At 62.8% G+C, this 57,671-nt stretch carries 45 protein-coding genes, 1 tRNA gene and 2 pseudogenes (1 of these 48 running past the window's edge); 10 read left to right on the top strand and 38 right to left on the bottom strand.

The window, feature by feature from the left end:
* Together UCMB321_RS28910 and mgrA are read left to right on the top strand one after the other, a co-directional pair.
* Positions 1-830 carry the 3' portion of a LysR family transcriptional regulator gene (locus UCMB321_RS28910; protein ID WP_040071985.1) on the top strand. The gene continues 61 nt to the left of window position 1, outside the view, so 830 of the gene's 891 nt are visible here — the last part of the coding sequence; the start codon falls outside the window, past its left edge; its stop codon occupies positions 828-830.
* A gap of 103 nt (positions 831-933) precedes the next feature.
* Entirely contained in the window at positions 934-1,971 is a 1,038-nt protein-coding gene (gene mgrA / locus UCMB321_RS28905) for an L-glyceraldehyde 3-phosphate reductase (protein ID WP_040071984.1), read from the top strand.
* A gap of 292 nt (positions 1,972-2,263) precedes the next feature.
* Here the strand turns inward: mgrA and UCMB321_RS28900 are convergent, their stop codons facing one another.
* The 5 genes from UCMB321_RS28900 to UCMB321_RS28880 form a co-directional block, all read right to left on the bottom strand.
* Complete coding sequence (locus UCMB321_RS28900) at positions 2,264-3,046, bottom strand: MetQ/NlpA family ABC transporter substrate-binding protein (RefSeq protein WP_040071983.1); 783 nt, start codon at positions 3,044-3,046, stop codon at positions 2,264-2,266.
* A 285-nt stretch (positions 3,047-3,331) separates the two neighbouring features.
* Entirely contained in the window at positions 3,332-4,240 is a 909-nt protein-coding gene (locus UCMB321_RS28895) for a sigma 54-interacting transcriptional regulator (protein ID WP_040071982.1), read from the bottom strand.
* A 58-nt stretch (positions 4,241-4,298) separates the two neighbouring features.
* Entirely contained in the window at positions 4,299-4,880 is a 582-nt protein-coding gene (locus UCMB321_RS28890; RefSeq protein ID WP_040071981.1) for an alpha/beta hydrolase, read from the bottom strand.
* Positions 4,881-5,290: 410 nt separating this feature from the next.
* Entirely contained in the window at positions 5,291-5,614 is a 324-nt protein-coding gene (locus UCMB321_RS28885; RefSeq protein ID WP_040071980.1) for a hypothetical protein, read from the bottom strand.
* Between the two features lie 301 nt (positions 5,615-5,915).
* A complete protein-coding gene (locus UCMB321_RS28880) occupies positions 5,916-6,989 on the bottom strand; it encodes a fatty acid desaturase (RefSeq protein ID WP_040071979.1) in 1,074 nt (357 codons plus the stop codon).
* Between the two features lie 96 nt (positions 6,990-7,085).
* On the opposite strand from UCMB321_RS28880, the gene UCMB321_RS28875 reads away from it, so the two are divergent.
* On the top strand, positions 7,086-8,090 hold the full coding sequence (locus tag UCMB321_RS28875; RefSeq protein WP_040071978.1) for an AraC family transcriptional regulator: 1,005 nt from the start codon (positions 7,086-7,088) through the stop codon (positions 8,088-8,090).
* A gap of 47 nt (positions 8,091-8,137) precedes the next feature.
* On the opposite strand, the gene UCMB321_RS28870 is transcribed toward UCMB321_RS28875, so the two are convergent.
* Entirely contained in the window at positions 8,138-8,824 is a 687-nt protein-coding gene (locus UCMB321_RS28870) for a Crp/Fnr family transcriptional regulator (protein WP_040071977.1), read from the bottom strand.
* Positions 8,825-8,905: 81 nt separating this feature from the next.
* Here UCMB321_RS28870 and UCMB321_RS28865 point away from each other — a divergent pair, with 81 nt between their 5' ends.
* Entirely contained in the window at positions 8,906-9,430 is a 525-nt protein-coding gene (locus tag UCMB321_RS28865) for an Mpo1 family 2-hydroxy fatty acid dioxygenase (protein ID WP_040071976.1), read from the top strand.
* A gap of 80 nt (positions 9,431-9,510) precedes the next feature.
* Here UCMB321_RS28865 and UCMB321_RS28860 read toward each other — a convergent pair.
* From UCMB321_RS28860 to dibA, 9 genes and pseudogenes are all read right to left on the bottom strand, one after another.
* A pseudogene (locus UCMB321_RS28860) lies at positions 9,511-11,382 on the bottom strand (GMC family oxidoreductase); the annotation flags it as partial.
* Entirely contained in the window at positions 11,379-11,891 is a 513-nt protein-coding gene (locus tag UCMB321_RS28855) for a sorbitol dehydrogenase (protein WP_040071974.1), read from the bottom strand. The pseudogene UCMB321_RS28860 and the gene UCMB321_RS28855, both read right to left, overlap by 4 nt.
* Positions 11,888-13,255, bottom strand: a complete 1,368-nt coding sequence (locus UCMB321_RS28850; RefSeq protein WP_040071973.1) for a hypothetical protein — start codon at positions 13,253-13,255, stop codon at positions 11,888-11,890. The genes UCMB321_RS28855 and UCMB321_RS28850 overlap by 4 nt, the downstream gene beginning before the upstream one ends.
* A 259-nt stretch (positions 13,256-13,514) precedes the next feature.
* Positions 13,515-14,504 (bottom strand): sulfate/molybdate ABC transporter ATP-binding protein, encoded by a 990-nt coding sequence (locus UCMB321_RS28845; protein WP_040071972.1) that lies wholly within the window; start codon positions 14,502-14,504, stop codon positions 13,515-13,517.
* 3 nt (positions 14,505-14,507) lie between these two features.
* A complete protein-coding gene (gene cysW / locus UCMB321_RS28840) occupies positions 14,508-15,380 on the bottom strand; it encodes a sulfate ABC transporter permease subunit CysW (protein WP_040071971.1) in 873 nt (290 codons plus the stop codon).
* 12 nt (positions 15,381-15,392) lie between these two features.
* Positions 15,393-16,211, bottom strand: a complete 819-nt coding sequence (cysT, locus tag UCMB321_RS28835; protein WP_040071970.1) for a sulfate ABC transporter permease subunit CysT — start codon at positions 16,209-16,211, stop codon at positions 15,393-15,395.
* 160 nt (positions 16,212-16,371) lie between these two features.
* The gene (locus tag UCMB321_RS28830) at positions 16,372-17,382 is read right to left on the bottom strand and encodes a sulfate ABC transporter substrate-binding protein (protein WP_040071969.1); all 1,011 of its coding nucleotides are present in this window, start codon (positions 17,380-17,382) and stop codon (positions 16,372-16,374) included.
* Between the two features lie 155 nt (positions 17,383-17,537).
* On the bottom strand, positions 17,538-17,720 hold the full coding sequence (oscA, locus tag UCMB321_RS28825) for a sulfur starvation response protein OscA (protein ID WP_040071968.1): 183 nt from the start codon (positions 17,718-17,720) through the stop codon (positions 17,538-17,540).
* Between the two features lie 304 nt (positions 17,721-18,024).
* Entirely contained in the window at positions 18,025-19,944 is a 1,920-nt protein-coding gene (gene dibA, locus UCMB321_RS28820; protein ID WP_040071967.1) for a phosphodiesterase DibA, read from the bottom strand.
* Positions 19,945-20,111: 167 nt separating this feature from the next.
* Here dibA and desA point away from each other — a divergent pair, with 167 nt between their 5' ends.
* Positions 20,112-21,296 (top strand): delta-9 fatty acid desaturase DesA, encoded by a 1,185-nt coding sequence (gene desA, locus UCMB321_RS28815; protein WP_040071966.1) that lies wholly within the window; start codon positions 20,112-20,114, stop codon positions 21,294-21,296.
* A gap of 148 nt (positions 21,297-21,444) precedes the next feature.
* Positions 21,445-22,434, top strand: coding sequence for a GGDEF domain-containing protein (locus tag UCMB321_RS28810; RefSeq protein WP_040071965.1), 990 nt, complete (start codon positions 21,445-21,447; stop codon positions 22,432-22,434).
* 16 nt (positions 22,435-22,450) lie between these two features.
* On the opposite strand, the gene UCMB321_RS28805 is transcribed toward UCMB321_RS28810, so the two are convergent.
* From UCMB321_RS28805 to UCMB321_RS28790, 4 genes and pseudogenes are all read right to left on the bottom strand, one after another.
* Positions 22,451-23,662 (bottom strand): HDOD domain-containing protein, encoded by a 1,212-nt coding sequence (locus tag UCMB321_RS28805; protein WP_040071964.1) that lies wholly within the window; start codon positions 23,660-23,662, stop codon positions 22,451-22,453.
* A gap of 132 nt (positions 23,663-23,794) precedes the next feature.
* On the bottom strand, positions 23,795-25,078 hold the full coding sequence (gabT, locus tag UCMB321_RS28800) for a 4-aminobutyrate--2-oxoglutarate transaminase (RefSeq protein WP_040071963.1): 1,284 nt from the start codon (positions 25,076-25,078) through the stop codon (positions 23,795-23,797).
* Between the two features lie 174 nt (positions 25,079-25,252).
* Complete coding sequence (gene gabD / locus UCMB321_RS28795; RefSeq protein WP_040071962.1) at positions 25,253-26,695, bottom strand: NADP-dependent succinate-semialdehyde dehydrogenase; 1,443 nt, start codon at positions 26,693-26,695, stop codon at positions 25,253-25,255.
* A gap of 320 nt (positions 26,696-27,015) precedes the next feature.
* A pseudogene (locus UCMB321_RS28790) lies at positions 27,016-27,311 on the bottom strand (RebB family R body protein).
* A 252-nt stretch (positions 27,312-27,563) separates the two neighbouring features.
* On the opposite strand from UCMB321_RS28790, the gene UCMB321_RS28785 reads away from it, so the two are divergent.
* A tRNA-Arg gene (locus UCMB321_RS28785) sits at positions 27,564-27,640 on the top strand.
* A gap of 225 nt (positions 27,641-27,865) precedes the next feature.
* On the opposite strand, the gene UCMB321_RS28780 is transcribed toward UCMB321_RS28785, so the two are convergent.
* Positions 27,866-28,126 carry a hypothetical protein gene (locus UCMB321_RS28780; protein ID WP_040071961.1) on the bottom strand — a complete coding sequence of 87 codons (261 nt, stop codon included), beginning with the start codon at positions 28,124-28,126 and terminating at the stop codon, positions 27,866-27,868.
* A gap of 448 nt (positions 28,127-28,574) precedes the next feature.
* Between UCMB321_RS28780 and UCMB321_RS28775 the strand changes: the two genes are divergently transcribed.
* A complete protein-coding gene (locus UCMB321_RS28775) occupies positions 28,575-29,582 on the top strand; it encodes an Abi family protein (RefSeq protein ID WP_040071960.1) in 1,008 nt (335 codons plus the stop codon).
* A gap of 179 nt (positions 29,583-29,761) precedes the next feature.
* Here the strand turns inward: UCMB321_RS28775 and UCMB321_RS28770 are convergent, their stop codons facing one another.
* The 14 genes from UCMB321_RS28770 to UCMB321_RS28705 form a co-directional block, all read right to left on the bottom strand.
* A complete protein-coding gene (locus UCMB321_RS28770) occupies positions 29,762-35,047 on the bottom strand; it encodes a dermonecrotic toxin domain-containing protein (RefSeq protein WP_040071959.1) in 5,286 nt (1,761 codons plus the stop codon).
* Positions 35,048-35,182: 135 nt separating this feature from the next.
* On the bottom strand, positions 35,183-35,695 hold the full coding sequence (gene pgaD, locus UCMB321_RS28765; protein ID WP_040071958.1) for a poly-beta-1,6-N-acetyl-D-glucosamine biosynthesis protein PgaD: 513 nt from the start codon (positions 35,693-35,695) through the stop codon (positions 35,183-35,185).
* Entirely contained in the window at positions 35,692-37,047 is a 1,356-nt protein-coding gene (gene pgaC / locus UCMB321_RS28760) for a poly-beta-1,6-N-acetyl-D-glucosamine synthase (RefSeq protein ID WP_040071957.1), read from the bottom strand. Before pgaC ends, pgaD begins: the two co-directional genes overlap by 4 nt.
* A gap of 3 nt (positions 37,048-37,050) precedes the next feature.
* On the bottom strand, positions 37,051-39,048 hold the full coding sequence (pgaB, locus tag UCMB321_RS28755) for a poly-beta-1,6-N-acetyl-D-glucosamine N-deacetylase PgaB (protein WP_040071994.1): 1,998 nt from the start codon (positions 39,046-39,048) through the stop codon (positions 37,051-37,053).
* 12 nt (positions 39,049-39,060) lie between these two features.
* Positions 39,061-41,544 (bottom strand): poly-beta-1,6 N-acetyl-D-glucosamine export porin PgaA, encoded by a 2,484-nt coding sequence (gene pgaA / locus UCMB321_RS28750; protein WP_040071993.1) that lies wholly within the window; start codon positions 41,542-41,544, stop codon positions 39,061-39,063.
* Between the two features lie 370 nt (positions 41,545-41,914).
* The gene (locus UCMB321_RS28745) at positions 41,915-43,426 is read right to left on the bottom strand and encodes a YdgA family protein (RefSeq protein ID WP_040071956.1); all 1,512 of its coding nucleotides are present in this window, start codon (positions 43,424-43,426) and stop codon (positions 41,915-41,917) included.
* Between the two features lie 118 nt (positions 43,427-43,544).
* On the bottom strand, positions 43,545-44,180 hold the full coding sequence (locus tag UCMB321_RS28740) for a hypothetical protein (protein WP_040071955.1): 636 nt from the start codon (positions 44,178-44,180) through the stop codon (positions 43,545-43,547).
* 102 nt (positions 44,181-44,282) lie between these two features.
* Positions 44,283-45,731 (bottom strand): efflux transporter outer membrane subunit, encoded by a 1,449-nt coding sequence (locus UCMB321_RS28735; RefSeq protein WP_040071954.1) that lies wholly within the window; start codon positions 45,729-45,731, stop codon positions 44,283-44,285.
* A complete protein-coding gene (locus tag UCMB321_RS28730; protein ID WP_040071953.1) occupies positions 45,728-46,627 on the bottom strand; it encodes an efflux RND transporter periplasmic adaptor subunit in 900 nt (299 codons plus the stop codon). The genes UCMB321_RS28735 and UCMB321_RS28730 overlap by 4 nt, the downstream gene beginning before the upstream one ends.
* Positions 46,624-46,833 (bottom strand): DUF1656 domain-containing protein, encoded by a 210-nt coding sequence (locus tag UCMB321_RS28725; RefSeq protein WP_040071952.1) that lies wholly within the window; start codon positions 46,831-46,833, stop codon positions 46,624-46,626. The genes UCMB321_RS28730 and UCMB321_RS28725 overlap by 4 nt, the downstream gene beginning before the upstream one ends.
* Positions 46,830-48,914, bottom strand: a complete 2,085-nt coding sequence (locus tag UCMB321_RS28720) for an FUSC family protein (protein WP_040071951.1) — start codon at positions 48,912-48,914, stop codon at positions 46,830-46,832. The genes UCMB321_RS28725 and UCMB321_RS28720 overlap by 4 nt, the downstream gene beginning before the upstream one ends.
* Positions 48,911-49,369 (bottom strand): MarR family winged helix-turn-helix transcriptional regulator, encoded by a 459-nt coding sequence (locus tag UCMB321_RS28715; RefSeq protein WP_040071950.1) that lies wholly within the window; start codon positions 49,367-49,369, stop codon positions 48,911-48,913. Before UCMB321_RS28715 ends, UCMB321_RS28720 begins: the two co-directional genes overlap by 4 nt.
* Before the next feature lie 91 nt (positions 49,370-49,460).
* On the bottom strand, positions 49,461-49,706 hold the full coding sequence (locus UCMB321_RS28710; protein ID WP_040071949.1) for a DUF2789 domain-containing protein: 246 nt from the start codon (positions 49,704-49,706) through the stop codon (positions 49,461-49,463).
* 111 nt (positions 49,707-49,817) lie between these two features.
* Entirely contained in the window at positions 49,818-50,279 is a 462-nt protein-coding gene (locus tag UCMB321_RS28705) for an aminoacyl-tRNA deacylase (RefSeq protein WP_040071948.1), read from the bottom strand.
* A gap of 250 nt (positions 50,280-50,529) precedes the next feature.
* On the opposite strand from UCMB321_RS28705, the gene UCMB321_RS28700 reads away from it, so the two are divergent.
* Together UCMB321_RS28700 and UCMB321_RS28695 are read left to right on the top strand one after the other, a co-directional pair.
* The gene (locus UCMB321_RS28700; protein WP_052451376.1) at positions 50,530-51,105 is read left to right on the top strand and encodes an NfeD family protein; all 576 of its coding nucleotides are present in this window, start codon (positions 50,530-50,532) and stop codon (positions 51,103-51,105) included.
* A gap of 11 nt (positions 51,106-51,116) precedes the next feature.
* Positions 51,117-51,884, top strand: coding sequence for a slipin family protein (locus tag UCMB321_RS28695; RefSeq protein ID WP_040071947.1), 768 nt, complete (start codon positions 51,117-51,119; stop codon positions 51,882-51,884).
* A 155-nt stretch (positions 51,885-52,039) separates the two neighbouring features.
* On the opposite strand, the gene UCMB321_RS28690 is transcribed toward UCMB321_RS28695, so the two are convergent.
* The 4 genes from UCMB321_RS28690 to UCMB321_RS31140 form a co-directional block, all read right to left on the bottom strand.
* Positions 52,040-53,029 (bottom strand): sulfotransferase family protein, encoded by a 990-nt coding sequence (locus tag UCMB321_RS28690; protein WP_052451375.1) that lies wholly within the window; start codon positions 53,027-53,029, stop codon positions 52,040-52,042.
* Positions 53,017-53,808: an aspartyl/asparaginyl beta-hydroxylase domain-containing protein gene (locus UCMB321_RS28685; RefSeq protein WP_040071946.1), complete on the bottom strand. Its 792-nt coding sequence runs from the start codon at positions 53,806-53,808 to the stop codon at positions 53,017-53,019. The genes UCMB321_RS28690 and UCMB321_RS28685 overlap by 13 nt, the downstream gene beginning before the upstream one ends.
* Before the next feature lie 93 nt (positions 53,809-53,901).
* Positions 53,902-55,416 carry a TolC family protein gene (locus UCMB321_RS28680; protein WP_040071945.1) on the bottom strand — a complete coding sequence of 505 codons (1,515 nt, stop codon included), beginning with the start codon at positions 55,414-55,416 and terminating at the stop codon, positions 53,902-53,904.
* Positions 55,417-55,492: 76 nt separating this feature from the next.
* Positions 55,493-57,671 (bottom strand): Ig-like domain-containing protein (locus tag UCMB321_RS31140; RefSeq protein WP_040072072.1); only part of this gene is annotated, 2,179 nt, incomplete at its 5' end.

Genomic DNA, 57,671 nt, shown 5'->3' with positions numbered 1-57,671 from the left:
TGGCCGCCGAAGACCTGAACCTGCCCCGCGCGACCCTGACCCACACCCTGAATCAGTTCGAGGCCTGGCTCGGCACCCGGCTGCTGGAGCGCAGCACCCGCCGCGTCCGGCCGACCCTCGACGGCGAGGCCTATTACCCGCGCTGCGTGCAGTTGCTGGCGGAGCTGGAAGAGGCCGAGCTGGCGTTTCGCTCGGTGGCGCCCAAGGGCCGGTTGCGGGTGGACTTGCAGGGGGCGCTGGCCAGGTATTTCGTGATCCCGGCGCTGCCGCAGTTTCTCGAACGCTACCCGGATATCGAGGTGTCGATGAGCGAGGCCAGCCAGTTTATCGACCTGATCGCCGAAGGCGTGGATTGCGTGTTGCGTTCAGGCAATCTCGGTGACTCCTCGCTGGTCGGTCGCCGGGTCGCCAATTTGCGCCAGACGACCTGCGCCAGCCCGGCGTACCTGCGCAGACATGGCGAGCCGCAGTGCCTCGCGGACCTGAGCCGGCATCAGGGCGTCAACTACGTTTCAAGGGCCACCGGCAAAGTATTCCCGTTCGAGTTCAGCGAGGCGGGCGAGCTGCTCGAAGTGCCCCTGGCGGGCCGGGTGTCGGTATTCGGCGCCGAGATCTATGTCGCCTCGGCCGTCTCCGGACTGGGGCTGATCCAGGTGCCGCATTACCGGGTGGCGGAGCAGATCGCGCAGGGCTTGCTCAAGGAAGTCCTGCCGAACCACCCACCACCGCCGATGCCGGTGTCGGTACTCTATCCGCAGAACCGCCATATGTCGCCGAGGGTGCGGGTATTCGTGGACTGGATCAGCGAGATTTTTGCCAAGGCGATGTAGAACATGAAAGGTTTCAGCCACGGATAGAAGCGCTGTCGGCGCGGGTCCGAGTTCGGCGTATGCTGGACCACTTCGCTGAAACTGCCCACCGAGAGAGGATTCGATGACTTACCAAGCTGCCGAAAACCGCTACGACTCCATTCCCTACCGCCGCGTGGGACGCAGCGGGCTGGTGCTGCCGGCGCTGTCCCTGGGCCTGTGGCACAACTTCGGCGACAGCACGCCGATCGACACCCAGCGCGCCCTGCTGCGCACCGCCTTCGACCTGGGCATCAACCACTTCGACCTGGCGAACAACTATGGCCCGCCCTACGGCAGCGCCGAGATCAACTTCGGGCGCCTGCTGCGCGAAGACTTCAAGCCGTATCGCGATGAGCTGATCATCTCCAGCAAGGCCGGCTGGGACATGTGGCCCGGCCCTTACGGCCAGGGCGGCGGCTCGCGCAAATACGTGCTCGCCAGCCTCGACCAGAGCCTGCAACGCCTGGGCCTGGACTATGTGGATATCTTCTATTCGCACCGCTTCGACCCGGACACCCCGCTGGAAGAAACCGCCGGCGCCCTGGCCACCGCCGTGCAACAGGGCAAGGCGCTGTATATCGGCATCTCGTCGTATTCCGGGGTGAAAACCCGCGAGATGGCGGCGTTGCTGCAAGAATGGAAAGTCCCGCTGCTGATTCACCAACCAGCCTACAACCTGCTCAATCGCTGGGTGGAAAAGGACCTGCTGGACACCGTCGACGAGCTGGGTACCGGGGTGATCGCCTTTACTCCGTTGGCCCAGGGCCTGCTGACCGACAAATACCTCAATGGCATCCCCAAGGATGCGCGGGTCAATCGTCCGGGCGGCGATTCGTTGCAGGCGTCGCACTTGTCCGAAACCAACATCGCCCATGTGCGGGCGTTGAATGAGATCGCCCAGCGTCGTGGCCAGAGTCTGGCGCAACTGGCGCTGGCCTGGACCTTGCGCGACCCACGGGTGACCTCGGCGCTGATCGGTGCGAGCCGGCCGGAGCAGATCATCGAGAACGTCGGGGCGCTGAAGAACCTGAGTTTCACCCAGGAAGAACTGGCCCAAATCGACCACTTCGCCCAGGAAGGCGGGATCAACCTGTGGGAGAAGCCCTCGACGGCGGAATAATCCCCGCCAGGAACCTGACCACCGGGAATTGCCGGATGGGGGATGGGCGGCTACTTTGATCGGGTTGCAGCATGGATCTTTTTGACCCGAGGGGGGCTCCAGGTACGGACGCCCATGGCCGGATTCGATGGCCACCCCATTACAAGGAAAGCACCTATGGCCCAGGAAAATCCGCCGGAAAAGCTCGATCCCCAGGACATTGTGAAACTGCTGGTGGCGTTGCATCGGGCAATGAAAAACGCCGACGCGGGTCGCGCGTCGGCGTTCAAACCTTGAAGGGCTTACTCGCGCATCAGAACGCCGGCAATACCGCGCCTTTGTACTTCTCGGCGATGAAGGCTTTCACTTCCGGGCTGGTCAGGGCCTTGGCCAGTTTCTGCACCGCGGCGTTGTCCTTGTTGTCCGGACGGGCCACCAGGAAGTTCACGTAAGGCGAATCGGCACCCTCGATCAACAGCGCGTCCTTGGCCGGGTTCAGGCCAGCTTCCAGCGCGTAGTTGGTGTTGATCAGGTCCAGGTCGACCTGGTCCAGAACCCGTGGCAGCAGGGCCGATTCCAGCTCCTTGAACTTCAGGTGCTTGTCGTTCTTGACGATGTCTTTCGGCGTCGACAACGCGTTGGTCGGGTCTTTCAGGGTGATCAGACCGGCTTTCTGCAGGAGCAGCAGCGCACGGCCGCTGTTGCTGCCTTCGTTCGGAATCGCCACGGTGGCGCCGTCTTTCAGCTCAGCCAGGCTTTTGACTTTCTTCGAGTAACCACCGAAAGGTTCGACGTGCACGCCGATCACGGTGACCAGGTTGGTGCCCTTGCCTTTATTGAAGCCATCCAGGTACGGCTTGGTCTGGAAATAGTTGGCGTCCAGGTGTTTCTCGGCCACCTGGGTGTTCGGCTGCACGTAGTCGGTGAAGACCTTGATCTCCAGGTCCACGCCTTCCTTGGCCAGGGTCGGCTTGATCAGCTCGAGGATCTCGGCGTGCGGGATCGGCGTCGCGGCCACCACCAGTTTCTCGCCGGCCTGGGCCAGGCTTGCGGTCAGCGCGGCCGCCAATGCGGTAAACAACAGAACCTTTTTCATGCAGTGTCCTTATCGAAAATCACGGTCGTCATCGACGACAGCCTTGAGAGGGAGGTGCCAGTAAAGTGATATCGCCGGCATGGAGCAGAAGATACCGATATTTTTTATTCCAGAACAATATCTTTTATTCATCTTCATATTCCATTTTGTTCATGTTCCCTGCCCTGCACGATCTCCTGTAGGAGCCAGCTTGCTGGCGATGGTCGTCAGCGATAACGCGGGGCATCAGACTGATTGCGGTGTGGCGACGTTCATCGCCAGCAAGCTGGCTCCTACAAAATTTGCTCAGTTGCCGGTTTGCTCCAGCAGGCGCTTGAGAGCCGCCAGTTCTTCGGCGGAGCTGCCGCCGATAAATTGCTCGATCAGGGCCAGCGGCGTCGGCAGGTTCAGATGCTCCGGCAGAATCTCGTCGCCGCTGCTGACCAGCAGCGCGAAGTGAATGACGTTCTCCAGCTCCCGGGTGTTGCCCGGCCAGGTATGCCGCTCCAGGGCACGCTGCGCGCTGTCGCTGATCAGCGGCACCGGCAGGCTCAGGCGCTGGCTGTAGATGCCGAGGAAATACTCGGCCAGGGACAGGATGTCGCCGACCCGCTCGCGCAACGCCGGCAACTCCAGCCGGCCTTCGCTGAGGTAGTGATACAGGCGCTCATGGAATTTCCCCACCGCCACCGCCTGGGCCAGATCGATGCTGGTGGCTGCCACCAGGCGCACATCCACCGGGCTGGGTTGCAAGGCGCCAACCCGGGTGACTTCGTGATTCTCCAGCGCGGCGAGCAATTTCACCTGGATCGGCAGCGGCAGGTCGCCAATCTCGTCCAGGTACAAGGTGCCGCCGTTGGCCGAGCCGAACCAGCCGGCGCGGCTGCTGGCCGAGCCGCTGTAGGCCCCCGCTGCATAACCGAACAGCTCGGCGTCGGCGTAGGTCGGGCTGATCGCGCCGCAGTTGACCGAAACGAACAGCCCGGTACGGTCACTGGCGCGGTGGATATGCCGGGCGAGCAATTCCTTGCCGGTCCCGGTTTCGCCACGGATCAATACCGGCAGCGCCTTGGGTGCCAGCGCTTCGAGTTCTTCACGCAGTTGCCGCGAACGCGGATCGACGAACACCAGCGCCTTGGCGCGAATGCTCAGCGGGCTCTTTTCCGAATCGGGAAAGGTCAGCAATGGCTGACCGAAGGTTTCATGCAGGCTCATGGCAGACTCCCGCCCCAGACCGCCAACCGGCGGGGGGCGTTCAAGCAAAGGAAAAAATTCAGGCGCGCCGCAGGGAATGCTGTTCCATCCGGGTTTGCAGGCGGTACAGGTAGGCAAAGCCCTGTTCCCAGCGCTGGTGGCCGGACTTCACATTGATATGCCCGGCGCCGCTGAGAATGCTGGCTTGCGCGCCCCAGTCGCGGGCCAGTTCCAGGGTTCGCGGGGCGCTGATGGCGGCGTCGTTGTCGGAGGCGACGATCTGGCTGGGGAACGGCAACAGGTCAGTCGGAATCGGTGCAAAATTACGCAAGGCGGGGGCGCAGGCGGGGCGCTCGACATCGGCCGGGGCCACCAGCAACGCACCCTGGACCTGGCGCAGCAGGTGCAGCGGCGCGGTTTGCGCCCAGTGGGCCACGGTGATGCAACCCAGGCTGTGGGCGATCAGGATCACCGGCGTGTCGTCCGCGGCAATGGCTTCGGCCAGGGCCGCCACCCAGTCTTCGCGGCGCGGCGTCAGCCAGTCGGCCTGTTCCACCCGCGCGCTGTTGGGCAGGCTGTTCTGCCAGTGGGTTTGCCAATGATCTTCTGGCGATCCTTGCCAGCCCGGCACGATCAGATAGCGAATCGACTCGTTGCGCATGGGGTACACCTCCTCCAGCGTTTGCGTTCCCGAGCGAGTATAGGGAGGAGATTTATATCCGTTAAGGAATAAGAAGCTATTTATTAAGACTAAAAATGAATATAAGGCCGATCACCGCCTTGTGCCGCGGGTCTTGATCTCGTCCTTGTTGAGATTGGAATGGAGATGCCAATCACCTGATGATGTGTTCCCTCTGTAAAGCAGAGGCTGTCGCCACATCGATAACAGTGCGGATAATCAAGAAACAAGGAAGGCGATCCGGATGACAGGAAGATGAAAAAATTAAACAGGAATAATGCACTTTCATGACTAGCAAGAACAACAAAACATACCACCAGAACTTCAAGCGAATGAGCGGAAGCGTCCACTCATTCGATTGTTGGCCTGGCAGTATGGTTGTGTTGCCTTTATTACTGTTTGACGAACTCGCCACCCAGACCGACGACTTGGCCGTCGAAGGTGGTGCGTGAGCCGCTGGCCCTCAGTTTCCCGTAGTTGTGGTCGGGGGAGAAGGCGGCGAAGGTGACATAGCCGTGACCATCATTGTAGCCGGTGAAGGCGATGATCGTAGGCTGGCCGGTGCTGTTCTGGAAGTGGTAGTGCCCGGTCACGTTGTAGTTCACACCGGCCTGGGTGAGCTGCCCACCGAAGGAGCCGTTCGAGTCGTTGCCGTCGGTCACGACCAGCTTGGCGTCCGAGTTGTAGCTTACATAAGTTCCATTGATGCTCGACATGATGCGTTCTCCTTATGCCGTTAATACACTCTTCCAATGAATGTGAGGTTCTCCTGAAACTCACGACTTCCAGAATGGTAGGACTTCAAAGTTCTGTCCAACTGCATCAACGGTTATTTCTCAATCGATTGGCTATATGAACCCCATCATTGTGAATAACTTGCCCGACGAAAAACTTACTTATAGGTAAACCTCGATTCGTGGGAGCCGGCTTGCTGGCGATGAGGCCCGTGAGCCTTGTATCGTCTGGTCGGCCACTATCGCCAGCAAGCCGGCTCCCACAAGTTTTGTATTGCCACCCTCAGCCTTGTGCAGTACTCACCTCTCGTGAGCTCTGCCGCTCCCGCCGGGCAAACCGGTTCGCCCGCCCGAACGTCCCGAAATCATTGAAGCGCACACCCATCTCGGCCATCACCCGATGCGCCACCGGCGCGCTCAGCTGGCGTATGTAGAACGGCTCCTTGACCACGAAATGATGGATCCCGTGGGTGCTGCCGAAGTTGCAGCAGAACGCCTGCAGCGGCCACAGCCACCAGGGATTGAGCACCTGGGTCTGCTGGATCACGTTGCCCGGCTCGATATCCCCGTAGTAGTGCATGTTCGAACTGATGAAATGCAGGCAGAACGTGCGCAGCACATTCGGCCCGATGATCACCACCACCGCGATGTCGATCACCTGCATCGCCGCCAGGGTATGGGCCGACCAGTCGATGGACGTGCCCAGCAGGCCGGCCACTCCGTTGGCCGCATGAAACCCGAGGAACAGGTACCACGTGCCCCAGTGCAGCAACGCCAGCGGTGCATAGACCTTGAGCGTGCGCTTGAGAATGTTGAACCTGTGCGCCCAGGTCCTGGCTCGCAGCATGCGGATCAGCGAGGACATCAGGTTGTCGCCGACCATCAGCAGGCGGGCCATCCCCCAGGGCTCGCCATTGGTAATGGCGCGCTCTTCCATATCCGCCTCGGTGCCGGAGACCTTGTGATGATTGAGGTGCAGATGGCGACGAATCCACGGGTTGATGGTGCTCGGCCGCGCCAGCCAGACCAGCGCCAACATCAGGTTGTGCGGCACCCTTTGTTTACGGAAATACATACTGTGGATCAGGTCGTGCTCCAGCTCGTGGGTCAGCGAGGCAAAAAAAGCATTCAGTAACAAACACGCCCACCCGGCCAGATAGCCACCCATATAAAGCGCCGCCGATCCGATCATGCCGGCCAGGGCAACGGCCAGGATGCCCGCCCCCAGGGCGTCCTGATGGTTCAGCAGCGGATAACGCCGCCGCAACTCGACGCCCCGGGCCATGACCCTTTCACGAATGAGCGCCGAACGTTGCTGCGCATTCAAGCGCTCGGGACTTGCGCAAACACCTTCCATGATCCCATCCTCTTGTTATTGATGTTCGTATCCTGCGCCGTTGCAGCATCAAAGGTCGTAGCCGCGAACGCCAACCCGTTGACCGGATACGCCAACATGCCCGAACCGACCTCTCTCTCCAGCTGGACCCGCGCCCTGCGCAAGCAGCTCGACGCCCTGGGTCTCGACAGCGCCGCCCTGTGCAGGGAAGCCGGGCTCGATCCGCAACTGATGGACGATCCCAACGCCCGCTACCCGCTGTCGGCCACCACGCGCCTGTGGCAACTGGCCGTCACCCACAGCGGCGATCCGGCCATCGGTTTGCGGGTCTCACGGTTTGTCAGTCCGACCACCTTTCACGCCCTCGGCTATGCGCTGGTGGCCAGCGGCAGCCTGCGGGAAGTGTTCGAACGGATCGTGCGCTATCACCAGGTGGTCAGCGATGCGCTGGAGCTGGAGCTCAGCCGCGAGGGCGAACGCTACCGTTTTCGCCTGCGGGTGCCCAAGGACAGCCCATCACCGGCCCCCGAAGCCATCGACGCCTTCGCCTCGATCTATGTGCGGACCTGCCGCAACCGCCTGGGCCGCGACTACGCGCCGCTGGCGGTGCATCTGCGACGCCCGGCGCCGGCCGATCCGACCCCCTGGCACACAGTGTTCCGCGCGCCGGTGTTCTTCGCAGCCGAGGAGGATCGGCTGGAGTTCGCCTGTGCGGATTTCGACAGCCACCTGGACGACGCCAACCCGGAACTGGCCGAGCACAACGAGGCGGTGCTCAACCGCACGCTCGCGCAATTGAAACCCCTGACCTGGGAGCGCCGGGTCCGCGAAGCCATCGAAGCGCAGCTGCCGGAAGGCGAGCCGTCGGCGGAGCGCATCGCCCAGGCGCTGCACCTGAGTCTGCGCAGCCTGCAGCGGCACCTCGCCGACGAGGGCGCGCGCTACGACACCCTGCTTAATGAATGCCGGGAAAACCTGGCGCTGCTGCACCTGCGCGACCCGCAATGTTCGCTGAGCGAAGTCAGCTATCTGCTGGGCTTTGCCGACACCAGCAGCTTCAGCCGGGCCTTCAAGCGCTGGACTGGAATCACCCCGGGGCAGTTCCGCGACGGGCTGCGTTGAGCCCGCTCGCCACAGAAATCTCGCTCAGCCTGGGCTAACGGGGCGACTCAGGCGCTGGCCGTAGCCCGCAGACGTTCCGGATCGAGGATCTCGATCCCGCCATAGTGGGTGCTCAGGATGCCCTGCTGCTGGAAGTCCTGGAGGATCTGGTTGATGCTCTGGCGCGACAGCGACAACATTGCCGCCAACTGCTCCTGGGACACCTCGAGCAACTGCCGCGAACGGTGCAGCTCGCCGTAGCCTTCGGCAATCAGTAACAGCCGGTGAGCCAGGCGCGCCGGGGCCGGCATCAGGCTCAACTGTTCCAGGCCGATAAAGGTCAGGCGCAGTTTCTGGCTCATCAGCAAGGCGAAATGCCGCCAGTATTCGGGGTGCTCGTCGAGCAGCTTGAGCAACACGTCCTGCGGCACCTGCAACAGGATGGTGTGCCCCACGGCATAGGCATCGTGGGTACGCGGCAGGCCATCGAACAGGGAAATCTCGCCGAACCAGTAAGGCAACTCCATCACCCCCAGCAACGCCTCCTTGCCCTTCTCGCTGACGGCTCCGACCCTGACCGAACCTTCCAGCACCGCATACAGCCCGCAAGGCGGATCACCGCGCTGGAACAGGCGCTGGCCAGGTGTCAGGCGACGGCCCTTGGCGGCGGCGAGCAGGCTATCCTGCAAATGAGCGGGCAGATGGTTGAACCAGTGTCCGGTCAGCAGGCGCGAGCGCCAGGCAGATACGTCCATGAAAACTCCGATTGTCGTGTAGCTGACAGAGTAAATATTTCACGCAGGGCATGATCCCATCACCCTACAGGAGGAATAACAATGAAAAACCTCGTCGAGCACCTCAGTCAATACGCGGCCTATCACCGTGACCCGCGCAATATCGCCAGCCACTTCATCGGGATTCCACTGATCGTGGTCGCCGTGGCGGTGTTGCTGTCACGCCCGCAATGGCCGGTGGCCGGGCTCGGGATCAGTCCCGCGGTGCTTTTGGCGGTGGCCTCGGCGGTGTTTTATCTGCGTCTGGAACGGGCCCTCGGGCTACTGATGACGGTGCTGCTCGGCCTATCCGTTTGGGCAGGCCAAATGCTCGCGGCGCAGAACACGCCAGTGTGGTTGGCGAGCGGAATCGGCCTGTTCGTGATCGGCTGGGCGATCCAGTTCGTCGGGCATTACTACGAAGGGCGCAAACCGGCATTTGTCGATGACCTCAGCGGGCTGATCATCGGGCCGTTGTTCGTGGTGGTGGAATTGTTGTTCCTGCTGGGGCTGCGTCAGGGCTTGAAACAGGCCATCGAGCAACGCTCAGGCCCGGTCACTTTGCGTGGCAAGAATATCTCGGTATGAAACAGCGGGAACCGGAGCGCTGAACACTCGCTCCGGTTCGGTCCATCAGTAGCGACCAGGCGCCACCCACTCCATCACTTGAGATCGCCGATCAGTACATCGGCAGCCTGGAACGACAGCGCGGCGATAGTCAGGCTCGGGTTGGAGGTACCGCTGCTAGGGAATACCCCATCTCCGACCAGGAACAGGTTGCTGTGATCCCAACTGCGCTGATCCTTGTTGACCACTGAGGTCCGCGGATCGCTTCCCATGCGATAGGTGCCCATCAAGTGCCCAGCCCCCTGAAAAACGTAGGGCTGGTCATCGTGGGTGAAATAACCGGTATCTGAGGGCTTCGGCTTGAGGTCGGTCAACTCGGTGGCCCCCAACAACTCGGTGATGATGTAGCTGGCGGCCTTACGCGCCTGTTTGAAGCCTTCCTTGGTGTACTTGGACAGGTCGTAGTGGATCTCGGGTCGCGGGATACCCAACCGGTCCTTGTAAACGGCCGAAGGAACGATATAACTGCTGGCCTGGTCAGGATCATCTTCCACTTGCTCCACCAGGAAGGCGATGCGGAACTGACGGATAAACCGGTCGTTGAGGGCCTTGATCAAGGTACTGCCATAGAGCGCCTGTGGCTCGCCAACCGTGCCCAGCAGTGGATTATTTGTGCCCAGCAGTGGATTGGTCTTGCTGTTATTCTGGCCATCGATCAGGTCGGCAACCGTGGTATAGGGATCACCGATCGGCCAGTTCAAGCCTTCATTGCCGATCTCTATCCGCCAGGCCGCGCGCTGGCTGCGGAACGGCCCATCGCGCAGGCTCTCGATGCCGGCGGTGGACACCGGTCCACGATAGGGAAACACCGATTTCCCCTCCGGCATCAGTCCCCAGGCGAGATAGATCGGATGGTCCGCCAGGCTGCGCCCCACCTGCCCACTGCTGTTGGCAACACCCTGGGGCCACTGGGCACAGGCGGAGTTGAGCAACAACTTGGGGGTTTCGATGGCATGCGCGGCGATGACATAACGTTTCGCGGTCGCCACGCCGGTCCCGGTGGGCGGGCCATCGCCGAGTTGATACTGGATGAACTCGATACCGCTGATGCTCTTGTCCGCCGCCACCGTCACCCGACTGGCCACGGTCTGGTAAAGAACCCGCACATTGCCGGTTTCAAGGGCCTTGTTCAGGGTCACCGTGGCATCGTACTTGGCCTGGATCGGACAGATCGGCGTGCAATTGGTATTGCCCGCGCACACCCGTCGGCCGGCATAAGGTTCGGAGTTGCGTCCGGCAGGGGTAGGACTTACCACCAGCGGCAAGCCGGCGAACGACTTGCCCTGTACCGCGTTCACAAAGCTGCCATCGACCAACGACAGGGGGATGCTGTGCATCGGGAACTCATAACCTTTGGGGAAGGTCATGCCCAGGTAGGCCTGATCGGCCACATTGGCCGATACGCCAATCTCCTCCTCGGCCCGGCAATAGGCACTCTGCAAATCGTCATAGCCAATCGGCCAGTCAACACCCACCCCGTAAAGGCTCTTCAGGCGAAAATCATTGGGCAGCATCCGCAGGCAGGTGCCCACCCAATGCCAGGTGGTGCCGCCACCGACACGTTCGTAGGTACTGGTGAAGGGTAACGGCCCCTTCTGCACCAGATAGCTGATATCCGGGTCTTTCCAGCCATTGATCAGGTCGGCGATGGTGGGTCGCGGCGCATTTTGCTCGCTGGGCTTAAGCTTCGGATGCTTGGCAGGCTCCAGGGTACTGGCCGGTGGATAAGGCGACTCAGGTGTTTTCAGGGTGGAGGTATAGAAACGCTCCATGTATCCGCTGCGATTGGCCGGCACCGACGGCCCCGCCTCCAACACCAGAACCTTCTTCCCGGCCAGCCCCAGTTGGTAGGCGATGATGCTGCCCGCAAGGCCCGCACCGACGATAACGACATCTGCCTGTTCAGTGCTCATGACCAGCCTCCTTGATTGCCACTGCCCGAAACGCCGGTGAACGCCGCCAGGCTTGGCGGTGTCTCGCTCCAATAACCGAAATGGAACTGGCTGTACCCCATCGGATGGGCTTGCGCGACCTTCCACGCCCAACTCTCCTGATAGGCCAGGTCAGAGACCACCCATTGCTGGCCCTGCTTGAAAACGCCAACATCATAGGGTTGGTACCAGACGCCCAACAGCCAGAGCTTCATGATCGCACGGGCCGCCTGGGCCGTTTGCGTCGGGGCCGGCTGCCCGAGCCTCATCAGGATCGCCACGGCGATCTGGTCGGGCGTCAGTTGATCGGCCACCATCGTCGCATACTGGCTGAGCAGCGCATTGAACACCTGCACGGTGACCTTGGGCCGGGTGTAGGCGAGAAACTTCGACGCCAGTTGGGTGGAGTCGATCGGCGGCGCCAGCCTGTCGGCGGCAATCCCCAGCAGCGCCGAGGACAAACCGACGAAATTTTCCAGATCAGTGCTCATGGCTTACTCCCTGTGCCCTTGGAGGATTGGGCACGCTCAAGCAAATAGGTGAAATCGGCAAAGGCCGTCCGTGGGTTCTGCGTGACGCGGGTGGTGGCGTTGTTATGGCATTCCATGCAACTGGACGATGTCTGCGGCACCGATCCCTGGATAAAGGTTTCCAGGGTGGTGTTGGCCAGGAAGGTCGGGGCCGGACTGCCCAACGGATTGGTCGGGGACGGCAACTCGCAATCGGTGGCGGGCTGGGTGGGCCACTGGGTGCTGATCAACTGGTAATTGGCCCAGACACTGTTGGCGTTCACCGTCCTCAGCAGCTTCTGATAGGAGGCGTTCAAGGTCTTGGTCGCGGCGGTCAATGGGATCACGCGCACTATTTGCGAAGGCGTGGCCTTGACCGCCGGGTTCCAGGGGCGCGCTGGCGGTTGATTGGCCGGCGTGCTGCTGGTCACGTTGTAGAACAGGTAAGGTCCTTTGCGCTGCTTCAGCGGTGTGGTCTTTTCCGGTGCGTTGTCGACATGCTCGAAGGTCGACCAGACCCACTGCGGCGCGCCGGCGGTCTTGTGCACGATATGCAGCCCCACCAGCCCCACGGGTTCGGCCTTGCAGGACTCCGCGACGATAGGCCCACGGGTCGGGTCGCTGTTGCCAGGCGTATAGACCAAGGCATCGACGGTATGAAAGCGTGAACGCTGGTCATTGCCACCCAGCACCTTCCAGGAAGCCTTGACCATGACCGCCCCGACTTGCTGGGTCTTGTTCGAACCGCAACTGAACGCCACATGGTTGTTCTGGTTTTTCGTGAGGTACGCCTGCTGCCCCTCGACGCTGTAGAGCCCCTTGCTGGTGATGTCGTTGAACATCGACTGGTTCACCACGATCTCGTTGCGGGTATAGACCCCATTCTGGTCCACCAACGGGCCACTCTGGAACGGCTGGATAAATTCATCCAGCACATCCGGAACCTTGCCCATCTGTTGCAACAGGCGTCCGGGCTTGAGGCCTTCGCAGGCCTTGGGGATGGCTGGCGCGGTGTTCCAGCCGGCGGGGGGCTGGCCCTTGGGCAGAAAGATCTGATAACTCTCGCGCCAGCTTTCCCAGACGGTGGCGCCGTCCTGCTTGCCAATCTGGGTGCCGGCCGCCGGATTACCGTTCGCCTGCGCCGGCCAGTTCAAGGCAATGAAGGTCTGCCAGGAGAGTTGATCGAAGTTCTGTTGCAGGCTATCCAGGCTGACGGGAGTAGTCACCGTGACATCGAAGGGAATTTGCGGCGACAACGTGGGGGCGGCGAAGGTCATCGAACTCGACAGCGCGCAAAACAATGCGCCACCAAGGACTCGACAGGGTCGATGGGCTTCCATTTTCATACGTGCATCTCCTTGGCATCAGGCTAACCAGGAGGCAAAACGCTGGCCCTTCATGGACTCTTTAGACTGCGCCCTCCTGGCACATCCAGCGTAGATAAGGATTAGAAATTACATAAGTTGTCCGTTAGATCGAAAGAGACTAAAAACAATAGCCAATCGCCATATCTACAGCAGTAGCCCTGCACAGCAACATGCCATATAGCGCCCTATGGAGGGAGGACGACAAGCCATCGAAATGTCGATGGCTCGCACGATCGTTTCAGAGAGACGCCAGCTTCTGCCAGACCTTGGGCTTGAAGAACAGGGTCTCGCCCCGCGCCAGACCGATCAGGCTGTCGTGATCCTTCACCACTTCGGCCTCGATCAGTTCGCTCTGGCCTTCGACTTTCAAGGTCACCCGCGTGGTGGCGCCCAACGGGCGGATATCGCGAACCTCGGCGGCATGGTGATCTGCCAGCTCATGACGCGACAGCGACACTTCATGGGGCCGGAACAGCACGTGATGATCGTCCCCCAGGTACAGGCGGTTGGAGTCACCGAGGAAGTGGTAGACGAAATCGCTGGCCGGGTTTTCATACACCTCGCCCGGTGAGCCGATCTGCTCGATCACGCCCTTGTTCATCACCACGATGCGGTCGGCGACTTCCATGGCCTCCTCCTGGTCGTGGGTGACGAACACCGAGGTCAGGTTGATGTCTTCGTGCAACCGCGCCAGCCAGCGCCGCAGCTCCTTGCGGACCTTGGCGTCCAGCGCGCCGAAGGGTTCGTCCAGCAGCAGCACCTTGGGTTCCACCGCCAGGGCCCGGGCCAGGGCGATCCGCTGGCGCTGGCCACCGGACAACTGCTCCGGGTAACGATCGGACAACCAGTCGAGCTGCACCATGTTCAGCAACTCATGGACCTTGGTCGCGATCTGGCTTTCGCTCGGACGCTGGTTCTTCGGCTTCATGCGCAGGCCGAAGGCGACGTTGTCGAACACCGTCATGTGGCGGAACAGCGCGTAGTGCTGGAACACGAAACCGACGTTGCGATCGCGCACGTCGTGGCCGGAAACGTCTTCGCCGTGGAACACGATGCGGCCGTCATCCGGGGTTTCCAACCCGGCGATGATCCGCAGCAAAGTGGTCTTGCCGCAACCGGACGGGCCGAGCAAGGCCACCAGCTCGCCGCTCTGGATATCCAGGTTGATGCTGTCCAGGGCCTTGAAGGCGTTGAAGTTCTTGCTGACATTACGGACTTCGATCGACATGACTTATTCCTCCGCGACGCTGGCGCGCAGGCGGTTGATACGGTTTTCGCTCCACTGCTTGAGCAGCAGGATGAAGAGCGCCAGGATCAGCAACAGGCTCGCCACGGCGAACGCGGCCACGTGGTTGTATTCGTTGTAGAGGATCTCGACGTGCAACGGCAGGGTGTTGGTCACCCCGCGAATGTGCCCGGAAACCACCGACACCGCGCCGAACTCGCCCATGGCCCGCGCGGTGCAGAGCACCACGCCGTAGATCAGGCCCCACTTGATGTTCGGCACGGTGACATACCAGAACATCTGCCAGCCGTTGGCGCCCAGCAGGCGCGCCGCCTCTTCTTCCTGGGTGCCCTGCTCCTGCATCAGCGGGATCAGTTCACGGGCGACGAAAGGCACGGTAACGAAGATGGTCGCCAGGACGATGCCCGGCAAGGCGAAGACGATCTGGATATCGTGGTCCGCCAGCCAGGGCCCGAAGATCCCCTGGGCGCCGAACATCAGCACGTAGACGAGACCGGCGATCACCGGCGACACCGAGAACGGCAGGTCGATCAGGGTCACCAGCATGCTCTTGCCGCGAAAGCTGTACTTGCTCACGCACCAGGCGGCGCTGACGCCGAACACCAGGTTCAGCGGCACCGAAATCAGCACGGCGATCACCGTCAGTTTCAGCGCCGACAGGGCATCCGGTTCGAAGATCGCCGTGAAGAACGCGCCGAGACCGAGCTTCAGGCCCTGGGACACCACGATCAACAGCGGCAGGAGTAAAAACAGCGCAAAGATCAGCCAGCCGAGGCCGATCAGGACCCGCCGCGAGGTGGCACTGCCACGCCGGGCAGCGTTGGCCGAGGAAGCGGCGCTAATGGACGATTGGGACATGTTCGCGCCTCCTTATGGGGTTTCGATACGCCGCTGCAACAAGTTGATCAGCAGCAACAGGACAAAGGAAACCACCAGCATCAGCACGCCGATGGAGGTCGCGCCGGTGTAGTCATACTGGTCGAGCTTGACCATGATCAGCAGCGGCAGGATCTCGGTCTTCATCGGCATGTTGCCGGCGATGAAGATCACCGAACCGTACTCGCCGACGCCACGGGCAAAGGCCAGGGCGAAACCGGTCAACCAGGCGGGCAACAAGGCCGGCACCAGGATATGGCGGAACACCTGCAGCGGCTTGGCGCCCAGGCAGGCGGCGGCTTCCTCGACTTCCCGGGGGATGTCGGCCAGCACCGGCTGCACGGTCCGCACCACGAACGGCAAGGTCACGAAGGTCAGCGCCAGGGTGATCCCCAGCGGGGTGTAGGCGATCTTGAAGCCCAGGTCGGCGGCGAACTGCCCGACCAGCCCGGTGGGCGTGTACAGCGCGGTCAGGGCGATACCGGCCACGGCGGTGGGCAGGGCGAACGGCAGGTCGATCATCGCATCGATGATCTTGCGCCCCGGGAAGCTGTAGCGCACCAGCACCCAGGCCAGCAGCGTGCCGATGATGCCGTTGATGATCGCCGCATACAGCGCGGTACCGAAGCTCAGTTGCAGTGCCGAGACCACGCGCGGGGCCGAGATGATCGCCCAGAACTGCTCCCAGGTGAGTTGGGCGGCGTGCACGAACATCGCCGCCAGGGGAATGAGCACAATCAGGCTGAGGTACACCAAGGTGTAGCCCAGCGTCAGCCCGAAGCCGGGTATGACGGGGGAGATACGACGCGACATAGAAGTCCTTGGTTAGCGGAACGGACATGCAAAACCCGCAAATGAATGCGGGCTCTCGTGGCCACTGTAGGAGCGAGCTTGCTCGCGAAGATCTCAAGGGCACCGCGTTCATCCAGAATATACGCGTTATCGTTGACGTTCTTCGCGAGCAAGCTCGCTCCTACTGGGCCTGGTAGATCTGGTCGAACACGCCACCGTCCTTGAAGAATTTCGGTTGCGCCGATTTCCAGCCGCCGAAGTTCTTGTCGATGGTCACCAGGTCCAGTTTCGGGAACTGCTTGGCGTACTGGGCGGCAACCTTCTCGTCACGCGGACGGTAGAAGTTCTTCGCCGCGATTTCCTGGCCGGCCGGACTGTACAGGTGCTTGAGGTAAGCCTCGGCGATTTCGCTGTTGCCCTTTTTCTCGGCATTCTTGTCGACCACGGCCACTGGCGGCTCGGCGAGGATCGACAGGGACGGCACAACGATATCGAACTTGTTGGCGCCGCCGTCTTCCTTCAAGGCCAGGAAAGCCTCGTTTTCCCAGGCCAGCAGCACGTCGCCCTGGCCGTTGTTGACGAAGGTGATGGTCGAGCCGCGAGCACCGGTGTCGAGGACCGGCACGTGCTTGAACAGCTCTTTCACGTATTCCTGGGCCTTGGCTTCGCTGCCGCCGGCCTTCAGGCCGTAGGCCCAGGCGGCGAGGAAGTTCCAGCGCGCGCCGCCGCTGGTTTTCGGGTTCGGAGTGATCACCGAGACGTCTTTCTTGATCAGGTCGCCCCAGTCCTTGATGCCCTTGGGGTTGCCCTTGCGCACCAGGAACACGATGGTCGAGGTGTAGGGCGTGCTGGCGTCCGGCAGGCGTTTTTGCCAGTCCTCGGGCAGGGTCTTGCCCAGCTTGGCGATTTCGTCGATGTCGCCGGCCAGGGCCAGGGTCACCACGTCGGCGCGCAGGCCGTCGATCACGGCGCGGCCTTGCTTGCCCGAACCGCCATGGGATTGCTGGATCTTCACGTTGTCGCCGGGGTGGGCCTGCTTCCAGAAGCTGGTGAATTCGGCGTTGTAGTCCTGGTACAGCTCACGGGTCGGGTCGTAGGACACGTTGAGCAGTTCGTAATCCTTGGCAACCGCGGAACCGGCAAACACGGCACTGGCGAGCGCGGCCAGGGCGTAACGGCGAATCGACGACATGGTGAAGCTCCCGAAAATTCTGGTGTATCGGCTTTTTTCTTATGGCGTTTCAGGCCCGCATTCGGGCGCGAACGCTCTGGTTCTGGCTGGGGGTCATGGATGACGCCCGCAGGTGACCCGTCGGGCCTCTGCTTGAACAGAGGAAGACGCAGGGGTCAGCTGGGTTTGCTGCCCGGGTTTTGCAGGCGGAATTTTTCCTTGCGTTCGATCTGGACCACTTGAGCGTTGTGCACCGTGATCTCGACGGCGCCGAAACGCAGATCGCGCAAGGCGCTCTGGATCTCACGCAGAATGGTTGCTTCGTCCTGGCCGTCAACGCTACGCAGAGATGCGCTCATGGTCGTGCTCCTGAAATGAGAGTGGCCCCGGCAGTGGGGCACTGCTTGTGGCGTGAGGCAATCTTAGACAGGCCATGTTATTCTTAAAAATACTATTTAAGAATTTTAATATAACCAAATTTTCGTTATGGGGAATGTGAAGGATGGCCGCCGCTGCGCGTCGGATCGCCGGCAAGCCGGCTCCTACAGGAGATCGTGTCGAACACGGGACTTGCGTATGGCACAAATCCCGTGTGGGAGCCGGCTTGTCGGGACGCCGCACCGTGGCGATAGCGTCCGGATAGGCGCCGCAAGGCTCAGATAGTCACGCAATCACCGGCGCACACTGCCAATCGAGCTTCTGCGCCGGCATCGGCCGCCCGAACCAGTAGCCCTGCCCCAGATCACAGGACTGATCGAGCAGGAACCGCGCCTGCTCGGCCTGTTCGATGCCCTCGGCCTGCACCTGCATGCCCATGCTTTGCGCCAGGGCGATGACCACCCGGACAATCGCCGCATCGTCTTCGTCCCACGGCAAGCCGGCGACGAAACCCTGGTCGATCTTGAGTTTCTGCACCGGCAACCGCTTGAGCCGCAACAGTGAGGAATAACCGGTGCCAAAATCGTCGATCGCCAGGCTCACGCCCAACTCGCGCAGGCGATGCAACTGCTCCAACGCCACCTCCGGATCGTCCATCACCGCGCTTTCGGTCACCTCCAGCTCAAGCAGCGCCGGGTCCAGGCCAGTGTCGTCCAGCACCTTCGCCACCTGCTGGTACAGCTCGCGACGGGCAAACAGGCGGCTGGAGACGTTCACCGCGATAAAGGACAACACCACCCCCTCCCGCAACCACTGGCACATCTGCCGGCAGGACTGCTCCATGACCCAGGCATCGATCTCGGCGATCAGCCCGGTGCGCTCGGCAATCGGAATGAACTCGCCAGGCGACACCAGCCCGCGCTGCGGATGCTCCCAACGGACCAGGGCCTCGACCCCGATCAGCCGGCTGCTGCCCAATTCATGCACCGGCTGGTAATACACCCGCAGCTCGTCCTGCTCCAGCGCCCGGCGCAACTCGCCGGCCATTTCCACCCGGTGCTGGGCGTGGGCGGTCAGTTCCTCGGTGTACAAGGCATAGCCTTCGCGACCCGCGCTCTTGGCCTTGAACAAGGCGGAGTCGGCATTGCGCAGCAGTTGCTCGGCATTCAGCGAGTCGCTGGGGAACAGGCTGATGCCGATACTGGCGCTGATGAACAATTGATGCCCGTCGAGCAGGAACGGTTCCTTCAAGCCCTCGATCACCCGCTGCGCCAGGGCTGCCGCCTGCACCACCTGTGGGCAGTTCTCCGCCAGCACGGCGAACTCGTCACCGCCCAGGCGGGCCAGGCTGATACCGCTGCCGAAGAGGTGTTGCAGGCGCTCGCCTACCGCCTTGAGCAATTGGTCGCCAATGTTGTGACCGAGGCTGTCGTTGATGATCTTGAAGTGATCCAGGTCGATCAGCAGCAAGGCGCAACCGCGCTTGTGCACCTGCGCCGAGGCCAACGCCTGGGTGGCGCGGTCGGTGAACAGCAGGCGATTGGGCAGGCCGGTCAGGGGGTCGTAGTTCGCCAGCTGCGCCAACTCGTGCTGCGAGTCCTTGATCGCGCTGATATCGGAAAACACCGCGACATACTGGCTGAGTTGCCCATGGTCGTCGCGGATCGCCCGGATCGTCTGCCATTGCGGGTAGATTTCGCCGCTCTTGCGCCGGTTCCAGATCTCGCCGCTCCACTCGCCCGTGGCCTCCAGCGCCTGATAGACCTTCTGGTAGAACTCCGCCGAATGCCGACCGGACTTGAACAGGTTCGGCCGCTCCCCCAGCACCTCGGCTTCCTGATAACCGGTAATGGCGACAAAGGCGCGGTTGACGTGGACGATCAAGCCCTCCTTGTCCGTGACCAGCACCCCCTCGCGGGTGCAATCGAACACCGCGGCGGCCTGGCGCAAACGCTCGCGATCCTCGGACCTGGGCTTCAACGCCTGGGCGGCATGGATGAAACCCTGGTAACGCGCATGGATCAGGAAGATCAGCACGGCACTGACGCTCACCCACAGGTAGCCGCGAACGATCTGCCAGTGCTCCAACTGCTCGGGGTCATCGAAAAAGCTGCTCAACAGCTGCTGGCTGACCTGGATCCAGAGGATCGACAACAGCAGGTACAACAGGCCCACCTTCAGAGCATTACGATTTGAAATCGACATAAACGGTACTAATTCCCTCTAGAAACGCCAAATTGCCCTACAAACTGGCCGGAATTATAGAGTAAGAAACATCCCGCCACTCTTATCTGAAACAGCGACTGGTTTTCTCTGTGGGCTCGGTGATAATGCACTCGCTGTTCTTTACTTTATCGAGGGCCATACAGCCTATGTGGTACAACGGTTTTCTTGACCTGTCAGCCTGGCAAGTGGTGGCGGTCACCCTGTTGATGACCCACGTGACCATTGTCGGCGTCACGGTCTATCTGCACCGCTATTCGGCCCATCGCTCCCTGGAGCTCAACGGCGGCCTGAAACATTTTTTCCGCTTCTGGCTGTGGCTGACCACGGCACAGAATACGCGCGAGTGGACGGCTATCCACCGTAAACATCACGCAAAATGTGAAACCGTCGACGACCCCCACAGCCCGGTGATCCTCGGCCTGTCCACCGTCCTGCGCACCGGCGCCGAGTTGTACCGGGCCGAGGCCGGCAACCCCGAGACCCTGCGCATCTACGGCAAGAACTGCCCGGACGACTGGCTCGAACGCAACCTCTACTCGCGTTACAAACTGCTCGGCGTCGCCCTCATGGCGGTGATCGATCTGCTGCTGTTCGGCGCCATCGGCATCACCGTCTGGGCCGTCCAGATGATGTGGATTCCGTTCTGGGCCGCCGGCGTGATCAACGGCCTGGGCCACGCGGTCGGCTATCGCAACTTCGAATGCCGTGACGCCGCCACCAACCTGCTGCCCTGGGGCATCCTGATCGGCGGCGAAGAGCTGCACAACAACCACCATACCTACCCCAATTCGGCCAAGCTGTCGGTCAAGAAGTGGGAGTTCGACCTGGGTTGGGCCTGGATCCAGGTCTTCAGCTTCCTGCGCCTGGCCAAGGTGCAACGCGTGGCGCCCATCGCCCACCGGGTCGAAGGCAAGGGCCACCTGGACATGGACACGGCCATGGCGATCCTCAACAACCGTTTCCAGATCATGGCCCAGTACCGCAAGCTGGTGATCGCGCCGCTGGTGAAACAGGAGCTGGCCAAGGTCGATCATTCGGTCCGCCATCAGTTCCATCGCGCCAAGCGCCTGCTGTCGCGGGAAACCAGCCTGCTCAGCGAGAAACACCAGGACCGCATCGAAACCATGTTGGCCCACAGCCAGGCACTCAAGGTAATTTACGAGAAACGCCTGGCCCTGCAACAGATCTGGGTCAAGACCAGCTCAAATGGCCACGACATGCTCGCCGCGATCAAGGATTGGGTCCACGAGGCCGAAGCCAGCGGCATCCAGTCGTTGCGCGACTTCGCCAACCAGCTGAAAACCTACTCGCTGCGTCCTACCGTCGCTTGATGCCGTTGATCGGCGCGCCCCTTCCAGGGCGTGCCGATCGGGAACTTAGCGGCCCCGCCCCTATCTCAAACTGCACGTCGCCGTCCCGGCGGGCTGTAGCGTGGCCGTTGCTCCATAACGTACGGCACGCCCTGTGAGATCAGTGCCGATGGTCAACAAGAACCCGAAACCGCCTTCCCTTCACCAGTGGCCTGAAGCCGCTGAAACCCTGTTGGCCTTGATGCACGCACAAGGTGAAGTCGCGCGCCTGAGCGAACGCGAACAGCTCTTCAGTTCCCTGCTGGTCAGCGTCAATGCGGTGCTCTGGGCCCTCGACTGGAACACCCGGCAGATGCTCTACGTCAGCCCCGCCTACGAGCGGATCTTCGGCCGCTCGGCCGGCCTGCTGCTGGCCGACTACAACGAATGGCGCAACAGCATCTACCCCGACGACCTCGACTATGCCGAACGCAGCCTGGCCCAGGTGCTGGAAACGGGGGCGGTGGAAGACCGCGAGTACCGCATCATCAGTGCCGACGGGCAGCTGCGCTGGCTCAGCGACAAGTGCTTCATCAGTCGCCACGCCGAACCGGGACAGCGGCTGATCGTGGTCGGCATGGCCGAGGACATCACCGAGAAGAAAGCGCTGGAGGATGAGTTGCAGCGCCTGGCCAGCACCGATGTGCTGACCGGCAGCAGCAACCGCCGGCACTTCTTCGACAGCGCCCAGCGGGCCTTCGAAGAGGCACGGCTGGAAGACTCGCCCCTGGCGTTCCTGCTGCTGGACATCGATGACTTCAAGCTGATCAATGACACCTACGGTCACCCCGAAGGCGACCTGGTGTTGCAACGGATCGCTGAAACCGGGCGCGGAGCGTTGCGGGTCGGGGATTTGTTCGGGCGCATCGGCGGTGAAGAATTCGCCGCCCTGCTGCCCGGTTGCACACCGGAAATGGCCCGGCAGATCGCCGAACGTTTGCAACGGGAAATCCAGCGCCTGAGCTTCAGCCATGATGGCAAGGGCTTTGGCGTCACCGTCAGCCAGGGCCTGGCCGGGGTGACGCCGGAGGATGAAACCCTCGACCCGCTGTTCGCCCGGGCGGACAGCGCCATGTACCAGGCCAAGCGCCAGGGCAAGAACCAGATCGTGCTGGCGTAGCACGGCGGCGCGAGCGTCAGTTCTTGCGCAAACGCACCAGCTCCGGCAACCCGACCTTCAGCAAGCGGGCCGTGCGCCCCTTGGCGATGTCCTCAACGCCCTCATGGGGTGTCAGCCGCGCCAATTGCGCCGCCAGGTTCATCACCAGGGCCTCGCGTGAGTAAACCCCGCCACCAAGCTGGTAGACCGCCGCAATCAGCTCCCGCAGCTCCAGCGGCAGGCGCCAGCGCGTGCGCAGCGCCGAACCGAAGCTCGCGCCCAGGGCATGGAGCGATTCGCCGATCAGTTCGTCATCCAGCTCACCTCCCGCGCTCAGCCACTCTTGCAGACAACGCAGCAAGGCCAGGTCGCCCAGACGATGCAACAGCCCGGCGCAGTAACAACGCTCCGGGTCCAGATCCAGCAAGCGTGCCAGGGAGTAGCCGTATTCGGCCGTGTGCAGCGACAGGTCCCAGTAGCGCTCGGCGTAGTCGCCCAGGGCCGCGTCGCTGAGCCGGGCGCTGCGCTTGAGGGTCAGGCCGAGGATCAGGTTCATGCTCTGCGCCACACCGAGCCGTTGCAACGCCTGGGCCAGGGTCTGAACCCCACTGCCGTGATGCTGCGCCGCACTGTTGGCGGCGGCGATCAACACCGCAGTGATTTGCGGGTCGGTGCGAACATCCTGCTCCAGCGCCTTCAGGTCGAGGTCGCCGGGATTGAGGCTGCGATTGACCGCCATCTGCACGTCCGCCATCAACGGCGCACCGTCCGACTCCCCGCGGCGGTGTTCGAGAAACTTCTCCAGGCTCATGCCCGGCCCCAGCGCCGGAACTTCGCACGAGACCGCCTGCCCGGCATCCAGCAGCAGATCCTGGAGGCGCTGGGTCAGGCTTTCCATGCTCAGGGGCTTGGTCAGGTAGGCAGTCGGGTGCAGCGGCAGGATTTCCCGCACGCTGGCCACGTCGTTGCGCGCACCCACCAGAATGAACGGCAGCGGCGGATTGCGTTTCTTCTGGCGCAAGCCGCGCAGCAGGCTCAGGCCGTCGACACCCGGCAGCTCCCAGTCCGCGATCACCAGGTCGAACGCTTGCTCGTTAAGCAGCTCCAGCGCCTCGTGGCCATCGGCACAGATTTCCAGTTGTGCATCGCAACGCACGCTCAACAGCACCTGCTTCAGCAAATCCCGTGGCCAAGGGTCCGCCTCGGCAATCAATACACGGGGTGCAGCAGGTAAATCCACAGCAGTCATCAAGCACTCTCCGAGGGCAGTCCTGATACCTTAGTCAATGCGCGCGGGCAGATACAGCCAAAAGCCACTATTGCGACGCCAGAAAACAAAAAAACCCGCCGAAGCGGGTCCTTTTGTTGATCACGTCACAACTCAGGCGAGCTCGGCGAAGCACTCTTCGATGATTGCCAGGCCCTTGTCCAGTTGCTCGTCCGGCGAGGTCAGCGGGACCAGTACGCGCAACACGTTGCCGTAGGTGCCGCAGGACAGCAGGATCAGCCCCTTGTCACGGGCCTTGGCCACGACCTGGGCCACGGCGGCCGCGTTCGGCTTGTGGCTGTCGCCGCCTTCGAACAGTTCCACGGCGATCATCGCGCCCAGGGCACGCACTTCACCGATCACTGCCGGGTGCTTGGCCTGAATCCGCTTCAGGCCGGTCACCAGGCGCTCGCCGACCGCTTTGCAGCGATCCAGCAGGTGCTCTTCCTCGAACACTTCCATCACGGCCAGGGCCGCGGCGCAAGCAATCGGGCTACCGGCGTAGGTGCCGCCCAGGCCGCCTGGGGCGATGGCGTCCATGTATTCGGCCTTGCCGCAGACACCGGCCAGCGGGAAGCCGCCGGCGATGGATTTGGCGAAGGTGGTCAGGTCGGCGGCAACGCCCATCTGTTCCATGGCGAAGAAGGTACCGGTACGACCGGCGCCGGTCTGCACTTCGTCGGCGATCAGCAGGATGCCGTGCTGGTCGCACAGGGCACGCAGGCGCTTCATGAATTCTTTTGGCGCGACGTAGAAACCGCCTTCGCCCTGGACCGGCTCGATGATGATCGCGGCGATATCACGTGGCTCGGCATCGTTCTTGAAGATGCGCTCGATGCTGGCGATGGAGTCGTCGATGCTCACGCCGTGCAGTTCGTTCGGGTACAGCGCGCGGAAGATGCCGCCAGGCATCAGGCCCATGCCGGCCGAGTAAGGCACGACTTTACCGGTCAGGCCCAGGGTCATCATGGTGCGACCGTGGTAGGCGCCGGTGAAGGCGATCACGCCGGCACGGCCAGTAGCGGCACGGGCGATTTTCACGGCGTTTTCCACAGCTTCCGAACCGGTGGTGACCAGCAGGGTTTTCTTGGCGAAATCACCCGGCACCTTGGCGTTCACTTTCTCGCACAGCTCTACGTAGGGTTCGTAGGCCAGGACCTGGAAGCAGGTGTGGGTCAGCTTGTTCAGCTGTTCGGTCACGGCGGCGATGATTTTCGGGTGCACGTGGCCGGTGTTCAGCACGGCGATACCGCCGGCGAAGTCGATGAACTCGCGGCCTTCGACGTCGGTCACAGTGGCGTTCTTCGCCGACTCGGCGAAAATCGGGTGGATCTGGCCGACACCGCGGGGTACAGCGGCTTCGCGGCGTTTCATCAGGGATGCGTTGGTCTTGCTCATGGTGTCCTCATTCACCGCTCATCGGGCGGCGTGATTCAAGGATGACGCGGCAGGGAGGCACTGCACCAGCATACGATGATCGACTGGCACAGCGTTCCGGCCACACTGAAGTATCGTTTGAAACGCGACAGGGGCAGCGCTCTCGTGCCCCTCTCGCTGAACCACCTGACTGGATTACACGCCCAGGCAGAGATATTTGATTTCCAGGTAGTCTTCGATGCCGTACTTGGAGCCTTCACGGCCCAGGCCCGAAGCCTTGATGCCGCCGAACGGCGCGACTTCGTTGGAGATCAGCCCGGTGTTGACACCGACCATGCCGTATTCCAGGGCCTCGGCCACACGGAACACACGGCCCAGGTCACGGGCGTAGAAGTACGAGGCCAGGCCGAACTCGGTGTCGTTGGACATCGCGATCACTTCGGCTTCGTCTTTGAAGCGGAACAGCGGGGCCAATGGACCGAAGGTTTCTTCCTTGGCCACGGCGGCGTCCTTGGAGACGTTGACCAGGATGGTCGGCTCGAAGAAGTTGCCTTCGATGGACTTGCCGCCGGCCAGCAGGGTCGCGCCCTTGCCCAGGGCATCGGCGATGTGTTCCTGGACCTTGGCCACGGCTTTCTCGTCGATCAGCGGACCGGTGGTGGTGCCCTCTTCCAGACCGTTGCCGATCTTGAGCTTGGCCACAGCCGCCTTCAGTTTCTCGGCGAAGGCGTCGTAGACCCCATCCTGGATGTACAGGCGGTTGGCGCAGACGCAGGTCTGGCCGTTGTTGCGGTACTTGGAGACGATCGCGCCTTCGACGGCCTTGTCCAGGTCCGCGTCGTCGAACACGATGAAGGGCGCGTTGCCGCCCAGTTCCAGGGAAACCTTCTTGATGTCCTTGGCGCATTCGGCCATCAGCTGGCGACCGATCTCGGTCGAGCCGGTGAAGGACAGCTTGCGCACGGTCGGGTTGCTGGTCAGTTCGCTGCCGATGTCGCCGGCGCTGCCGGTGACCACGCTGAACACGCCTTTCGGGATACCGGCACGCTGGGCCAGTTCGGCCAGGGCGAAGGCCGAGAACGGGGTTTGCGAAGCGGGCTTGAGCACCATGGTGCAACCGGCGGCCAGGGCCGGGCCGGCTTTACGGGTGATCATCGCGGCCGGGAAGTTCCACGGGGTGATGGCGGCGGTGACGCCGATCGGCTGCTTGATCACGATCAGGCGCTTGTCCGGCTGGTGGCCCGGAATCACATCGCCGTAGATACGCTTGGCTTCTTCGGCGAACCATTCGATGAAGGAGGCGGCGTAGACGATTTCGCCCTTGGCTTCGGCCAATGGCTTGCCTTGTTCGAGGGTCATCAGGCGGGCCAGGTCGTCCTGGTTCTCGATGATCAGTTCGAACCAGCGACGCAGTTTGTTCGCACGCTCTTTGGCGGTCAGTGCACGCCAGGCCGGCAGGGCCTTGTCGGCGGCTTCGATGGCACGGCGGGTTTCGGCAGTGCCCATTTTCGGCACGGTCCCGAGGATTTCGCCGGTGGCCGGGTTGTTGACCTTGATCGTCTGACCATTGTCCGCATCGACCCAAGCCCCATCGATGAAGGCTTGCTGGCGGAACAACTGGGTGTCTTTGAGCTGCATGTAGGCTTTCCTTAACAGCACCGCGCTTGCGCGCAGCGAATTATTGATTGTAGAAAGGCGCCTTGGGGGCTGCCGTCAGGAAATTCATTCACCGGGCCGAAGCACATAAATAGCGCACATGAGATGGATGTGCGGTTCAGCACCCAGACAAGAGCGTTTGAAATCTCAAACGAATCCTAGGGCCGCCTAGGGTAAAGGACAATAGTCTGTTCGAAAAAAAGAACGAAAAAGACGCTTTTGCGGAGTTTTTCTGATCAACGTACCCCGGGGCCTTCGCGATGCCTTTCGAAATCGCGAAGGCGGGGTGGCCGGCCATGGGTTCAAGATTTGAATGGCTTCAGTACTGTCAGCGGGCTGGTGGATTATCCGCGACACCGGCCTGGGCGATCTTCTCGGTGGTATCCAGGCTGTAGATTTGCATCACGCCCTGATTGGTGGCGGCCTGGCTGTCGGTGCTCAGCTGTTGCTGTTCCTCAGCGGCGTTTTCGAGCCGGATGCCGGTGGAGTGGGCCGCGGTTTGATAGAGGTTGCCCAGCACCTCGGCAGGGGCTTCGCCCAGCACCTTGACGTTGCTCTGGGTCACGGTATCGGTGATTTGATCGTTAACGGTAGCCATACTTTAACTTCCTTTGTCAGTACGAGTACGTGCCGGGTTCAGGGGTGAAACCGGAGCGGGCGCCGGATCGGCACGCAAAACCGGCGTTGCCTGAGGGTGATCCCGGATCTGGAGGGCGTCAATGGTTGCCAGACGGGCTGCTCGAACCGAGGCGGGCCGGGGCCATGAGCGCTGAAAACCGAAGAAGAGAATTTCCCGACAAAACCTGAATGGACGCCCCGAGCCGACATGGGTATGATGTCGCCCGCATAAGCACCAGTAGCTCAGCTGGATAGAGTACTGCCCTCCGAAGGCAGGGGTCGTGGGTTCGAATCCCGCCTGGTGCACCATACGCAACAACGAAAAGCCTCAGGTCGATGACCTGGGGCTTTTTTGGTTTTCAGAATCGGGATTTTGCATTTATCTGTCCTCAGTGTTAGCGACTGTCCTTTGTCCTAGGACAAAGGACAGTCGCTAACAGAGGCTACGATGAAGGGTCAAGACGTTCTGGTGCTTATCAAACTGAAAAAACGCCAGAGCTTGCTTTCAAATCTGTGACGAGCGGTGAACGCCGGCTATTCGTCAATCCGCCGCCTCACCACCTCCAGCAAATCCGCCCCCTCCCGGAGCAGCAGATACGCGGCACTGGTGAATCGGTACAGGTCGTTATCTTCAAGGCCGGTGATGCTCACGGACGTGATGCTTTCCAGCAGATCGGTACCCGCCTTGATGCGCTGCTGCGCGCACTCCAACAACTGTGCCATAGGAGCGCGGCTGTCGATCAGCAGGACGGGGCGGTCGGGGAAGTTGGTTTGCAGCGAAATGTATTGCGTCATATTGCGTAACTCCTGAATTGACGATCCGGCAAGTGAGTAAACCCGGCAGACTCGAAGGTCTCCCCGAACAGCCGCGATAAACCTCTCATGCCAATAGCACTTACGAAAGGAGAAAACAGGACTGCACCTAACTTGTTTCGGATCGCCAAATCCGGTCACTGACTTGTGTAGTGACAGACTGAACTATAGGGGCCAGTACCCAAAGTACGCAAGTCAACTTGGGCGACGTCGATGACCGCTGCCCGCTGAACGACCTATAGCGCCCTGACGAAAAACACCACTACCCGATCCGTAACCAGCACACGCTACAAGCCCGCGACCATTCTCACCAGGCGTCCCTGGCGGTTACATCTCCGACATCCTGCGAAACACAATTGACGCTCCCAAGTGTTGAGCCATCGATTAAAAAACGTAAGGCTGCCAAAAGGACTACCAGGATGATTTACAGATGACGCAGGGCTATCCCAAACCTTGGCAGAGCTATCAAGAGCAGCTTGAATTGCTGATGACTCGGGGAGTGGTCGTGACTGATCAACCCAAAGCTTTGGAGTACTTGGAACGCATCGGTTATTACCGCCTCAGCGGTTACTGGTTCGCCTTTCGCGAGCGCACGGAGATCTGCTGCCCACTGGTCCAGCATAAAAATCAGAAGCCATCCAAGACCAAACCTACCCGGTTTCCCCTGGAGAATTTCAAACCCGGTACCACTTTCCAAAATGCAGTCGACCTTTATGTCTTCGATAAGAAACTTCGCCTACTGACCCTGGACGCGCTGGAACGCATCGAAATCGCCTTACGAGTCGACATATCCCATGGGCTGGGCAAGCACGAAAAGTTTGCCTATCTAAAGCCGGAGCTGTTCCATGAGAGCTTCTCCACCCGGCTGGATGGTAAAACCGGGTTAACCAAGCATCATGTCTGGGTAGGTAAACACGCCGCTTTGATCAACCGCTCGAACGAAGATTTTATCCGTCACAACAAGGAAAAATACGGCCTTCCGCTGGCTGTCTGGGTAGCCTGCGAGGTTTGGGACTTTGGTACGTTATCGACCCTTTATGCAGGCATGACCGAGGCTGATCAAGACGCTATATCTCAGGCATACGGCATCAGCAACGGCAGGATCTTCGCCAGTTGGCTGCGCAGCCTAAACTATCTGCGAAACGTATGCGCCCATCACAGTCGCCTGTGGAACCGGAACATCGTTGATCAACCGAAGCTGCCACCTGCAGAGCAGGTTCCTTCGTTATCCGCGTTCCATGACGACCCACACCGACGTGCTCGTCCGTTCATGCTCTTGTGCATCACCCAACATCTGATGAAAGTCATTAACCCTTCATCAAGCTGGGGGAGACGACTAAAAGCGCTGCTGGAGAATGATTTCCCGAATTTGTCCCACCTCGATCTCAATCTGGAGGGCATAGGGGTCAACCACGATTGGCAGAGGCATGGCTGGTAAACGGAAAAATCCAGGCAATAAAAAACCCCTAAGCAGTCTCAGCACCGAAGCGCATCAACCGAGAGGGGCCGTGTTACGGACGATTATAAAGGCGAGAGCCCTCCCGTCAACACCAGTAAACACAATCGCTCCAGCAAACCCACCTCGGGTAACCGCTATGGCTGCCGCACACTGCCCCCCTATTGCGCCCTGGCAAAAAACACCGTCACCAGCCCGGTATCCCCCGACCGCTGCAACCCCGCGATGATCTTCACCAAACGCCCCTGGTTCAGGGCCTCCTTGACCGGTTTGAGCAGCGCGCGCTGACCCAGGGGCCTCAGGTCGAAATGCCGGTTGAACCAGCCATCCGTCAACTGCCGTGGGCCCCCTTGGTAGCGGGTCATGGGCACCGAGAGCTTGTCGGTCCATTTGAGCATGATGTAGTAGAGATGGTCCGAGCCAGGGTGGGTACAGAACAGGTTGACCGTGTTGAAGGATTGGGATTTCGGGATCTCGGTCACGACAAAGCCATGACGACGCAAGACGCCGATAACGGCGTTCTCGCTGTTCGAGGCCAACTCGGCAATGCGCGCCGCCCCCCTGGTGTCGAAAAGCCGAGGGTCCACGGCCTGGGGCGGATCAAAGTCCAACCGGTAAAAGCTCGTTGTACCGGTCGCACGACCGATGGGAAAGTGAGTCCGCCCAAGGGACTGGGCATCGAGTTCGCGCAACAGCACATCAAGGTGCACGCCCCGTGAACTCCAGGCTTCCTGCGTGCGCTTGAGCGCTACCATCCGGGTTGCCGTAACCGACGTATGTTCCACATCGGTTCGCTCGATCAGCCGGCTGATCGTCCTCTGCAGGCTGGCCGGCGTCATGCCCTCCAGGGGTTGCGCCAGGGTCCGCTCCAGAGGCTCGTTGAACAAGGGGGCACGCACTGTCCAGGCCTGGCGGCGTTGATCAAAAGTGGCCGGTATCGGCTGCTCGTCCAGGTGCCTCCACCAAAGCTTGAAGTCCGCCTCGGCATAGGTGGACAACGGAACGGAACGCTTCAGAAAAACGATATCGGGATGGATCCGGGAACCCTCGGGAAGCAGTTCGAAATAACGATCATCGAGCTTCAGCAGCCGAACGTGTTCAGCCCCCCGCCTCACATACATCCCTCGGCTCGCCGACAACTCCAGGACCTGTTCGTTCTCCAGTGCCAATCCCCACGCCTTCCAGTCCGTGGACAACAGGGCCGGCCGGCGCGTCATCCACTCCAGTTGCAACACGGGCGCCCCCACCGCCTCGGGCAACGCAGGCCGCGTCCAGGGTTGCCACATCGCGCGACTGGGACCCGGCTGGGGCTCAGGCGCATCGGCACGCAACAGGTATTCGCCCGGCTCGTGGATATACAGAACCAGCTCATTGTCCTGGGCAGCGGTTTTCTTCAAGCGCAAGGCATTCTCGCCCTTCGGCCGGTAGACCTCGTAGCGGTTGCTGCCATCGGTGATGAACTGCACACCGTTTTTCACATAGCTGCCGGCATTGGTCGGACCCTGCAGGGCCACCGCATCGTCCGGGGTAATCGTCGCTTCGTACCCGGGTAGCAGGGGTCTGGGCTTTGCGGCAACCTTCGTTTTCAGGGCCATCGCGCCTTTGTGAGACAGGCTCTGCCGCCGATCGAGGGTCCGCAAGGCCGCGCGCGACCAGCCCCCATGACCGACCCGTAGCGGCCGGGAGACCGCACCGCCCACCTTGCCCATCGGGTAGAACGTCAGCACGGCATCGACCAGCGTCATATGCGCCGCCTTGAAGAGTTCGAAGGCATCGTGCGGATCACCGCTGCGGTGAAGCCGGCGCAAAGCCACGGCCGTCTCATGCACATTGACCGCAATACTGACGACCGGCACCACCGACAACACCCTGAGCCAGTAGGCCGAGCGCTGTTCGCGTTCACGTATCTCGCGTAGCTGCGCCAATTGCCGAGCCGAGTTCGATAGCGTCCGGGCCCGTTGCTGCGCCCGCAGGACAAAGGCATGCGCCAGCACCAGCGACAGGTCGCAGCGTTGGGTTTTCCTGAGCCGCAACCAGTGTTCGGGATTTTCCGCGATCTCGCGCCTGACCTCCTTTTCCAGCGCCGCAGGATCCGGCACCGGTTGCTCCGGCTCGCTCGTCCACCAGCTCTTGGCCACCTTGAACGTGGAATTGACCGTGGCAATCGGATCGGCCCCCAAAGGCATCAGGTCGTTTGGAAGCCCATCATCGCGCGCAGGACTCAGGAGCCTTGAGCGCACCGCCTCCGGGTCTCGCTCGGCAGGATAACCCTCGATGACTTCCGCCTCCCAGCCGACCGCCAGCCTTTGCACAACGTCCACCACCCGCTGCGGCGCTCGCCCGATATCGACCAGTGCCCGTTGCGCCGCCGCCAGGTCAGTGTGCTCGGTCAGCACCTGCTCATGCGCAGCGCCCGGCAAATAGATGAGCGTTCTTGCGCAAACCTTGTCGTGGATGGCCACGGCATTGCCCACATGCCGGGCCCGGGCAAACGCCCGGCCGGCGAAGGTGACAAAGTGCAATTCGAGTTCAAGGCGCTCGTTGCGCAGGTCCGTGGCGCACTCCGCACTCAGGGCCCTCTCGAACACCTCGGCGGCCCAGTCGCTCAATCCCTGTTGCCGGGCACTGAACAACTCCATTCGGGCGCGTTGCCTGACCAGCCGGTACAGCAGCGCCTGATCGAACGCCCGTAGCGGTTCGAGCCTGGGATCATCGACACCGTAAAAAGCCCGCTGGATCAGGGTGTCGTAGTGGCCGCCAAGATCGAGTGCCGAAATCGTGCTCATCAGATAACCCGGCGTCAGTCGCTGCTGCCAGGCACGATCCAGTACCCGTCCGTGCTGCAACCGACGTTTGCTCCAGGGCGCTTGCGGGTCGAGGTTTTCCAGGGCCAGGCGCAAGAGGCTGTAGGTAGTGCGCGCCTCACTGACCACCGTCTTCGGACCCGCCTCAGCCACCGTGCGTTCAGGATGCCCGACCCACACCCGCTCGACGCTGTCGGGCAGATCGAACAGCGGCTTGTCGATATCCAGCCCCGGATAAAAGCCGTCCTGCTTGAGCCGCTCGATGATTTTCCCACGGGCAAAGTCATCCAGATCCGGCAACTGACGCTCCAGCTTGAGCTCCAGGGCCTGCACATGTTTCTGGTAACGGGCCAGCAGTCGTGCGTACTGCTGGCGGTCCGCGCGTGATGCCGCGGACAACCAGCCGGGAAGCCCCTGCGCCTGCACGGCACCGAGTTGCAGGACGGCCACCTTGTCCAGCGCGCGCTCCCGGGCATCGTGACCCGGGACGCCGAGGTTCTCCTCCAACTCATGGGCCAGCATTTGCAGGGAGCTGCGGGCGTCGCCGATTTCCGAGAAGGGCCGCAAGCCACCCTCGATCAGCCGACAAACCCGAAGGTGGTCCTGGACCTGTTGCTGGAGTCCCTGCCGCAGGGCGTCCGTTTCAATGGACTGATAGTGGATGGGTATCGGTTCGCCGACAGGCCGACTCCGCACCCAACTGCGCGCCTCGCCACGCTGGTCCCGGGGGATCAGTGGCCAGAGGGTGTCGCACTCCGGACTGCGCAAGGTGATCTCCAGCCGTTGCGAGAGACTGTCGAGGCTCATGAAGCGTTGCAGCCCGCCCAGCCGGCCCGGCACAAACAGCAGCGCCGACGTGCCCGCGCGCGGATCGGCCAACGCTTGCCGGGTACTGATGACGCAGGCCCCCGTCAGCGACCAGGGCGAGTTCGCTGGCCCCAGGCTGATGGCGGCGATCCGTGTGTCATTGGCAACCCGCACCTCCACCAGGGGTGGCGGCAGCACATCGAGCACACGCTCCAACTCCTTCTGATCGATCAACCCGAGCTGATGCTGCATCTGCGCCTCGTGCAAAAGCCCCTGGCTGCGCCTTTTGAACAACTGGCCGGGAAGATCGTGGCCCTCCTGGTCCCGGGTGCTCCAGAATGCCGACTGGAAATGCCCTTCCCGGTTCTGGAGCAGACCCTGGACATCAGCCGCCTGCTGTCGCCAAAGCTTATGGCGCGCCAGCAGCTCGCTATAGGCCGGGGTGTCGCGTCCCGGGTCTTGCTCATCGAGCAGCTTGAGAAGGCCGCGTTCCTGCTGCCGGACCTTGCCCTGGCGCAGGCGCACGGGAAGATCCGCCACCAGGCTGCCGAAAGTGATCTCGAACATTCTGCGCAGTTCGTCGCGCCGAAGCAGATGCGCAAGCGTCGTCCCGAGGGGCGGCAAGCGTGTCAATGCCGTGCGCGACTCCTGCATGGCCTCGACCGCCTGCAGCGGCGTCAGACGCCCGGCATCGGTCAATCCCCCGGGCAGCATGCACACCGTGTTGAGCAACAGCGCGGCGGCCCATTCATTAGCCAATTGCGTATCCAGCCGACTCAGGGCGCTATGGGCCAGGGCATCGCCGGCGAGCGCCGCGCAGGCCTGGAAGTGGTAGGCCAGGGCCGGGCCATCCGGTTGGGGAAACAGCTGATGACGCTCTGACAACGCCAGCAACTGCCAGAGCCGATAGTTGCCCGGTGCGTTGAACAGTTGCGCAAGCCCGCGTTGCAGCTCGGCGGGGCTGGCAAACTCGAAGAACTCCGCCGACATACCGGGTACGAAAACCACCTGCCTGCCACGCTCGGCCCTGCTGGCATCCTGCAAGTGCAAGGCTCCGCTCAACGCCACCGTCGCCTGCGCCTTTCCCGGCCAGACCAGCTCCGACACCGCAAGACGGGCCCACCGACCACCGGCCAGCGTCCGCGCTTCGGGGGTCGGTGCATCCAGCAAGCCCATCAGCATGTTGAACCCGGCAATGGACAACTCGTCGACGCCATAGGCCAGCAAGGCCTTGTCGTGAAACAGCAGCTTGTGCAGTTCGATCAGCCGGTCCCGCCGCGAGACATTGCTATCGTCGGCCGGCTGATGCCAATAGCTGCGCAGGGCGTTGTCGATCCTGGAAGACAGCCCCAGGGCCTTCAGACTCCCCAGGACCTGCTCCGGGTCCAGCCGCAGGACGCTGTCCGGTTCGTCGGCAAGGCTCAATCGAACCCCATGGCCCGGCTCCAGGGACAGAAACGGATTACGCAACAGCGACATGGCCACCTGCGCCAGGGTCCGCGCCGTTTGCCCGTCGCCGCTGCGCAATGGCGGGGTGAACAGGAGCCGGTGCGGATCGTGGCCGAAGGTCTCGGTCAATAAGTGTTTGAGCACGGCGCCGATCTGCGGCGCCCGCTCGAAGAGCCTCTTGAGCCGGTGCTGGCTATCGAGCCCACGCACCAGCGCCGCCTGGAGCCGGTTGAGCAGCAGACTGGGGCGTTCCGAGGTTGCGAGACGCTCCGAGAGTTTCTCGGCCAAGCGCTTCAGCGCGGCGTCAGGGGCGGGTAAAACCGCCGTTGCATCCTCATTGGCCGACTCGGCGGCCTCCCTGCGAGGATCCTCTACGCGGGTGTTCATACGGTTTCCCTTGTTCCATGGAAAAAGGGAAAAGCGTAGAGCGCAGCCTATCGTGCCCGTGCATTAGATAGTTAAGGACCGCGTTCGAGTTCACTGCGCGGTGCCCATGGCATTCGGGTCAAGCCTGGAACAATCTCAGGCGCGGTCGCCTTCATCCTCCGACGACAGCCGGATGACGTGAGGATGAGCCGGCGGCGCCAGCGGCCGCGGTTGCTCCTGCGGCTCAACACGATACAGGTGTGTAAACACTTCACGCACCCCGCCCTGCTCATCGTTGTGCACGACCATCCTTGCGGACTGGCGCATCCGGGCGAACTTGTCCTCACTGAGCTTGAAGCTGCGACTCAACCCCTCATCCCCGACCACCGGCGCCGGCAAACGGCGTTGGGAGAAACTACGGCTCTTGCGCTGTTGATACCGCGCCCAGCTGACCAACACCACCGCATTCAACAGGCCGATCCACAGATAAACCTCCAGGGTATTGAGGGCATCGAAGAACGAGACATCGATTCGCGGCCCCGTATGCCCGTCGAACAACGGCCACAACCCCTGGATCAGCAGATACAACAGGCCGGTCCAGGCCAGCAGGGTCAGGATCGTGTCGACTACCACCAGGAAAGGCCGCTGGCGGGTTCTGATGATTTTCATGAGCGCACCTTCTGCTTGTCATCATCGACAGGCTTGATCCCCCGATCCGGGCTGACCCAGCGGGCTCGCTTGTTGGTCTGACCGAACAACACCCGGGGAAAGCTGACCAGGGTGGTGAAAAAGCTGATGAACCAGAACACCAGCGGATACCAGACCACCCAGAACATGATTTTCCAGAGATCTCTTTCGTAGCGGCGGTCGATCAACACGCTGACCGCAAACTGTCCCAGGCAGACCGTCGCCAGCAGCAGCCCGGTAAAGGCCGGTGGCACAATGCGATGCACGGCAATCGCGGCCGGTATCTCGATAAAATGCCCCAGGCAATAGAAAACGATCGACAACAGCAGGATGAACGACCAGCCCGTCGACAGGCAGTATTCGAACAACAGCGGCCACAGGTAACGATGGCGCCACTGCCAGATACCCCGGATGTTCTTGAACAACACTTCTGCCCCACCCTGGGCCCAGCGCAACCGCTGTTTCCACAGCCCGCGCACGGTTTCCGGCATGAGGATCCAGCACAGGGCCCGCGGCTCGTAGAAAATGCTCCAGTGGTCCAGTTGCAGCTTCCAACTGACATCGATGTCTTCGGTGATCATGTTCGGGCTCCAGTAGCCCACCCGGTCCAGCGCGGTGCGGCGGAAGGCGCAGATCACCCCGGAGATGGTGAAGATCCGCCCCAAGACCCGCTGTGTGCGCTTGATCAAGCCGATGATCGAGGAAAATTCGCCGACCTGGACCCGCCCGACCAGGGTCGAGCGGGTACGGATCCGCGGGTTGCCGGTGACGGCCCCCAGGCGCGAGTTCTGCAGCAACGGCGCCACCATGTAGGCCGCCGTGTTCGGCGCCAGCAAGGCGTCGCCGTCGATGCACAGCAAATACTCGCTGCGCGCCGCCACGGTGCCCATCCGCAAGGCCACCGCCTTGCCCTGGTTCTGCGCCAAGTGGATGACCCGCAAGCGCGGGTCCAGCAACGCCAGTTCATCCAGCAGTTGGCCGGTGTTGTCCTTGGAACCGTCATTGATGGCGATCACTTCGATGTTCGGGTAACGCTGGGCCAATGCGGCCTCGATGGTCTCGGCGACGTTATCCTCTTCGTTGAAGCAAGGGATCAGGATCGAGATCAGCGGTTCACCCGGCAGCGGCGGTGGCAAGGTATCGGCCTCCCAGGGCCAATGGCGCTCCCAGTGCAGCCAGAAGTACAAGCCGCCGGCAATCCACAACCCCGACATGAACAACGGGTAGAAGAACACGAAGTCCATCAGGAATTGTCCGGTGACCAGGAAAACCACGCCCAGGGGAACCCCCAGGACGAGCGCCAGGACGATCAGTGCCAGGATTCGATCCATCATGATCTAAGGATTCCAGTAGTTGGAAAGCGCGGGGCGCACGACATCGACAGCCGGGCGGCCGTCCAGAAAGTTGTCCGGGTAGTAGCCGAAACTGGTGGCGCCCTGGCGCTTGAGCTGGCCCATCCACTCCGCCAGCTGTTCGCCGTCAAGGTCCGTCGCGGGCTTGTGGCGCCAGTCCCGGGCCTGCAGTTCGAACACGGTGCGGTCGAGGGCACCCGGGCGTTGCTTGACCTTACCGACCAATGCCTCCAGCCAGTCACCCGAGTGTTTCTCGCTCTGCCCCTCCATCAACGGCATGGCCATGGTCGCGGTCCAGTCGTAGCTGGCCAGGAAGTCATCGAGGTTCTGGGCAAACCAGGCTTCGCTTTGCGGATCGATCACCGGTTCGGCGAACAGATTACGCGCGGTCTGGATCTGGGGCCCGCGAATCGCGCGGACCTTGGCCGTCAGCTCGTCGGTGAAGTCGACCAGGTAGCGGCTCTTGAAACGGCTCCAGCGCTGAAGGGTCGCCGGGTCGGCGCGCAAGGCGCTCATCGAGCCTGGCAGGCCGTTGGCCGCATAGGTGCGCAGCGCTTGAGGGCCGGCATCCTCGAAATCCGACAGCAGCGCATCGTCATGGTAGAGAATGCCGTCGACCGAGGACAGGCGGGCGACGTCTTCGTAGATTTCGCCAATGATCCGCCGTACGTTCGGGTCGAACGGCGACAGGCGCTTGTACTGTTTCGGGTCAATCGAGGTCTGCCCGCTAGCCGGGTCCCAGCGCGTCACGCGGGGGAGTTTTTCATCCAGGGCAAAAGCGAGCACCGGCATCCAGGCGAAGACCTTGACGTGGGCGCGGGTGCGCAGTTGCCAGGCGGCACGGTCGAACAGGTCGGCGCGCACCGGCAGATGACGGTTGGGGAAGTACAGCGAGCGCGCCAGGCCGTCGCCTTCGGGATCGGCGAACGCTTGCAGGAAAACGCTATTGGCGCCCATGTCCACGACGCGCTGGATCATCTTGCCCAGATTGATCTCCTGCCGGGCCGGGTCCGGGTCGTAGACATCATCCAGGTCGATATGCATCACGCGCAGCGGCGTCACGGTCTGCACCGCCACGATATTGCTGGCGAAGCTGGCGCCATCGGGGTCCGCGGCCACGAGAAAACGCGGGCTGTTCATCAGTTGATCGGGACGGACGAGGCCGTCTTCCAGGGTCAGCGCCATCGTGTAGCCCTGGTCGGCGATCACGCTCAACGCGGTGCCGTCGGCGGCACCATAGGGCCAGATCCAGACACGCGGCGAGTAACCGGTGGCCGCACGGATCTTCGTCGAGATGGCCGTAACGTCCTCCTGCAGACGGTTCCGGAAGTCGGCCTCGCTTTCATAACGACCGGTTGCCATGTCATAACCACGGGTCGTCGCGGCCGGTTGCAGGCTGCCCTGGGGGTTGGCAACCATGCCATGGTGGCCGGCGTTGGTGTGAGCGGCAATTTCCACCAGCCCGGAAGCCGCGACTTCCTTGATCTGCGCCCAGGTCAGGAACTCGGAGCGCGGACGCAACTGACCGGCGAAATCCACCGGTTTGTCCGCCGGGGTATCGATCCACACCCCCACCGGCGCCAGCACGGCAGGCCATTGATAACTCCTGAGCACCGGCATCACCCGGGTATAGAAGCTCGAATAACCGTCATCGAAGGTCAACAGCACCGCCTTGGGCGGCAACTCCGGGCCGCCCTTGCGGGCCGCGAGGATCTGATCCACGCTCACCGGCCGATAGTTGTTCTCCCGCAACCACGCAAGCTGCTGGATCAGCCGTTCGGTCCGCACGCCCACCACGGCCTGATCGGGATCGCTGTCCGCGATGTCATGGTAGGTGAGGGCCAGCACCTGGTTCTTCGGCCAGGGGGCTTGATTGATCGGCACCGGCCGCTGCGCGGGTTCGACGAACAGCATCGGCTTCTGGGCGCAGGCGCTGACCAGCAAGGCTCCCAGTAGCAGGATGCAACGCATCAACGTGGGCATCATCAACCCCTCCTAGAAACGGTAGGTCAAGTCGACGAGCAACCGCACGTCGCGTTCGCGGTTGCCGTCATAGGGGCGGCTGATCCAGCTCAGGTTCGCCCCGACCTCAAGCACATCGTTCCAGCTCACCTTCTGGCCATAGCCCAACAGTGCGATCGCCCCGGTCGAGAAGTCGCGCTGGCTGTAGCTCCCGGCCCCCACCTGGAACTGCTGGCTCCACTGGGTTTCGTAACGGCGATAAAGAACGTGGTCGACATTCACCGTCGGCAACACGCTGAAATCGGACTTGGGGTTGAAGTACGGCACGTCCTGGTTCTCGCTGTTGTGACTGGCACTGACCTCCAGACCCAGATCCACGTGCACATGAGCCGTGCTGTAGATGCCCTCGCGCCCTGTCAACAGCACCTCGGTGCGATTGTTGCCATCGCTGAAATGCGAGGGCGTCACGGCCAGCTTCCATTCGCGGCTTTCGTTGGCGCGCCAGCGCAGGAAACCGCTCGCCGAGTCGGCCGTGATGTCGTGCTTCAAGGCACGCAAGGGCGTGGCCGCCGCCAGACGTTCGAGACTGGCGCCGTATTGCCAGTGATCGTCGATATCGAAGGCAGCCGCCAGGCGCGCCCCGAGCCTGTCGCCGTAGCCGAAGGACTGGTTGGAGACCTCGGCTTCGAGGGTCATGTCGCGGGCTCGATACTCCGCCCCGAGGCGTTGCCAGCGACGCCGGGCGTCGCCTTCGGAGAAGCGGGCGAAGGCGTAGCCGGCCCCGGCGAACAGTCGCCAGTTTTCGTTGATCGGCGGGCTGTAGAGCACGCTTTCAATACCGTAGTCACGGGTGCCGGTGACCACCCCGGGATCGGTGCCGTTGCCGCCGCCGAAGCTCTTGCCGGTATAGGCCTCCACCCGCAGTTCGGCCATATCATGAACGTCACGCAGACGCTCCAGGCGCTGGACCCGCGGACTCTCTGGAAAGCGCTGGGAGACGTCGTCGGTGAGCACGTCGAGCTGACGCCACTCCTGCAACGCCAGTGCGGTATTGCCTTGGGAGATTTCCAGCGACAGGTCGCGCGGTACCGCACTTTCGGTTTCCTTGTTCAGCGCCTCGGCACGACGCGGCCAGTCACGCGCCAGGTACATGTCGGCCTCCGCCGCACGCATGCCGACCGCCCCTGGCGCCCGCACGGCCAGTTCCTCCAGGTTTTTCTCGCTGGTTGGCAGGGCTCCGTCATGGAGCCCCATCTGGGCCGCCAGCTGCCGGGCATCCACCCACTCGTCGTTGGCCACGCCATCCGGTCCACCCTTGAGGAAATGGCGCGGCGGCACCTCTTTGGCCAGATCGTCCGCCACCGTACGCGCTGCATCCGGCTGGTCGGTTTCAACCAATGCATAGGCCAGCGCCGAGGTGTCCTCCACCCGGTTTGCGGGATCCGCCTCCGGCGACGCGAGGACCTGGCGATACAGCACCACGGCCTGCTCCGGCTGGCGGACCCCAAGATAGGCCGCCGCCACCCAGCGCAGGGCGTAGACCGGGATCGTCACGCCTTCGTCGAGCAAAGCCTGGTACTCGGCCACTACCTGGGCGTTGCGTGCCCTGGCCTTGAGCGCGCCCAAGCGGTCAATCCGCCAGCGCACCCCATCGTCATGGGCTTGCGGGTCCGCGGCCGCGCTGGCGAGCAAATGGTCATAGTCGGCCAATGCCCGATCGGCGATGACAAACCGTTCTGTCTCACTGCGGGTCGGCAATTCGGCCAGGCGCACGCGCTCGGCAGCCAGTTCGCCTTCAAGGCGTCGGGTCGCCGCCGCATCGATCAGCCCGGGATACCGCTGGGCCAGGCGCAAGGCCGGTTCCGGCATGCGCACGCGCTCCAGGGCGAACAGGTATTCACGAATGACCTCGGGTTTGTCCGAGGCGCGGACAAAGGCCTGGTCGTACTCGAACAAGGCTTCATTGTTGGCACCCGAACGGGTCAGCGCGTACCCCAGGGCCATGCGCCGGGCCGGATCATTGGGCTGCCTGGCGACCTGCTCGCGCGCCCGGCGCACTGCATCCTGGGGATCACCGCCATCGGCCTCGGTAACCGCCAGGCCCAGTTGCAGGTCGGCATTCTGCGGGTCGCGCTGCAGGGCCAGGCGATAAAGGCGCTCGGCATCATTCCAGCGTTTCAGGTTGCGATAGGCATGGGCGACGGCGCTCAGGGCCTGGGTCGGCAGGGTCCGCTGGGCGCCCTGGGTTTCATAGACGCTGACCACTTCGGCATCCAACCCGGCCCAACTGGCGATCAGCAGGTGATCGCTGATCTGACCGGTGGATTGTTGTGCGGCGGGCAGTTGCCGCAAGTGCACCAGCGCCGGCGTGTAACTGCCGTCACGGGCTTGCCGGATCAGTTGGTCGTAGGCCGTGTCGGCCAAGGCATTGAGAGGCCACAGCAGCTGGCTACACAGCGCCACCCCCAGCAACGGGTGCAATCTGCCCCCCAGGCAGAAAAGAGCGTTACGCGGCATATCGTCCATTTCCCCAGTGATAGCCGGAGTCCAATGCTCCTGCCTGATCCAGAAACTCAGCATGGAGCTTAACGACAGTGGCCATGCAGCCCCCCCACTGCCTATCACGAAGGTTAGACGAAAAAATCAGCGCCAAGCGTTATTCGGACATCGTTGCCAAAAAGACCTGGAGCGCCTCTGCGTCAGTCCTGCCACAGTGGCAGGCAAAGCGTCTGTAGGGATCGAAGAGGGTCAGCAGTGGGCCATCGGCCCGGACCAGGCTTTCATCGGCCTCGTCGAGCCGACGGCGCAACTCGATGCCCTTGAGTTGCGCCGAGGGTGCCCTATGGGTATCGGCTGGACAGCGTCACCCCCAAGTTGGACACCAGGCTCAAGGCTGTTCGCCACCCTGGCCGCCGAACTTGGTCAGCAGCAGGGTGATGAAGTCTTCCACCGGCATCTTCTGCCCGTTGAAGTCCACCTGGCCGCCCGCGTAGTGCAGCGCGGAGACGATGTCGTTGCCTTGCACGGTCGCCATCTCCGTGGACAACGCCATGGTGCCGGCCATTTCACTGGCCGTCGAGGCTTGCTGGGCGACGGCCTTGGGGTCGCTCTGGCCCTGGATCTGCGCCTGCAGGCCGGCCAGGTCGGAGATCATCGGCTTGGACAGCAACACCTTGGCATCCAGCTGCGAGACCAGTTGCTTGCCCAACTCCACCGGCGGCAGCTCGGTGGAGGACGGGTTGGTCAGGTCCACCAGCAGGCTGGCGCGGCTCTCGCCGTTGGCGGTCTTGAACGAGAAGTTTTCCAGGGCGATCTGCGGCTTGCCGGCCAACAATTGCTTGATGTCGGCTTCGGCCTGGGTCTGCTGGGCCGGGGTCAGTTCCGGTACCGCCGCCTCAGGGTCTTGAACCCCTGCCGCCTGGGCCTTTTGCAGCGCCTCCAACTGGACCTGGTACAGCTTGATCAGCGATTGCATCGCCGGAAAATCCAGGTTCTTCGCCGTCCAGCTCATCTGGGCGCTGCCCACCGGCTTGTCGTTGTAGTCGATGGAGGCCACGTTATAGGCCAGTCGTCCGGAGAGCACATTGCCCGCCGCTTCCGTCGAGTCCTTCTGCTCGAAACCCTTGATCGTGACCACCGCCGGCTTGACCCCGTAGGTCACCTTGGTCTCGCTCAGCTCCAGGATGTTCTGCCCCAGGTAGAAACCCAAACCGCTCTTGGCCAGGTCGCTGGCCAGGGTCAGGCCGTTCAGTTCGACCTGTACCGGTCCCTGCTCTGGAGACACCGCGGACACCTTGAGGTTGTCCATATAGCCGTTGAGCTTGATCTTGGCCGCCTGGTCGCTGGCGCTCAGCGCCAGGCTCAGCCCGGAAAATTTCAGGTGGGTGGTGGCGTCCGGCGCGAAGTCCAGCGGCACCAGTTCGATATTGCCCTCCACCGAGCGGTTGTAGCCCAGGGCAATCTGGCCCTTGAGCGGCGCGGCGCCCTTGGCGGCGTCGAACCACGGGGCGGTGGTGTCGCTCTTTTCCAGCTCGTAGTTGCTGTAGACCATCACCGGCGCCAGCTTCAGGGCCTTGAGACGCGACCACGGCAACGGCCCGTGCTCGATATGGTCGACGAACAGCAGCTCGATGTCCTTCTTCTGTTCACCGGCCTGCAGGTTCTGCAGCTTGACGCGGTAGTGCGCGGTGCTGCTGAACAGGTGGCGATCCAGCGACACCAGCTCGACATTCGCGCTGCCGCCGGTGCTGGCCAGGGCGATTTTCAACTGTTGGTTGGCATCCTGGATCGAGGTGTTCAGTACCCCTTCCAACTGATTGCCGGTGTACCACGCGCCGACGCTGCTCACCGCGCCGACCACCACGACAAAACCTAAAAGCAATCCTGCTGATTTATTCATGAATTGATCCGATCGATATCCGTTGCATGGAGAAATGCTGGTCTTCCTGACCCCTGATCGGAGCCGGCTCGACAATGCCCGAAGGCGCCTAGGGTAGCATTTGCCGAGACGGGGTTGCTCAGGAATACTGGACTTCCATCTCATCCAACTGATGATCGAAGGTTTTCAGCCGTGCGGTCCAGGTGTACACCAGCACCTCGAAGTCGCGGTTGATCACCACCCCGTTCGGCGAGTCGTTACGCGGGTCGCAGACGTCCAGCTGATAGCGTTCGCGGGCCATGGCCGTGGCGACATCGGACAATTCGCGGGCGTTGCTCAGCCAGTGGCGCTCGTCATGGGCCACTTCGCGGTCGAGTTTCAGGCATTGGCTTTTCAGCGCTTCAAGGCTTTTTTCCAGCGGGGTCCCGGTGAGTTCGCCCATGACCTCCTGGAAGGTCCGGCCCGGTTGCCAATAGCTGCCCCAGAAATACCGGTCGAAGACGGTTTCGACACGACGCAGGGCGACCTTGGTGTCCCAGACCAACACCAGGGTCTTGCTCTGGGACAACTGGCGTTTCTTCACCTGCTGCGCCTGGTAGCTGGCCCAGGCCACCATGCTGATGGACATCACCGCGATCAACGCCGTGGCGCTGTCGAGAAAGATCAACGCCTTATCGATCTGCTGCGCCAGCATGACGCCATAAAAATACGTCGCCGAGAGCAGAACCAGTGCCACCACGGCACACCAGAAACCAGGAGCATAAGGGTTTTTCATTATGAGAATCCCCATCGAGCCATGCTGACCACGATGGTTAGGATTCACCCAACACTCCCAACCAACGGCGACCAGCCGATAGTTAGGAGCATAGCAACGGACTCAGGGTTTCGCGTGCTCGGCAGGTGGCGTTCGTCCGCTTTCCCAACCGCCGCCGAGGGCCAGGAACAGTTCGATCTGACTCATCGCCACCTGGGTGTTGGCCGCCGCCAGCTGTGCCCGCACATCGGTGTAGGTGCGGGTCGCCTGCAGGTCCGCCAGGAATGACGCGCGACCGGCGGTGTAGAAGCGATGCGTCTGGTCCGCCGCCTGCCTGGCCGACTGCTCGGCATCGGCCAGGGCATCGCGGCGGTCGAGCTGCGCGGTGTACTGGGCCAGGCTGGTCTGGGTTTCGCGGACGGCATTGAGCACCACGCCGTCGAAATGCGCCAGGGCACCCTGGGTGGTGGCCTCGGCTTCGCGGATGCGCGCCCGCGCGCCGTTGGTCGGCACCGTCCAGCTGATCGCCGGTCCGAAGCCCCAGCGATTGGTCGACGGCTGGCCAAGATCCTTCAGCATACCGACCGAGCCCACCGTGGCGCCGATGCTGATGTTCGGGTACAGCTCGCCCGTGGCGACGCCTATACCGGCCGTCGCCGCCGCCAGCCGGCGTTCGGCCTGGCGGATATCCGGACGGCGCTTGAGCAGCTCGGCGCCGTCGCCCACCGGCAGCAACTGGGCGATATGCGGCAGCGACGCGCAATCGGCGACACCGGCCGGCAACTGGTCCAGGGGTTTGGCCAGCAACATCGACAGGCGGAACAAGCCGGCCTGGCGCGCGGCCTGGTAGCGCGGCAGTTCGGCGCGCAGGGATTTGAACTGGGTCTGGGACCGGGTGACCTGGGTTTCGTCGCCGCGCCCGGCATCACGCAGACGCTTGGTCAGCTCGGTGCTCTGGGCTTGCAGCTCGACGGACTTCTCGGCGATCTCGCGCTCTTCGTTGGCCGCGCAGATCTGGGTATAGGAACGCACCACATCCGCCACCAGGGTGATCCGGGCCACGTCGCCCGCCGCCTGGGTCGCGTCGGCATTGGCCTTCGCCCCCTCGATACCCCGTTGCAAAGTCCCCCACAGATCGAACTGATAGGACACGGATAGCGCAATATCGCCGACGTTGGCCACAGGAACCTTTTCCGGCAGCAGGAAGGCCTGGCCGGACTCCTGCAAACGCTCGGCACCGGCCTTCACCCCGGCACTGAAGCCGCCGGCCGCCTCGGCCTCTTCCACCTGGGCCCGGGCCCGCGACAGGCTCGCCGCCGCCACCCGCAGATCGGTGTTGGACGCCAACGCCTGGCGCACCAGCTCATCCAGGCGCGGGTCCTGGTACAGGCGCCACCAATCGCTCGGCACCGGCGCCGACACCACATTGTCGCCTTCGCCGGCCATGTTCCCTTGCAGGTCCTTGCGTTGCATCGCCGAATCGGCGGGCAGGTGATAATCCGGGCCGACGATCGAGCACGCCGACAACATCAGGCCCAGGCCGAGGGTCGCGACTTGCGCCAACGGTTTCATTGCGCGGCCTCTTTCTTCGGCGCGACCTTGGCGTCATCGATGATCGACACCGTGGCCGTACGCCCGGCGATCATGCGAAAGTCCGCCGGCACGTCGTCGAAGGCAATCCGTACCGGAATCCGCTGGGCCAGGCGCACCCAGCTGAACGCCGGGTTGACGTTGGGCAGCAGGTTCGAGCCACTGGTGCGGTCACGGTCCTCGATACCGGCGACGATGCTTTCGACATGCCCGCGCAACCGCGCATTGTCGCCGATCACCCGGATGTCCACGGCCTGGCCGACCTGGATGCCATCGAGCTTGGTTTCCTCGAAATAGCCATCGATATGGAAGGAACTGCTGTCCACCACCGACAGCACCGGCCGCCCGGCCGTGACGAACTCCTGTTCACGGGGTGCGCGGTCGTTGACGTAGCCGTCCACCGGGCTGCGGATCACCGAGCGGTCGAGGTTCAACTGCGCGGCGTCCACCGCCACCTGGGCCTCGGCCAGGGCCAGTTCGGCGCGGGCGACCCGCGACTGGCTTTCTTCCAGCTGCTCGCCGGCCACCAGGTTGCCCAGGCCACGGTTGCGCTTGTTCTCGCGCTGGGCCTGGGCCAGGGTTTCCTGACGGTCAGCCACGGCGGCCTTGGCCTGGCGCAGCGCCAGCTTGAAGCGGTCCTGGTCGATGCTGAACAGCACCTGGCCGCGGCTCACCGGCTGGTTGTCGCGCACCTGCACCTGCTGGATCAGGCCGGACACGTCCGGGGCGATCTGCACGATATCGGCGCGGATATGCCCGTCCCGGGTCCAGGGCGCGAACATGTAGTACATCACCATGCGCCAGACCACCAGGCAGGCGAAGATCACCACCAGCGAAGTCAGGACTACACGGCCAATGGTCAAAAGAGGTTTTTTCATGTCATCAGGTATCGACTGAACGAATCCACAACGCCCAGCAACAAAGCGTAGAGACCGACGTTGAACAAGGCCCGGTGCCAGACCAGGCGGTAGAAGTGGAGGCGCGTCAACAGCCCGTGCACCACCAGGTACAGCGCGTACGTAATGCCCATCAGCACCAGCAGCGTGGGCAGGAACACCCCGCTGATATCCAGGTCACCGATCATAAAGGCGCTCCATCGATCCCATGGGGAAGGGTTTCCTGTTGCTCGGCGCTCGCCACGAACTCGACCCCCGGCAGCAACGCCAGGCGCAGTCCGCTCAAGGCGTGCAGCAGGTGCAGGCGGGTTTCGCCGTCGTCCAGCCCCTGGGAACCCAGGGCCCGGCGGGTGCGGTCCATGGTCATCAGCAGCGCGGCGGGCGCCGGCAGACGTTCACGAGCCTTGAGACAGGCACGGAAATACTCGCCGACCTCCTCCACAACCTGCTTGAGCAGCCCATTGGCCACCCCCGTCACGCGCGGCGTGTAGGCCAGCAGGTCGAGCAGGTTGAGCGCCACCCGCAGCTCACGCAGCGCCGCGCCGGTGTCCTGGCCGGTCATGGCCAGGCGCGGCAGGTGCTGCATCAGGCGGTCGAGCATCTGCACGCCCATGTGCCGGTGCTCGGCCAGGGTCGCGGGCTCGGTCAGTCCGACGATGTCGCGCCAACTGAAGCGGGTCAGGCGCTTGGCCGCGAACTCGGCGCCGAAGGGTCGCGCCACCAGGGTCCAGACAAAGGCGAACAGCAACCCCACGGGACCGGCCAGGTTGGAGTTGGCGAAGTTGAGGAAGTCGGCGTCGTAGGCGCCCGAAATGCTGATGAAGGACGAGGTGTTGACGATGGTCAGCAGGGTGCCCAGGTAGAAACGCGGCTGCACGGTGAGGGTGCCGACGCAGATGAAGGGCACGGCGAAGGCCAGCACCAGCATCGGGAAGTCGTGCAGGTTGGGCAGCACCACGAACAGGTAGAGGCTGGCGAAGATCACCGATAGCGCGGTCCAGAAAAAGAACCGGTAGATCTGCGGCGCCGGGTCGTCCATCGCCGCGAAGAAACTGCAGGCCACCGCCGCCAGGATCACCGCGCTGGCACCGTCGGTCCAGCCCAGCAGGATCCACAGCACCGAGGCGAGGATGATCGCAGCGACGGTCGAGGCCACCGAATAGAGCATCAGCCCGCGGTCGAGGAAGGGGGTCAGCCGGCTCAGGCGCCAGTGCCGGTAGACCGCGCGCCAGTTGTCCTGGCTTTCACACTGGATGGCGTGTTGCAGGCTGCGGCAGTCCTGCCACAGGTCGATCCACTCGCCGAGGCGGTAGAGCGCATTGGAGAACAGCAACTGGCGCCGGTCGTCCAGTTCGACCGCGCTGGGTTGCAGGCTTTCCAACTGGCCGCGCAAGGCTTGCCAACGCTCGACCGAGGCGTCCTGCACAGTGCCCGCCAGCCACTCGCCGGCGGCTTCGAGCAAGGGCGTGAAACGCGCCACCAGTTCCGGCGTGCGGCGTTCCAGGGCGTACAGGGCGTCGTCGAGGGCATCGACCACCGGCAGCAGGTGGATCATCCGTCCGCGCAGTTCCTTGCTGTTGCGCACGGTCTGCGGCCTGGCGCCTTCGTGGGACAACTGGCCGATCATCGGCTCCAGGCTGTTGAAGGTGGCGACCATCGACGCGCGCAGGGCGCTGACTTCATCGGTCTGCACGTTGCGCGAGAGAAAGCGCAGGCTGTAGGTGGAGGCGTCGCCGAACCATTTGCCGGCCGCATCGATGAACACCGGCGCCAGGCGCCGGGGCCAGAACATGCTGCCGACCACCGCCGCCACGACGATGCCGAGGAAGATTTCCTCGGTCCGCGACACCGCCACATCGAACACTCCCAGGGGGTTGTCCACCACCGGCAGGGCGATCATCGGCATGGTGTAGCCGGCGAGCATCAGCGCGTAGCTGTTGGCGGTGCGCAGGTGCAACGAGAGAAACAGCAGGATGCCGGTCCAGAGCGCGATCGCCACCGCCAGCAGGAACGGGGTCTGCACGAACAGCGGGACGAAAAACACCGCCGCCGAGGCGCCGAGAAAGGTCCCGACCGCACGGTACAGGGCCTTGGAGCTGGTGGGGCCGACAAAGGGGCTGGAGACGATGTAGACGGTGGCCATGGCCCAGTACGGACGTGGCAACTCCATCAGCAAGGCGATATACAGCGCGATCATCGAGGCGGCGAAGGTGCGCACGCCGTAGAACCAGTCGCGAGCGGGGGGCATGCCGGTCCAGAAACCGTTCACGGGTTCGCCACTCCCAGGTTCTGCCCGGCCGCCTCGAAGGCGCGAATCACCCGCAGCGCCGCCTCCAGGTCGCCCGGTTCGATACCGTCGAGCACTTCAGAGCGCAGGCGTATCAATTCGATTTCGATGTCCTGCATCAGGCGCTCGCCGGCCTCGGTCAGGCTCAGGCATTTGGCCCGGCGGTCGCTGGGGTCTTCGCTGCGCAGCACATAGCCGGCATTGCACAACTGGTCGAGCAGGCGCACCAACGACGGGCTTTCCATCCCCGCCTCCTGGGCCACGGTCACCTGGCGTACGCCCGGCCCCATGCGACCAACCAGCAACAACGGCATGGCACAGGCTTCGGAGATCCCATAGTTGACCAGCGTGGCCTGGCACACCCGGCGCCAATGGCGCGAGGCGACAACGAGGCCGGCACTGATGTGCTTGTGCAGCTGTTCGAGGGGCTTGGACACGGCAGATTCGCATTGTTAGTTTGCTAACTATCAATATCTCGCATCAGCCGGTGGGTCGTCAAGTTTTGAAACAATTACTTCATCCTGCGCGTCAAACGCCTCGCCCCTTCCTCAACAACACATCCAACTGGTCCACCACTTCCGCCCAGTCGGCATCGTCCAGGATCTCATCACGCAGGAAGTCCGCCTGGCACTGGGTCCAGAAAAAGGCATCCGCCAGATGCAGCTCCGGCTTGAGCGGCGAATGGGTGGCGATGAAGCGGTCGATGCTGACGGGGTCATCGGGCAGGCCCAGTTGTTTGAACAGGGACGGCAGGCTGTGCTCAGGTGATTCCATCGGGGGGCTCCGGGATTCAAGGAAAGGGCGATGCCGGTCAGGCGGTTTCGCGAACAAGCGCGTCCCCGCCGTGCAGCACCGCGTGAGTGGAAAGCCGACAGCGTACGAGGCTCATTGAGAGAGCTCGCACACCTCGGCATGGGGCACCAGTTTCAGGAACTGGTCCATTTGCATATGCACCAGGTTGTTGTGATTGCCGGCTTCCAGGTAGATGTCCTGCTGACGGGTCAGCATCGGGTCGACCACCATCTTCAGGCCATAGGACTCACCCAGCGCCGGCACGGCCCCGCGTTCGCAATCCTGGAACAGATAGGCCAGGGTGCTTTCCCGGCTGATCTGCCAGGTACTGGCACCGCGGACCTTGCTCAGGTCCAGGTGCTGGCTGGCGGGCAGTACCGCCATCAGGTAATGACCGTGTTGGTCGTCGAGCACCACCGACTTGGCCATGCGTTCGGCCGGAATACCCGCCAAACGGGCAGTTTCCAGGCTGCTGGACGAATGAGGGTGAGTGACGATGTCGAATTCGCAACGCGCCTGTTCCAGGCTGCGTTGTACAGTTTTTGCCATGCGCATGATGCACCTCCGAGCCCTGCCGAATGCCCCAGGGCGATGGGTTTGCTGCATTCCTTGGATAAGAGTCTAGGCAGTTCATCGCCAGGCGTCGGCTTAACCTCAGTAACCGTTCTCGCTATCACCGCCGCTCGATAGTCGGGTCAGGTCTAAAAGCCCGGTGGAAGGCCGTGGGCCGGCGTTTATCCGGCGCAGCACCACGGCTCGACTAGACTTTGACTAATGGGGGTGACGAAACTCGCGGAGAACTCAAGTGAGCCATCGTTACTACTGGTGGGCCTGGCTGTTGTTCGGGTGGCTGATCGTCTGGCCGGTCGGGCCCCAGCTTGCCGAAGGGGCCGACTCCGTCGTGACCCTGCTTGTGCTGCCCATCGACGACTCCGGTGCCGGGCTGATCCTGCTGGGCATCGCCCTTATCGTGGCCGAAGCCCTGATGCCAAGCTTCGGCGCAATCGGCTTCGGCGGTCTCGTCGCGGTCGTGATGGGCATGCTGATCCTGCTCGACCCACAGGTATTCGGCGACAACACCTCGCGCCCGTTGAAACTCACTCTGCTGCTGATCGCGGTGCTCTTGCTGGTCGGCTTGATCGGCGCGGTCTACAAGGCCCGCCAGCGCCAGGTGGTCAGCGGCGACGCCGGGCTGGAAGGCAGCCGGACCCTGGTGACCGCCCTGAAAACCGACAATGCCTGTGCCGGCTGGGTGCGCTTGCAAGGCGAAAACTGGCAGATCCAGAGCCCAACCCCGCTGCATCCCGGCCAACAAGTCCAGGTGATCGCGCGCAAGGGCCTGCTGCTGGAAGTGAAAGCCGTTGACGACCCGCCCGGGTGAGGAGATTGATCATGGTCCTGCAATTGGGTTCAGGCGCGCTACTCGCGTTCCTGCTGCTGATGCTCGCGGCGTCGACCTTTCGCATCCTGCGCGAATACGAGCGCGGCGTGGTGTTCCAGCTCGGACGCTTCTGGCAGGTCAAGGGCCCTGGACTGATCATCTTGATTCCGCTGGTGCAGCAAATGGTCCGGGTCGACCTGCGCACCGTGGTCCACGATGTCCCGCCGCAGGACGTGATCACCCGCGATAACGTCTCGGTGAAGGTCAATGCGGTGCTGTATTTCCGCGTGCTCGATCCCCAGAAGGCGATTATCCAGGTGGAAAATTTCCTCGCCGCCACCAGCCAACTGGCCCAGACCACGTTGCGCGCGGTGCTGGGCAAGCACGAACTGGATGAACTGCTGGCCGAGCGGGAAAAGCTCAACGCCGATATCCAGCAGGTGCTGGACGCCCAGACCGATGCCTGGGGGATCAAGGTGGCCAACGTCGAGATCAAGCACGTCGACCTCAACGAATCGATGATCCGCGCCATCGCCAAGCAGGCCGAGGCCGAACGGGAGCGGCGGGCCAAGGTGATCCATGCCGAAGGTGAATTGCAGGCTTCGGAGAAACTGATGCAGGCCGCCGAGATGCTCGGGCGCCAGCCGGGGGCCATGCAGTTGCGTTATATGCAGACCTTGTCGTCGATTGCCGGGGACAAGAGTTCGACCATCGTGTTTCCGCTGCCGATCGAGTTGCTCAAAGGCATGGCGGATTTGTCGGCGAAAGGTCAGGCCTGACGCCACCTTGGAGATACGGTATTGCCCCTTAACTCGCAGCTACGGCGAACGCGGTCACTGTAGGAGCTGGCTTGCCAGCGATGAGGCCCGCAAGTCTTGCGTCGATTGTCCGGCCGCCATCGCCGGCAAGCCGGCTCCCACAAAGAAAGCCCGGGTCAGCGTTGACGGCCATTGCGCACAAGAGGGCGTCGGCCGGCTGCACCTGGAGGGTTGCGTTCCGCTCGCAAGGTTTCCAGTGCCTGATAAGGCCCCTCGGCCCAGTGCGCCACCCGTTCCCTGAGCCGCTCGGACGCTTCCCGGTGCTTGTCCTGACCATCCGGCACAAACACCTGGTCCGGCTGCTTGGCATGCTGCCGTACCACGGAAAACAACTGGTCGCGTTGCCCGGAATCGAGCCCGAAGAACGCCCCCAGGTGTCCGTCAAACGCCCCCGGCAACTCGCTGTAGTTGACCGGCAAACCGCCAAAGGCCACACAGTGCTCCCAGCCCTGCTGGAGGATCCGCCCCAGGCGCGCGGCGATATAGTCTTCCCGCGAATCGTCCTGCCCCGGGGTGTCCAGCGAGCTGCTGCCGAGCATCCCCGGGACCATGTGCATGCCGGCCCGGCGCACGTGGGACACGGCAATTTCCAGCGGATCGCGGTACAGGAACAGCCAGGGCGTCTCGGGAAAGCATTCGCGCAACAACGGCAACTCGCCGATATTCCAGGCATCCAGCTTGATCACCAGTGCCTCCTCGCCGCCACGCCGCCGCTGGCCGTAGGCCGCCAGCAGGCCGTGCAACGCCGCACGCCGCTCCTGCGGATCGAGGTGGTCACGCAACAGCCGGTCCAGGGGCGGCGGCTCGCTGATCACGATATGGCTGTCCAACTGCGCCAACATCTGGCCGATCAGCGTCGAACCGCACCGCGAGGCGTGGTAGATGAATGCGCTCGGCGCCACGGCCGGCACCTGCCATTCGCTGAGCACCGCCAGCGGCGTTTCACGCCGGAAGGCCTGGTTGAACGGCAGCTGCAGGGCGTCGTCCACCGAATCGCCAAAGAACGGCTGGTCCAGCCGGTGCTCACCGAACCAGCACCAGTCGACACGCCAATGCGCGTCTTCGCGCCAGACGCGAATCGGCAACCAGTCCTTCAGGCCGTCCATGGTTGATTCCAGTTGCGACGGCCCCGGGCCATGGCCGCGCACAGGTCCGAACGGGCGAAATGCAGGCCGTGGGCGGCGGCTCGCTCCAGGGTGCGGGTAATAAAGCCCTCGCTGTCCGTTTGCGCCTGGAGTTCCCGACACAGTTGCGGGTCACGCTCCAGCCACTGGCGAAACTGCTCGAGCGCCACGGCGGCCCGCCCCAGGCCAGGGGCCGGGGTACTCGGCAAGCCCGCGGCGATCTGCTGTTCCAGCCAGGCATTCGGACGACAGTCGAGCACCAGATGGACCCGCGCCCGATCCCCCCAATTGTCGACGCTGTGGGGCCGCGACAGATCGAGAAACCAGCATTCGCCGGCCTTCATGGGAATGCGTTGCCCATCGAGCATGAACTCCACGTCGGGCGGGCTGAGCAGGGGAATATGCAGGCGCCGATCGGCGTCCGGGGCACCGAGATCATAATCGCGGTGTTCATGGATCCGCCCGCCTGGCCCCAGTCGCAGCAGGCGCGCCGAGCGGATTTCCAGGGGCAGGCCCTGCAAGCCATAGGACCATTTCGGGTCTTCCAGCCAGGGCTTGCGCGCAACGGCTTCGCCCTTGCCCGGCGCCAGTTCGCCGAGGGCATCGCTGGCGGAAATCAGCGCCACCCCACTCCACTCGCCCGCGTAGTAATCGCTATTGAAATGCGCCACCCAGGCGCTCTCACCCAACTGCGTCAAGGCCTGCAGCAACAGTGGCAGGTCCACGGCGACAGGCAGGCGGGAAAACGCCGGCAGGCTCAAAAGCCGGCTCCGTCCGCGCGTGCGCCGTCGAGTCGGCACCCGCCACGGGCCTCGCGCGGACCAAGCTGGAGGCTGGCTCCCGGGGCCAGTCGGTCATTGCCCCTGGGCATGGCTCACAGGCTCATCGATCTTGCCCGCCGCCCACTCGGATTCACGCGCGGCCAAGGCCCCGGCAATCGCCTGGATCTTGGTCGAGGACACCTCCGGCGGCAGCGGGTCGAGCCCGGCGCTGGCAAAGATCTGCCCGTAGGCGTTGCGCAGGTCGGCATAGGCCAGGTCGCGGCGCAGGTCGGCCTGCAAGGTGTTGAGTTCGCCCTGGATCAGGTCCAGTTCGCCCAACCCCGCCGCCTTGTAGCGGTTGCGCAGCTGCCCGACGATCTGCCCGTCGATGCTCGACAGTTGCTGGCTGGTATTGAACTGGCGCAGCGCTTCACGGTAGTTGGCATTGGCCACGTAAAGCTGGGCCAGTACCGCGATGGACATGGCCTGGCGGCGCGCCGTGGCCACTTCTTCGCCGGCCTTGGCGACGTCGATGGCCGCCGGGGCGGAGATCACGTTGAACAGGTTCCAGGTGACCTTGACGCCGTAGTCGGCCCACTTGTCGTTGACCAGGAAGGAGTTGCTGTCGTAATGGCCGCCGGCGGAGAACTCCAGGCCTGGCAGCAGGCGCAGCATGGCCTTGCGGGTTTCGTTGGCGCTGATGCGGGTCTGGTAGTCCTGTTCACGCAGTTCCGGACGGCTGGCCAGGGCTTCCTGTTCCAGCTTGGCCATGTCGACCTTGAGTTCCGGGATCTCGTAGTTGTCCGGGGTCGCCAGGGTCAGCTCGGTGCCCATGGGCAGGTTGATCAGGGTCGCCAGTTCGGTCTTGGCCAGGGTCAGCGCCTTGCGCTGTTCTTCCAACTCGCGCGTGGCGACGATCAACGCACGCTGGTAACCCAGGGCCTGGACCGGATCGCCGATACGCTGTTCGCTCATTTTCTCGCTGTTGCCCTGGGCCTGCTCGACCCTCGCCATCAGGCTGTCGATCTGCTTGAGCAGGCGTTCGGCGGCCACCGCACGCCAGTAGGCCGAGCGCACGTCCTGGACGATGGTGTTGACCACCTTGCGCCGCCGTTCCTGGACGATCAGCCGTTGGTCGCCCTGCTGCTTGGCGTTGATGTAGCTCACACCGAAGTCGAGCACGTTCCAGACCATGGTCAGGTCGGCGACGCGACGGTCACGGTCCTGGGAGGTCGACGGTTCCAGGGACTGGGTCCCGGTCCTGACGCTCTGGCTGCTGGAGGCACTGACGTTGTTACGCCCGGCATAACCGGCGTCCAGCGCCATGCGCGGCAGCATGTCGAAGCTGGCGAGGTCGAGCTGGCGTTTGGCCAGGGCCTCTTCCATGACCTTGAGCCGGCCTTCGAGGTTGTACTTCACCGCGCGGGCCATGGCTTCGTGCAGGGTCAGCGGGCCGCTCAACGGCTCCTGATCCTTGAACATGGTCTGCATATCACTCTTGGCGCGTTGTTCGCTGACGCTACGATCGATCGGCTGGCTGGTGACGGCACAACCACTGACTACCAGCGCCAGCATACTGACGCTGAACAACTTATGACTTCTTCTCATCCCTTGCACCGCCCCCTGACTACCGCATTCTTTTTTATAGGCGCCGACAACCGTCGGCGCAGATCCCCAAAATTGTTCAGGCCGACATTTCGCTGATGCCGACTTGTTCCAACGCCCAGGCTAGTTCATGCAGCTGTTTCTGCTCGTTATCTTTGATCTTCTGCAATTGCTGCCCCAGGGTTGGCGCACCGAAAGCGCCGCGCCCGCCCTGGGCCGGATCACCCAGACCCTTGCCGTTGCGGTCGAAGACCTGGCCGTTGGAGATATCGTTGCTGGTCGATTCGTGGTGGAAGACCGTCGACACGGTACTGTTGCCGAACACCCCGCCATCGCCGCCGCCAAAACCGAGGAAGCCACTGGCGTTGCCATTGCCGGCACCGTCGGTGCTGAACACCTGGGCGATATAGCTCGGCGCCAGCGCGTTGTGGTTGATGAAGATATTGCCCACTGGCGGCAGGCCATCGCCCGAGGTGCGCTGTTCGAACAACGGCGGGAAGCCCAACGGCGCACCCAGGTTGCCGGTCGGCACGATGCTGATCGACGGCAGCAACGGTTGGTTCGGCCCGACCGATTGCGCCGCCGATCCATCCACCCGGAACTGCGGATCGCCGCCCAACGAGATCGTGTTGATCGTGTAGTTGTTGGAGTTGGCGAAGCCGGTGCCGGCGTTGCCGGCGAGGTCCGTGACCTGGCTGTTGTCCAGGGTGATGAAGTTGCTCGGGTCGTTGATGTTCGCCGTCGGCGTCAGGGTCGCGGTCCAGGTCTTGCCACCATCGCGGGTGACCAGGTTGGACAGGACGCCGTTGGCCACGCTCAGCTCCGACAGGTCGAAGTTGCTGACTTTCTCGCTGAAGGTGAAGGTCACGACGGTGGTCTGGCCGGCGGTCAGGTTCGGGTTGGCGACGCTGATGGTCGCCGTTGGCCGATCGCCATCGACCGCGTAGTTGTTGGAAATCGCGATGCTGTTCCCGGCATTGCCGGCGGTATCGCTGACCAGGCTGGTGTCCAGCACGATCAGGTTGGTGGCATCGGTGATATTCGCCGTCGGCGTCAAGGTCGCGGTCCAGGTCTTGCCGCCGTCGGCGCTGGCCAGGTTGGACAGGGTGCCGTTGGGCACGCTGAGCTCGGACAGGTTGAAGCCGGTCACCGCTTCGCTGAAGGCGATGGTCACCGTGGTGGTCTGGCCGATGCCCAGGTTGTTGTTCGCCACGGAGATGGTCGCGGTCGGACGCTGGGTGTCGATGGCGTAGGTGTTGGAGTTGGTGGTGCCCGCCCCGGCGTTGCCGTCCAGGTCCGTGTAGGCCGCGTTGTTCAGGCTGATCACGTTGCCGCTGTGGCTGATGTTGTTGGTCGGGGTGAAGGTCGCCGTCCAGGTGATACCGCCGTCGCTGCTGCTCACCGCGCTCAAGGTGCCATTGGCGACCGTCAGGTCGGCATTGCTGAAGCCGGTCACCGCCTCGCTGAAGGTAATGGTCACCAGAGAGCTCGAGCCGATGTTCAACGCCGGATTCGCCATCACGATGGTCGCCGTGGGGAGCACGGTGTCGACGGTGTAGTTCGCCGAACTGGTGGTGCCCGCGCCGGCATTGCCCGCAAGGTCCGTATAGGTCGTGTTGTTCAGGCCGATGACGTTGCTGGTGGCGTGAACGTTGCTGGTCGGGGTGAAGGTCGCGGTCCAGGTGACGCCGCCGTCGCTGCTGCTCACCGCGCTCAGGGTGCCATTGGATACCGTCAGGTCGGCGTTGCTGAAGCCGGTCACCGCCTCGCTGAAGGTGAACGTCACCAACGAGGTCTGTCCGGCCGCCAGGGTCGGATTGGCCATCACGATGCTCGCGGTCGGGCGCACGCTGTCGACGTCATAGGCGTTCGAGGCGGTGGTACCGGAACCGCTGTTGCCGGCGGTGTCGGCCACCGTACTGTTGTCCAGGACGATGTGATTGTTGGCCTGGGTAATCCCCGCCGCCGGCGTCAGGGTCGCGGTCCAGGTGATGTTGTCGCTGGTGCTCAGGCCGCTCAGGCTGCCGTTGTCGGCGGTCAGGTCGGCCAGGGTGAGACCGGTCACCGCTTCGCTGAAGGTGATGGTCACCAGGGACGTGCCGCCGATGCCCAGGGCGTTGTTCGCGACCACGACGGTGGCGGTCGGGCGCTGGGTGTCGATGGCGTAGGTGTTCGAGTCGGTGGTGCCGCTGCCGGCATTGCCCGAGCTGGCCCCGTGGACCCCGGTGTTGTCCAGGGTGATGTGGCTGGCGGCGCTG

It is taken from the genome of Pseudomonas batumici (assembly GCF_000820515.1).
Taxonomy (GTDB): domain Bacteria; phylum Pseudomonadota; class Gammaproteobacteria; order Pseudomonadales; family Pseudomonadaceae; genus Aquipseudomonas; species Aquipseudomonas batumici.
This window is presented reverse-complemented; position numbering and strand designations above follow the sequence as displayed.

Excerpts from the sequence above, each read along its gene's own strand:
- mgrA (WP_040071984.1), top strand. The coding sequence starts at position 934 with ATGACTTACCAAGCTGCCGAAAACCGCTACGACTCCATTCCCTACCGC.
- UCMB321_RS28900 (WP_040071983.1), bottom strand. The coding sequence starts at position 3,046 with ATGAAAAAGGTTCTGTTGTTTACCGCATTGGCGGCCGCGCTGACCGCA.
- UCMB321_RS28895 (WP_040071982.1), bottom strand. The coding sequence starts at position 4,240 with ATGAGCCTGCATGAAACCTTCGGTCAGCCATTGCTGACCTTTCCCGAT.
- UCMB321_RS28890 (WP_040071981.1), bottom strand. The coding sequence starts at position 4,880 with ATGCGCAACGAGTCGATTCGCTATCTGATCGTGCCGGGCTGGCAAGGA.
- UCMB321_RS28885 (WP_040071980.1), bottom strand. The coding sequence starts at position 5,614 with ATGTCGAGCATCAATGGAACTTATGTAAGCTACAACTCGGACGCCAAG.
- UCMB321_RS28880 (WP_040071979.1), bottom strand. The coding sequence starts at position 6,989 with ATGGAAGGTGTTTGCGCAAGTCCCGAGCGCTTGAATGCGCAGCAACGT.
- UCMB321_RS28875 (WP_040071978.1), top strand. The coding sequence starts at position 7,086 with ATGCCCGAACCGACCTCTCTCTCCAGCTGGACCCGCGCCCTGCGCAAG.
- UCMB321_RS28870 (WP_040071977.1), bottom strand. The coding sequence starts at position 8,824 with ATGGACGTATCTGCCTGGCGCTCGCGCCTGCTGACCGGACACTGGTTC.
- UCMB321_RS28865 (WP_040071976.1), top strand. The coding sequence starts at position 8,906 with ATGAAAAACCTCGTCGAGCACCTCAGTCAATACGCGGCCTATCACCGT.
- UCMB321_RS28855 (WP_040071974.1), bottom strand. The coding sequence starts at position 11,891 with ATGAGCACTGATCTGGAAAATTTCGTCGGTTTGTCCTCGGCGCTGCTG.
- UCMB321_RS28850 (WP_040071973.1), bottom strand. The coding sequence starts at position 13,255 with ATGAAAATGGAAGCCCATCGACCCTGTCGAGTCCTTGGTGGCGCATTG.
- UCMB321_RS28845 (WP_040071972.1), bottom strand. The coding sequence starts at position 14,504 with ATGTCGATCGAAGTCCGTAATGTCAGCAAGAACTTCAACGCCTTCAAG.
- cysW (WP_040071971.1), bottom strand. The coding sequence starts at position 15,380 with ATGTCCCAATCGTCCATTAGCGCCGCTTCCTCGGCCAACGCTGCCCGG.
- cysT (WP_040071970.1), bottom strand. The coding sequence starts at position 16,211 with ATGTCGCGTCGTATCTCCCCCGTCATACCCGGCTTCGGGCTGACGCTG.
- UCMB321_RS28830 (WP_040071969.1), bottom strand. The coding sequence starts at position 17,382 with ATGTCGTCGATTCGCCGTTACGCCCTGGCCGCGCTCGCCAGTGCCGTG.
- oscA (WP_040071968.1), bottom strand. The coding sequence starts at position 17,720 with ATGAGCGCATCTCTGCGTAGCGTTGACGGCCAGGACGAAGCAACCATT.
- dibA (WP_040071967.1), bottom strand. The coding sequence starts at position 19,944 with ATGTCGATTTCAAATCGTAATGCTCTGAAGGTGGGCCTGTTGTACCTG.
- desA (WP_040071966.1), top strand. The coding sequence starts at position 20,112 with ATGTGGTACAACGGTTTTCTTGACCTGTCAGCCTGGCAAGTGGTGGCG.
- UCMB321_RS28810 (WP_040071965.1), top strand. The coding sequence starts at position 21,445 with ATGGTCAACAAGAACCCGAAACCGCCTTCCCTTCACCAGTGGCCTGAA.
- UCMB321_RS28805 (WP_040071964.1), bottom strand. The coding sequence starts at position 23,662 with ATGACTGCTGTGGATTTACCTGCTGCACCCCGTGTATTGATTGCCGAG.
- gabT (WP_040071963.1), bottom strand. The coding sequence starts at position 25,078 with ATGAGCAAGACCAACGCATCCCTGATGAAACGCCGCGAAGCCGCTGTA.
- gabD (WP_040071962.1), bottom strand. The coding sequence starts at position 26,695 with ATGCAGCTCAAAGACACCCAGTTGTTCCGCCAGCAAGCCTTCATCGAT.
- UCMB321_RS28780 (WP_040071961.1), bottom strand. The coding sequence starts at position 28,126 with ATGACGCAATACATTTCGCTGCAAACCAACTTCCCCGACCGCCCCGTC.
- UCMB321_RS28775 (WP_040071960.1), top strand. The coding sequence starts at position 28,575 with ATGACGCAGGGCTATCCCAAACCTTGGCAGAGCTATCAAGAGCAGCTT.
- UCMB321_RS28770 (WP_040071959.1), bottom strand. The coding sequence starts at position 35,047 with ATGAACACCCGCGTAGAGGATCCTCGCAGGGAGGCCGCCGAGTCGGCC.
- pgaD (WP_040071958.1), bottom strand. The coding sequence starts at position 35,695 with ATGAAAATCATCAGAACCCGCCAGCGGCCTTTCCTGGTGGTAGTCGAC.
- pgaC (WP_040071957.1), bottom strand. The coding sequence starts at position 37,047 with ATGATGGATCGAATCCTGGCACTGATCGTCCTGGCGCTCGTCCTGGGG.
- pgaB (WP_040071994.1), bottom strand. The coding sequence starts at position 39,048 with ATGCCCACGTTGATGCGTTGCATCCTGCTACTGGGAGCCTTGCTGGTC.
- pgaA (WP_040071993.1), bottom strand. The coding sequence starts at position 41,544 with ATGCCGCGTAACGCTCTTTTCTGCCTGGGGGGCAGATTGCACCCGTTG.
- UCMB321_RS28745 (WP_040071956.1), bottom strand. The coding sequence starts at position 43,426 with ATGAATAAATCAGCAGGATTGCTTTTAGGTTTTGTCGTGGTGGTCGGC.
- UCMB321_RS28740 (WP_040071955.1), bottom strand. The coding sequence starts at position 44,180 with ATGAAAAACCCTTATGCTCCTGGTTTCTGGTGTGCCGTGGTGGCACTG.
- UCMB321_RS28735 (WP_040071954.1), bottom strand. The coding sequence starts at position 45,731 with ATGAAACCGTTGGCGCAAGTCGCGACCCTCGGCCTGGGCCTGATGTTG.
- UCMB321_RS28730 (WP_040071953.1), bottom strand. The coding sequence starts at position 46,627 with ATGAAAAAACCTCTTTTGACCATTGGCCGTGTAGTCCTGACTTCGCTG.
- UCMB321_RS28725 (WP_040071952.1), bottom strand. The coding sequence starts at position 46,833 with ATGATCGGTGACCTGGATATCAGCGGGGTGTTCCTGCCCACGCTGCTG.
- UCMB321_RS28710 (WP_040071949.1), bottom strand. The coding sequence starts at position 49,706 with ATGGAATCACCTGAGCACAGCCTGCCGTCCCTGTTCAAACAACTGGGC.
- UCMB321_RS28705 (WP_040071948.1), bottom strand. The coding sequence starts at position 50,279 with ATGCGCATGGCAAAAACTGTACAACGCAGCCTGGAACAGGCGCGTTGC.
- UCMB321_RS28695 (WP_040071947.1), top strand. The coding sequence starts at position 51,117 with ATGGTCCTGCAATTGGGTTCAGGCGCGCTACTCGCGTTCCTGCTGCTG.
- UCMB321_RS28690 (WP_052451375.1), bottom strand. The coding sequence starts at position 53,029 with ATGGACGGCCTGAAGGACTGGTTGCCGATTCGCGTCTGGCGCGAAGAC.
- UCMB321_RS28680 (WP_040071945.1), bottom strand. The coding sequence starts at position 55,416 with ATGAGAAGAAGTCATAAGTTGTTCAGCGTCAGTATGCTGGCGCTGGTA.